This is a genomic window from Pseudalkalibacillus sp. A8 (assembly GCF_045920555.1).
In the GTDB taxonomy this organism is placed as follows: domain Bacteria; phylum Bacillota; class Bacilli; order Bacillales; family Fictibacillaceae; genus Pseudalkalibacillus.
Window position 1 is genome coordinate 2,709,544 of record NZ_CP174509.1, and the last position, 57,671, is coordinate 2,767,214.

Below are 57,671 nucleotides of genomic sequence, written 5' to 3' on the forward strand. Positions count from 1 at the left end.
CTTCGTCATCGTCATTGGGAATCCTACGGGAACAACTAGTCAAAAATATTGGAATAGAGCGGATCAGCGGTTTCCTTTTTCAGTTCGGATGGGAAATGGGTGTGAGGGATGCGAAGAAATCTATGAAACTTGAAATCTCTAAAGAGGAACTGGTCAAAAAAGGGCCCCTGATGCATATTGAAAGTGGCCATATCAGGGGAATTAATCATACATGTAATATTGAATATGACAAGAAAGGCGACGTCCAGTCATTGGTAGGGAAGGGAATATGGGTCGATTCCTATGAGGCCGAAGAACATATCAAGGTCTTCGGTATCTCGGAAAGCCCGGTCTGTTATACACTGTCTGGTTATTCCAGCGGCTTCATGTCTACTGTTTTTGATAAGCCGCTATTAGCAAGGGAATTGACATGTGTCGGAGCTGGTGACGAAGAGTGCAGCTGGATGATTATGCCTCAGGAAGATTGGGAAGAAGACAATTGCAAGGATGCAGTCCATATCATGAATCAGACTCCAATTGTGAAGGAGCTTGAGTATACGTATGACAATCTTCTGGAGCAAGCACGTTTTGTTACGACGCTTGCTGATTTCCAGAAGCGGCTTACAGAAGAAGTTGTCAATGGTAGCGGGCTTCAAACGTTGGTCGATAGTACTTATGAAATGATGAAACTACCTGTAATCATAGAGGATACACAGTTTCAAACAATGTTTCATACCGGCCTTACGGAAGAGGAAATTCAGGAAATTCAAGAGGACACGAAAAAGAATATGCCTGATTTTTTGGTTAAAAAGAATGATAAATATGTTTTGCCTTTCCGGAAAAAGACGATTCGTATGAGTAAGCATGATCGGCTTGTCGTGCCAATATTTGTTCAGAAAAAGGTTTTGGGCTACTGTTCTTTCATACTCGATGAGAATAGCGAAGGAAATCATAAGGAAGAATATTTGTTCCTCGATCATTTATCAAACGCTGCAGCACTCATTCTGTTAAATGCACAATCTGCTTATGAAACTTTTGAGCGTATGAAAGGTAATTTTCTCGAACAAATTTTGGAAGAAAAACTGTCACCATCAGAATTAATTTTAAAGGGGAAGTATATCGGACTTGACCTGAACCAATCCTTTTACGTGGTCATTATGGATTATAATAATCGCCAGGATTCCATAGAAGAAGAATTCAACTTTCGGGAAACGATTTTGGAATTGGCTAACAGGTTTTTTCATCGTAAAAATATTAAGGTACTTGCCGGGCATAGAAACGACCAATTGACTTTACTCCTATTCCACTCTGGTGACACCCAGCGTCTGATAACGCAATTTAAAAAACATATGAATGGATTGTATAAGGGGCATAACTTAAAAATAGGTGTCAGTGGTGAAGGAAAACATATCGAGAATGTCAACAAACGTTATGAAGAAGCAAGAATAGCGCTACGTCTGGCCATTCGCAAAAAAATCGTGTTGTTCAAATCTCTCGGTATTATAGGAATGCTAATCAACTCCGACAATATAACTGGAATTAATATGGTGGCCAGAGAAGAATTAAAAGCCTTGTTTGATACAGAAGATGAAAGGATGATGGACCTTTTTAAAACCTTATACCATTTTCTCACCAATGGTGGAAACTTGAATAAGACTAAGCAAGACTTGGCTTTGTCGATGAGCGGGCTGCGGCATCGAATTCAGAAGATAGAGGAAATATTAGAAAAAGATTTAAGAGATCCTGAAGAAGCGAATCAGTTACTTTTGTTATTGAATGCCTTAATTGTATTAAAAGAATTAGACATGAGTTAAATAATTATAGGGTATGGTGAAACTGGCCTCTGGCATATTGCTGGAGGCTGGTTTTTTTATTGGAACGAACAAATTTTGTCTAAAGTTTTAAAAAGTATGAACATTGTGTGTTCTAGAAGAAATTACGGAGATTTATTAAGTTATAGATACACGTTGTAAATAGTTGAATATGAAAGCGCAATCAAATATGAATTTTCTAACAAAAGGGAGTGTTGACATGAGTCTACAAACAGTAAAAGAAAGACTTACTATAGAAGAACAGTTGTTAGAAGGCGCACAACAAGTTGGAGAATTAGCCGAAGAACAAGCACAAAAAGCTGAAATAGAAGCCAACGTATCAGAAGATGTGGTGAACTTGATGAAACAAACAGAAATCACAAGAATGATGCTGCCGAAAGAATATGGTGGTCCTCAAGTAGGGATCAAAACATTTTCAAAGGTCATCCGAAAAATTGCAAATCACAATATTTCAGCGGCATGGCTGGCCTACCTTTACCCATTGCATAATATGCTTCCTGCTTATCTGCCAAAAGCAGGCCAGGAGGAAATCATCAAGCAGGGTGGTTTGATCGCTGACATTTTTGCAGCTGTAGGTACTGCTAAAAAAGATGGCGATGGATATCGGATCAGTGGAAAATGGAATTTCGTCAGCGGAGTTCTGCACAGCGACTGGGTCGGAGTCGGGGTGAAAATCGAAATGCCTGATGGTGACGGTCCGGAAGTGTGCTTACCGGTTTTAAAAACCTCAGAAGTAGAGATTGTAGAGAACTGGGATACTTTCGGACTGCGTGGAAGCGGAAGCAACCAGGTAATCGCAGATGATGTCTACGTGCCGATGGAAAGAATTTTCAGACCGGAGATTGCAGGAAAGACTCGACGGCCACATGAAAAAAATTACGATAAAGATTATCCGCTTTATCATGTACCGATGTTCCCGGCATTTTACTTCGGTTTCCCTGTCATTGCCCTTGGTGGTGCCGAAAGAGTGATCAAAGAATTCAAGAAAATGACGGAGAAACGAGTGAGACTGATGGATGGCGTCACCGAAAGTAAGTCACCAAGGAGCCAAAGGGTGATTGCGGAGATCACTACCGAATTTAAAGCAGCTGAAGCACTGATGGAAAGGTATATTGAACTGTTGGAAAACTACGAAAAAGATGGGTGTACCACTCCAATGGGAGAGTTTTTTGCCCTACGTACAAAAATCGTCAAGACAACAAGCGAAATTGCTTTGCGTGTCCTGCTTACGTTAGGCGGCGGGGCTTTATATAAAGGTGGGCCAATTGAATTGTTCTTTAGGGATATACTTGCAGTTGCTACACATAAAACGTCACTTTATGAAGATTCAGTAGCGGCTTATGGTAAAGAATTGTTTGGATTTGATAGTGGAGTACGAGGATAACGATTATATTTTTATGAAGGGATGATGAAAATGGATAGTCGCCAATTTCGTACAGCAATGGGGAATTTTACTACAGGGGTGACAGTTATTGTAACAGAATTGGATGGACAGGAATACGGGATGACAGCCAATGCTTTCATGTCCCTTTCCCTCGACCCGATGAAAGTGATTATCTCGGTAGGAGAAAACGCAAAAATCCTTTCCAAAATCAAAGAGAGTGGAAAGTTTTCTGTTAACATACTGTCAGCTGACCAGCAGGAGTTATCGATGATTTTTGCCGGACAAATAAAGGAACCTCGCAAGGTTGATTTTGATTACCTGGATGGCAAGCCAGTCATCCCAAACGCATTGGCACAAGTAACCTGTGATGTATCCTCAGAATATGTGGAAGGAGACCATACGTTGTTTGTAGGTGATGTCACTGATCTTTGCTTGGAAGAAGGAGATCCGCTCGTATTTTACGGTGGCCGTTATTGCAGTCTGGCAAAGGAAGAGCAGGTAGTCTATAAGTAGATACAAGGAGACCATTATGAAGACTATACATGTGAGAAAAGATAATTTATCGTACTGGCAGCAGTCTTCTGAACAGCTGGTTGTCGCATTAGGAAACTTCGATGGCCTGCACCGTGGGCATTGTAAAGTAATCGAAACGGCTAAAAAGATAGCTGACAAAAAGGAGCTTTCTTTAGCAGTGATGAGTTTTTTTCCGCATCCGAAGGCGGTTCTAGGTAAAGGGGATGATGATTTCCCTTATCTGATGCCGCTAAATAAAAAAGTAAAAATACTTCGTGAAATGGGCGTAGAAAACTTTTACATCGTAGAATTCACGAAAAATTTTGCAAGTTTATCTCCTGAAGCATTCATCGAGGAGTATTTAATTAACCTGGGTGTCCAACATGTGGTTGCCGGATTCGACTTCACATATGGATGCAAAGGGGCAGGCAATATGGATAAAATGAAAGACTACGTAGCAGATCGGATTGATATCACTAAAGTGGATAAAGTCGTCCACCGGGGAGAAAAAATCGGTTCCACAGGTCTCCGCAGAAGAATTTTAGCCGGTCATTTAGAAGAAGTACCCTACTTCTTAAAACGGAACTATAAAACTTATTGTTCCTGGGATGGTACGGTATTAAAACCGGATGCTTACTATATTGTCCCGGATGAAGGTACTTATTACGTTACCTTGAAAGATGAGGAGCGAGTATATCACACGAGCGTTCAAATAGTACGTGAAGGAAATCATAAAATTCTCCGTTGCAGCGAAAAGAACCTGCTTATGCCAACAGGAAATGTGATTGTTGAATGGCATAACAGAGTAACAGAATCAAGAGTAGTGACAGTTTAAAATAATCGAAGAAAAGGAATGAAGACATATGATTTTAAGGCTTGGTCAGATTGAACTTTTTGTAAAGGATCTTGAAAAGTCTAAAGAATTTTACGTTGATGTGCTTGGCTTCATAGAAGTTGAACGCACGAAGGACAGCCTTTACTTGAGAGCAGTCGATGAATTCGATAAGTATACGCTGGTCTTGACTGAAAAGGAAGAGGCAGCATTAGGAAGTTTCGGTTTACGTGTCTCGAGCCCGGAATATTTAGAAATTTTGCAAAAGAAGCATGAAGAGATTGGAATTCAGACAGAATTTACAGAAAGTGTCCACCCAGGAAAAGGTCCTGTCCTCAAGGTTGCTGAGCCGAATGGTCACCCGGTGGAGTTCTATCACTCTATAGAACAAATCGAGATAGGACGTGGGGGAGTAGGAGTCGATGCGCTTCCAATGCGAAACACCCATCTGCAACGTGGTATTCCTCCAGTACGGATCGACCACATGAACCTACGTGTACCTGATGTGGATAAAGCGTTGGAATACTGGCAGGAAATCGGCTTTAGTATTTCTGAATATGTCCAGGATGGTAATGAAAAATTTGCAGCTTGGACACGAGTGAAAACCACCACACATGACGTAGCATTGGTGAAACATAAAGAAACATCTTTGCATCACATCGCATACATTGTCGATGGTATTCCAGGAGTAGTAAGAACTGCGGATCTGTTAGCAGATGCCGGCTACCGTGATTCAGTTGAATATGGGCCAGGAAGACATGGGGTCAGCAACGCATTCTTTTTGTATGTCCGTGACCCGGATGGTCACAGGGTGGAAATCTATTCAGGAGATTATAACCGTGATACCGACTTGCCGCCAATTGGCTGGACGAAGGAAGAATATGATTCGAAAGGCAGACTATGGTGGGGACCATCCGTACCAGACAGTTTCTTTGAAACTACTCCAGTGAACAAACATTGGCTTAAACAACCTGTGAAAAATTAAACTCTAGGGAGGAATCATCATGTCAATTTGGACAGAAATACAAGATATTGAATTTAAACTCTATTATTTAGATGCAAACGGAGTTAAAACCAGAGTACTTGAAGCCGGAGAAGGTGATCCCCTAATTCTGCTCCATGGCACTGGAGGGCACATTGAAGCATACGGACGTAATATGAAAGAGCTGAGCAAGCATTTTCGTGTGATTTGTATCGACATGCTGGGCCATGGATATACAGATAAGCCGGACCGTCCATACGGTATAGATTCTTACAGTGACCACCTACTTGATGTGATCCATGCACTTGGATTATCAAAAGTGTACTTATCTGGTGAATCCCTTGGTGGTTGGGTTGCTGCCTGGTTTGCTGCGGAACATCCAGAGTACGTATGGTCCATGGTATTGAATACACCGGGTAACGTAAACAACGATCCGAAGATCATGGCTGGCTTGAGAGATTCCACGGTTAAAGCGGTGGTAGAAGCAAGCTATGAAAATGTAAAAAAGCGCCTGGAATGGCTAATGTATGATAAGAGTCAGGTAACGGACGAGCTTATTAAAATACGATATAAAATCTATACCCAGCCAGAATATCAGAAAGCTGTCTATAATATCGTCTACCTTCAGGATCCAGAGGCTCGCAGCCAATATATCTGGGCTCCATCCTGGTGCAATAAAATTCAGACACCAACACTGCTTGCTTGGACAGACCACGATCCTACTTCTACAGTGGAAGCAGCCAAGCCTATCCAGGAGATGATCCCTGGAAGTGAATTGACTGTGATTGAAAATGCAGGACACTGGCCACAGTGGGAACAAGTCAAAGAATTCAATAAGGTACTGATCGATTTCTTGAAACAGCCGGTCAAATAATTACATTAGGGGGGAAGGGATTGCAGACACAATATACAGCAACCGTCGAATCCGCTTATGAAAAACTGCTCCAGGCTTACAAAAATAAAATCTCGATAGCACCATTAACTTCAAATTTTCCTGACTTATCCATAGAAGAAGCCTATCAGATTCAGATGAAGTTTATCGAAGAAAAAGTGAAAGAAGGGCAAAAGGTCGTAGGGAAAAAAATTGGGTTAACGTCAGAAGCTATGCAGGACCTGCTCGGTGTAGACCAGCCTGATTATGGTCATCTATTGGATGCTATGCAATTGAATGAAGGAGAGCCAATTCCACTTTTATATCTGTTTCAACCAAAAGTAGAAGCCGAGATAGCATTCATTTTAGAAAGTGATTTGAAAGGTCCGGATGTTACTGTCGAGGCTGTGATGAACGCTACAGCATATGTAGTTCCATCTTTAGAGATCGTAGACAGTAGAATCCAAGATTGGAAGATTACTTTGCCTGATACGATTGCCGATAATGCTTCTTCTGGAATGTTTATAATCGGCGGAAAAAAAGTTAAGCCGCAGGAAGTTAATTTAACAGATATAAGAATGCAGCTGTTCAAAAATGGTGATTTTGTTAATGAAGGAACCGGTGCAGATGTGCTCGGAGATCCTGCGGCTTGTGTTGCTTGGCTGGCAAACAAGCTAAGTGACTATGGCGTTACACTGAAAGCGGGAGAAGTCATACTTTCAGGAGCTCTATCGGCAGCAGTTAAAGTTGAAAAGGGGGATAAAATTACTGCCTCGTTTACGTCTCTAGGTGATCTAGAATCAGAAGTTAAATAGGAACTATGAAGCCAGGCCTTTTAATACAGTTAGAAGGCTTGGTAAAAACATAAAAATGTAAGCGGTTACTAAAAAGGAGGAGCTAAATTTTGTCTATTTTCAAACGGAAAACAGGTGAAGAGCAGCCATATTGGCCAGTCGGATCTTATAAAATGAGGCTACCTATTCTCCATTATAAGCTGGAAACACCCGAATTGATTCAGGGGATGGTTTTATTCACCGCAGGGTTAAGCATGATTGAAATCATGACTAATGTCATGGGCATCTCTTATGAAGCTGCATTAACTATTACAATATTGAATCAATTTCTTATGTTGATACCATCGACTTTCGGTGTTCCATTCGTAGCGGGATTCATTACAGCATTGATTCCGATTATCCTTGTTTTTCTAGGAGGATATGACCCAGGTCCAGAAGCGATTCAGGCTGTTATTGCTGTACAATTAGTGTTATCATTAATTTTCTTAATATTTGGAATTACCGGTTTAGGAGAAAGAATCGTCACGAATTTACCTGCATCCCTAAAAGGTGGGATTTTAATTGGTGCTGGGATAGCTGCTATCATGACTGAAATCGAACCAGGAGGACGACTGTCAGAAAGTCCCGTTGCTATTATCGTGGGTGGAATCTTATGCTTGTTTACTATGTTTTCGATGTATTTTAAAAAAATAAGCCAGAAAAGCAGAATCATCCAGTTTATAGCAAGTTATGGCATCATGCCCTCTATCATAATTGCTATAATTGTCGGGTGGTCCATTGGGGAATATCCAGCCCCGCAAATCGAATGGGGAATTACTAAGCCGTCTTTTGAAGCGGTATGGGAAATAAGTCCCTTTGTTATCGGTTTTCCGGGTATTGAAATGTTCATAACAGCAGTACCTACAGCAATATTAGCTTATGTTATAGCATATGGCGATATCGTAGTCGGGGACAAGATTGTCCAACGAGCCAATGAATCGAGAAAAGATGAAAAAATTAAGTATAGCTTAAGCCACGTGCATACATTGACGTTTTTGAGAAATCTATTGAATGGACTCTTCGCGCCCCATCCTGGAATGGCAGGACCTATTTTTACTGCTGGAACAGCCTCGGTTGCAGAAAGGTATACATTCGGCCGCAAAGCGATGGATTCTATCTATTCCGGTACGAATACCATGCTGATCGCATTCTCTGTTGGCATATTTATACTGCCCTTAGTCACGTTCTTCCGTCCATTTCTGCCGCTTGCCTTATCTATCACCTTGATTTTGACTGGATACCTATGTATCACAATCGGGATGCAGCAAATCAAGACAGAAGCCGAAATGGGGGTTGCCGGAGTCATGGCAATCGTACTTGCGGTTTATGGTGCAGCTCCCGCTTTGATTACTGGTATTGTTTTGTATTTTACTATTCAACGAAAAAGCCTTAAAAAGGAAAAATTCGTGGAAAGGGAAGAGGAAGAAGATCGAGAGAATGTAAGCTAACCATAGAGCCTTACCTTTTAAGGATAAAAATAACAGAAAGAGGGTATGTTATGAAGAAAAATAATCCGGTAGTAGCTTTAAGCACTCTGTTTCTATTAATTATATTGGCAGGCTGTAACATAGATTCAGCACTATCAACTGAAAATGATGGAAATAAAAAGAAAAAAGAACAGCAAGAAAATAAAATGGACAGCAATGAAAACAATCCTACTATGAAAGTGACTCTACTTGGTACTGGAACCCCCGACCCTCAAATTAACCGTTTTGGCGGATCTACACTGGTTGAAGTGGCTGGAAAAAAACTGCTTTTTGATGCGGGGCGTGGAAGTGGAATTAGGTTGAATCAGATAGGAATTCCACCTGGAGAGATAAATAAACTTTTCATCACTCACCTTCATCATGACCATACTGTCGGTTTTCCTGATTTGTTGATATCAGGAAGTGTACCAAGTATGGGCGGTAGGCAAGATCCATTTGAAGTTTGGGGTCCGAAAGGTACAAAGAATATGGTCGAGGGCTTATATAAAGCATATAAAACTGATATCGAAAACCGTCAAAACGTGACTAATGCTACGGAGAGTGGTTTGGATACTAATGTCCACGAGTTTGAAGAAGGGGTTGTTTATGATAAAAATGGCGTTGAAATTATTGCTTTTGAAGTGGATCACGGTTCCATGGAACCTGCATATGGATTTAGAGTCAACTATAAAGGCCGTTCAGTCGTTATCTCAGGCGACACCACTTACAGTGAAAACCTAGTAAAATATGCGAAGGGGACAGACCTACTTATTCATGAAGTTCTGGCGGCAAGTTCCAAGCCAAATAAAAAAATAGAAAATGAATCAATAAGAAATATAAAAAGTTACCATAGCACCCCGGAACAAGCAGCTAAAGTATTTAAACAAGTAAATCCAAAACTTGCAGTTTATACCCATGTCATATCTATCGGTGTCAGCGACAGCGAGGGCAATTATATCGAAAGAACAAAAGAGATATATGATGGCAAAGTAGTACTTGGAGAGGATCTAATGACTTTTGAAATTGCTGAAGGAATAACAGTCAGTCAACCATAAAACTGCAAATAATCAAAAAGATCTCCCAGTCATGAGTCATCAAGATATTCCTTAATACCTTATATTCCCAAAAAAGGGACGTCCATTTTTTAAAAGTGTGTTAAATTGATGAGTTAAGTAAGACCTTTAATAATCTGATGTTTACAATTCGTAGGGGACTTTTTAAATAAGGTCCCTCTTTGAATACGATTCTTCTCGGAAGTAATGTGCCCAATCCACTTCTTCCGAAGTCGGGTTAAATCACGTAGTTCTCGTATATCCCCTGTTTTAACTCCATGTTTCATCAATTATCTATCTCCGAGTTTAAATCGATTTATCAAGCTCCCAAATAGCATAAATCTGGCCATCCAAAACATTTAAAAAATGTAGATGCTCATTCTTTCCTAAAATAACCTTTCCATCTTTTATTTCTACTTATACGACATCTCCTTGGGCAAATCCAACTTGCTTTAATAACTCAGGAGGTGATGATTCCAACACTGTTCCCTATCTGGGGAACGGAAACGATTAGCAGATTGAGGGGGTACATGTGTGAAAATTTCCAATCATTATGAATTATCTTTTTCCATTTCCTTTAGCTTGCGATAAAACGCAGCCTGACTGACTCCGGTAATCGTGCATATCTCCTTTACGGTTTTATTGGTAGTTTTGCGTAATTCAATGGCATGATTTATTCCTGGATGTTTATCTGTATATTTTTTTACCCTTCCTCGATATTTGCCCTTTTGCTTGGCTAATTTAATTCCTGAACGTTGCTTTTCTTTAATCATTTCTCGATCTAGCTCACTAAATGCTGCCATTACAGTTAAAAAGAATTTACCAGTTGGTGTTCTTGTATCAATTCCTAAGTTGAGGATAACAAAGTGTATATTCCTTTCCTGAAGTTCTTCAACTAGTTGTAGCAACTGGACAGTGTTTCGACCTAGACGATCCATTCTTGTTACAACTAAGGTATCACCAGAAGTTAACTTGGGCAGAAGTTCATCCAATTGTGGCTTTTGCTTAGAAACACCACTTATTTTCTCTTGAACGATTTCATCTACCTCATATTTTGTAAGTTGTTCAATTTGGCTATCCAGATTTTGGTCTTGTGTACTTACCCGAGCATATCCATAGATCATTTTTCGTCCTCTTTTAATATGTATTTTGATAGGTGTTATTGAGAGTCTATCAAGCTAATAATATCAAGGAACCAAAAACATATCAATAGGGTGCACTCTAATGATACATCATGTGAAACTAAACGTTGTAAATTTCCCTGACTACACTTCAAGTTGTTCTATTCGGTATTAATTTACAATTATAAAATATGGGATGTATATCGATAATTGTAATTATTGGTTATTAAAATTACGGATAGGAGAAATAGTGTGAAAGAATTTATCAAATTTGATACTTTTTTATCTTGGATGGTCGAATTTTATTTTTTTGTTCGGATCATTATATCGTCTAACATTTCGTTCCGTTCTTTGGATCGTGCATTCATTCTGCTTTGATCATTCTTACTAGTTTATTTAACACTCTATTTTTCCCGATTCTATTCGATTCTTTTAAGGATGAGACTAAGTGAATTTGTTCAAGTGGGAACAATATTGAAAGGTGATCAGCGTCCACGATACGAGTTAGTGTGGGTTTGATGTCAAAATGTTGGGTCCCCTATTTAAATTTACTCCGTATAGGTATAAATTTCCTTACATAATACAAAGATAAAAAAATGGTGTTTTTATTGGGATATGGGAAAGGACGATCATTATGAATCATATATGGAAAAAGCTGTTGAAATCTAAAACGGCGAAAAAAACACCAACAGTGGAACAATTCACGCAAGAACAGGGTCCGCTATCTGATAACTTGACTGATAATGAAAACCAGATACGCACCATTTATAAAGATTGCTCTGATGTTATCTTTCGTCCTTTTTTTATAGGTGGAAAAGATAAGGCTATTCTTATTTACATTGATGGTCTGTCAAACATTGAAGAAATAGATGACAACGTACTCTCACCGCTTATGCAGAACACAGAGGAACAATTTTACGACGTTAATAGTTTAATCGAAAAAAGAATATCCGTTTCCAATATAAAAGAAATCAAAACATTTTCCGAGTGCATACAAGAGATCTCTTTAGGAAATCCAGTGATACTGGTAGATAAGAGGAAAACGGGGTTTTCATTAGGCCTCTCAAAATGGGAGAAACGTTCAATTGAGGAACCTTCAGCTGAAATGGTTATCAAGGGACCACGTGAAGCATTTGTAGAAACCTTACGGGTAAACACTTCCTTACTTCGAAGAAAAATAAGAAGTCCCGAACTAAAAATGCAATCCTTGGAAATCGGTCGTTACACCAAAACAAAGGTTGTTATCGCGTATATAGAAGGAGTTACAGACAGCACTTTAATAGAAGAAACCAAAAACCGGCTAAGCAGAATTGAGATTGACGGAATATTGGAAAGCGGAATGATAGAAGAATTCATCGAAGATAACCCATACTCTCCTTTTCCACAGGTTTTAGAGACGGAACGACCTGATGTAGTTACTTCAAACCTACTTGAAGGACGTGTGGCCATACTAGTTGACGGAACTCCTTTTTCTATCGTTGTGCCTACAACTCTTTATTCTTTGTTGCAATCAGCTGAGGATTATTATGGACGATTCTTGATCGGGACGGCCATTCGCTGGCTTCGTTACTTTTTCCTTATGATTTCACTGCTCTTACCTTCCTTGTATGTGGCGGTGATCACCTATCACCATGAGATGGTTCCGACGACTCTTTTGATTAGTATGGCTGCCTCACGTGAGCAGGTTCCATTTCCAGCTCTCGTTGAAGCTTTTATTATGGAAATCACATTTGAAGCGTTGCGTGAAGCTGGACTAAGACTCCCAAAACAAGTCGGGGCAGCTGTAAGTATCGTCGGGGCCCTCGTGATTGGGGAAGCAGCCGTTTCCGCTGGAATTGTCTCTGCACCGATGGTTATGGTCGTTGCGATTACAGGAATCGCCTCTTTTACGATTCCACGGTATTCGGCAGCAATCGCAATTCGTATGCTTCGTTTTCCAATGATTCTTCTTGCAGGGACGCTCGGGTTGCTTGGAATTATGCTTGGGATCATCACAATTATCGTCCACTTATGTACACTGCGTTCTTTTGGTGTACCGTATCTTAGCCCAATGGCTCCGATGAAATTTCGTGATATGAAAGATGTGCTTATACGTGCCCCATTGTGGAAGCTAAAAACAAGGCCTCATTTAACAGGGGAATACAACAAATATCGACAATCCACCGGGCAGAAGCCTGATCCGACTAATGGGGGTGAAAAGTAAACGTATCGATCCTTCATGAGTAAAGAGGTGAGACAAGATGATTGAGAAAGGAAGGATTAGCGCTCTGCAGATGGCGATTATGATCTATCCGACGATTATGGCAACGGCCGTTCTCTTAGTACCGGCCATTACAGGAAAATTTGCTAAACAAGACATGTGGTTATCGCCGGTATGGGCTTCGTCTATCGGTTTTCTTTCGGTCTATATTGCACACCAATTGAATAAACACTATCCGAAGCAGACAGTCATCCAATACAGTGAGAAGATTGTAGGGGTAATTCCAGGAAAAGCGATTGGATTTGTTTTCCTATTCTTTTATTTACATGTAAACGGGATAGTATTAAGAGAGTACGGAGAATTTGTCGTTGGGAATTTTCTTTTAAAAACCCCAATGATTGTTGTAATTGGAAGCATGGTACTAGTCTGTGCCTTAGCTGTACGCGGGGGACTTGAAGTAATAGCGAGAAGTGCACAAATTTTTGTTCCGGTCGTTGTTATTTTACTCTTGATTATCACTATTTTACTTATCCCGGTTCTAGAACCTAAAAATATGTTTCCAGTGATGGAGAAAGGGATCATGCCCTCTGTAATGGGGGCGATTGTCCCATCAAGCTGGTTCTCTGAATTCTTTCTCCTCTCATTCTTACTCCCATTTTTAGGTGAAAAGGAAAAAGGATTGAAATGGGGCATGATCTCGGTGTTTGCGGTGATGGTTACCTTGGTGATAACCAATTTGTTCTCTCTTTTCTTATTTGGGGGCATCACGGCTACCTTCACTTATCCAGTCATGAGCGCTTCGCGGTATATCGACATAGCCGATTTTCTTCAACACCTTGAGTCGATTGTGATGGCGATTTGGGTAGCGGGTACGTTTGTAAAAATTTCAGTATTCTATTATGCCATTGTTATTGGTACTGCAGAATGGTTAAATTTATCTGACTACAGGCCGATTGTTTTTCCGATTGGATTCCTATTAGCGCTCATTGGCATTTGGTCGGCTCCGAATTTAGAAGAGCTGGCTCATTTTCTTGGCACTACTTCACCTTTTTATTTAATCTCGATCCAAACGCTTCTACCAATGTTACTGCTATTACTTGCTATTATACGTAAAGGAAACGGTACAAAAAGATAAGAGAGTTCTAGTACCAGAATCAAGTAACGCAGCGGTAGTGTCTGAAAGGGGAAAAAGATGAAAACTATTTCTTTAACGAAAGCAGTAAAACTAATGCTTACTTTTTCGATATGTTCATTTACAATCTTCCTTACAGGCTGCTGGGATCGAGTAGAACTCAATGACTTAGCACTTGTTATGGCAGCAGGACTTGATAAAACCGAAGACGATAAGATCGAGCTTTCCGTACAGCTGGCTATTCCGCAAACGATGGGGGGAGGACAAGGAATGGGCGGTGGTCAAGGCAGAGGAGGTAAGCCGACGACTGTTGAAAAGGTAACTGGCAACACAATCTTCGATGCCATGTCTCGACTTCAAGAAAAGGTGTCCCGCCGTATTTTCTGGGGACATAACCGGGTGATCATTATCGGTGACAAGCTGGCTGAGGAAGGGATTCAGGAGCACATGGACTTTTTCGCCCGTTACCCAGGTACACGACTCCGGTCATTTTTATTTGTCACTGATGGTAAAGCCATTGATGCTTTGAAGGTTATTCCTGATTTAGAGAAAAGTTCAGCAGAAGTGGCAAGAGAACTAGCAAAGTTCAAGGTTGGAATGAGTGTAACAGTGAAAGACTTGCTGCAGATGTTAAGCGGCGAGGCGGGAGCGTCGGCACTGCCTTGGATTGAGGTAGATGAAGAAGAACCGGAAGAAAAAGGTGGTTTACGTGTGAACGGAACGGCTGTTTTTAAGAAGGATGAAATGGTAGGACGAATCGATGATAGCGTAACTAGGGGAGTGCTATGGCTAAGAGATGAAATCGAAATGGCATCCGTAACGGTGGAACCAAAAGGCGCTGATGGCCAGATTTCCTTCAATCTCCTCCGTTCACGTACGGAGTTGATCCCAAAAATAGACAATGGAAAATGGAAAATGATCGTTAAAATCGTCACGGAAGATGATACGGTGGAAAATGAAACAAAGTTAAACTTGATGAATCCTAAGATTGCGAAAAAACTTGAAAAGCAATTAGAACAAGACATTGATGAGCGAATTCGTATGACACTTGAACAAGTTCAAAAAGAGATGGAAACAGACATTTTTGGTTTTGCCGAAGCGTTTCACCATCAATATCCATATCAATGGTCAAAAGTAAAGGATCAGTGGGACGAGAAATTTCCAGAAATAGAAGTTGAAATCAAAACGAAAGTGTATATAAGGAGACCAGGAATGTCCACTTCACCCCAAGGATTACCGGAAAAAGAGGTGAAAGGAAAATGAATTTGGCATCAGTGTTTGGGATAACAGTCGTTGTTATTCTTATTACGCTTATTGAATGGCCAAAAATGAACAAGAATCAGAAGAAGGAAAAATGGGCATTCGTGACATTAACAATGTCAGGATGGCTTCTAGCTGTCCTTCTTGTTTATTTCCCGGATATGCCAGGACCGACTAATTTAATTGATATGATTTTTAAACCTCTTGGTAAGCTGCTTCAAAAATAAGTAATAGACAGGCTTGTATCCTTCATGATGAGGTGAATGAAAATGATCGAGAAAGGGAAGATTTCAGCTGAACAGATGGCAATCATGATGTACCCCGTAATCGTTGGGACTGGAATTATTTCTGTTCCGGCAGTGACGGCGAAATATGCCAAGAACGACTTGTGGATTTCGCCGATATGGGCTTCCCTCTTAGGTTTTATTGTTGTCTATACTGCCTTTCAGCTACATAAGTTGTATCCAAGGGAGACAATTATTCAATATAGCGAACATATTTTGGGTCGAATCCTTGGTAAAATCCTCGGTTTTATTTATTTGATCTTTTATGTTCAAATGAATGGTGGAGGGATTAGAATTTATGGGGAGTTCGTTACGGGAGCTTTTTTAATAAAAACACCGATTATTGTGGTTATCTCAACGATGGTCCTTGTTTGTGTCTTTGCTGTACGAGGAGGGATAGAAGTATTGGCAAGGGTTGCCCAGTTTTTCATTCCTCTTTATGTTTTTTCTATGGTAATCATTATCATACTGATTCTTCCTGAATTAGATTTAAAAAAAATGTTCCCTATTTTGGAGCATGGGCTTATGCCTTCGATGAAGGGAGCGATTGTACCAGGCGGCTGGTTTGCTGAATTCATACTCGTGTCATTTCTATTTCCCTATTTAACTGACGGTGAAAAAGGCAGGAAATGGGGCATGATCTCTGTGTTTTCTGTCATGATCACGTTTATCGTAACAAACTTTATTATTCTTTTTCTATTTGGGGGAACTACATCAAGGTATTTATATCCGCTATTCACAGCATCCCAGTATATTAGCATCGCTGATTTCTTACAACATCTTGAGCCGATCATCATGGCGATGTGGGTAGCAGGTACGTTCATCAAATTCTCAGTCGTCTTCTATGCTATTGTATTAGGTACGGCTCAATGGCTGAACCTATCCGACTACCGGCCGATTGTATTTCCGTTAGGTTTTCTGACCATATTGTTCACCATTTGGGGGACACCCAGCAAAATGGTAGAAAGCGAGTATAACTTTATAGTATTCCCTGTTTATTCCTTTTTTGTTCAAATTCTTATACCACTATTGTTGCTTATAATCGCTGTTTTACGGAAGAAAAAGCCGGGGTCTGACCCATAAGCATTGCCTAACTTAAAAAATATGTAATTTGGTAATTAGTATGTCAAAAAATTGTTAAGGAAAATGAAGTTGGCACCTTTGGTCGGAATAACAGTTGTTGTTATTCTTATTACGCTAAATGAATAGCCGAAAAATAAAAATAAAAAAAAGGAAAAACGGATCTTTGTGACATTGACAATAGCAGGATGTCTGCTAGCTGTCCTTCTCATTTTCTTATCAGATATACTGGGACCGACTGATTAATTGATATGATTTTTAAGTCTTGGTAAGTTTTTGGAAAAGTAATGGTTAAAAAGGGAGAAATAAATGGTATGATTGAAAAAGGGAAAATTTCATCCTTTCAAATGGGAATAATGTTTTATCCGACAATCATTGCTACAGCTATTCTTTCAGTTCCAGGTAGTACATGGAACTATGCGAAAAATGATTTGTGGCTCTCCCCAATATGGGCTTCCTTTATAATTCTTAGGATTGTATTCAGGTAGAAGAAGAACGATGATGAGGATCAGGGAAAATACATAAAGAGGAATGAGCAGCTGCGCAGCTCTTCCTACGACTTCTAAACCTCCTCGAACAGCAAAAGCACAAACTAGAACCAATGCAGAAATGACTGCGAACATTGGGGTTCGAGGGAGAAAGGCCCCTACAACGAGATCTGCGTATTGCCTAGAGGTAACGCCGTTTGTGAATAATAAGTTTACTATTAATATAAATCCAAAGGCTTTTCCAAGAATCTTACCCAGAATACGTTCACTAAACTTTCCTGAATTGGCAAAGTTTATAGGGACAACCATTGCAGTTATACGAAGGAAATAGAAGGAGAAAGATTGAAATACTGTTTTCCCCATTGGTTTTCTTACCGAATAAAGCGGCTGTCAGAAAGATCTAACAGCTGAGCTGTCGCAAGTAAAGTAATATAGTATTGTACGCTTAGTTTAATAAATGTTTATTTTTCCGAAGGATTTCTGTAAAGGACAATTGTTTTGCTTAATAGTTAATAGAGCGCTAGGTAACCAATATGGTGGGCATCTAAAAACACCCGGGAAACTGTGGTCGCTTCTATTCAACATCTTCAATCTTTAATTAAAGATGGGCTCATCAGCTAACCCTGATTACTGGATAAAGGTATTCTACTTAAAAAGGCACGAAAAGATCTATGAAAATCGTTAAATGTTCGTAAATAATTCTCCTATTTTTGAACGCGGAAAATGCCTATTGAATTTAGAATGTACAACAGCAATAATAAAATGCTCCTGAAAATCGGGCATTTTTCTGTTTTATACACCAGGATAGGGAAATTTGGTGAAAAAAAGAAAGTATCTCCATCGATAATGTGAGATACTTTCTTTTATCACAATCTTTTAGTTTTCATTGTATATCCCACATTCTTCTAAATTCAACCTGAACCACTATTCGAATAAAAGTTGTTCAACTGCACATCACTATCTTTGGTCTTAATCTTCCTTTGTTCTCCTCATTATAATTTTTGCTCATCACTTGGTAAAGGATCTGCGTGGTCAAACGGTCAAATAAAAAACCAAGTCGGCTAAGCCAACGTAACTACGGTGATAAATGGACTGAAAACGCTGTCTAAGTTATTGGGTTTTTCATATGTCCGTAACTCCCACTTGATGCTATCGCATGTTTTCAAATCCTTCTACACTCGTTTTCGCAAAAATTCCTTTCTTTTCAAACAAAGAAAGGAGCTGTTTCATGATGGAAACAATTTATGAGATTCAACGTATTCGACAGGTAATTTCAGAGGTGGAAGGAAGGCAAACACACATTATACGTTCTCCAGAAGATGGAGCAAGAGTGGCTACTGGGTTTATCGGTGAAGATGATCGCGAAGTGTTCTTTGTCATGTGTCTCAATACGAAAAACAAAGTTGTTGCTGTTCATCGTTGCCACGTAGGTTCAATCAATGCAAGTATCGTTCATCCCAGGGAAGTATTCAAAAGTGCAATCCTGAATAACAGCGCAGCCATCATACTATGTCACCAGCATCCTTCTCAAGATACCAACCCGTCCCGAGAAGATATTGAAGTAACAAAAAGACTTGTAGAAGCTGGACGAATGATTGGGGTTGAGGTATTGGATCATCTGATAGTTAATACGAATGCTGCATATACCAGCTTAAAAGAAAAAGGATATGTATAACCTTTTGGAAGGAGCTAGCCTCCTTCCTTTGTTCCTTTTGTATTTATTTTATTTTTTTGCTTTTTAATCCAATTGAAAAAGTATCTTCGTTTCCTTTCAGTGATTTTGTGATTATTTCAGGAGATTTTAGCCTAAAATAAATATCTGCAAAACAAAGAAGTTTAATAGGGGTATATGCCTGATAAGACACCATCTATTTTATTGAAATAACGGGACAATAAAATTTAGAATTTTCTTTAAAATAAGAATATTTTATGATATTATCATAATTAGTTAATGTGAGACTATATTTTTTATAGTATTTTTGAAGGGACTACAATTATGGATGAAATTTGTGAAAAAATTAAACATTTACGATTTGAACGGGGAATGACATTAAAAGATCTTAGTGAGAAAACAGATTTATCTGTAAGTTTTTTATCCCAAATTGAAAGGGGGGCGTCTTCTCTCGCAATTACTTCATTAAAAAAAATTGCTGATGCCTTTGGAGTAACAATGGTTTACTTTTTCGAAGAACCTCAAAATGAAAATTATGCTATTCGTCTTGAAGACCAAAAACCATTTAATTTAAAAGGTTCTGAGTCTACTTATGTTTCACTTAGTTCTAAGTTTCCTGATCGGAAAATAGAACCATTAATTGTAACATTGAGACCAAAACAAAAGGATTTTGAATTTGTTCGTCATCCAGGAGAGGAATTCTACTATGTTATAAAAGGTGCCGTTATTTTGAAAGTAGAGGATAGAGAGTATTTTTTACGGGAAGGGGAAGCAATTCACTTTCCTTCAACGAAGTCTCACATGTGGGAAAACCCGTTAAACCAGGAAGTGACTTTATTATCTGTAACCACACCATCTATCTTTTAAGGATTCTCTCAAAAAATATATAACTTATATCAAAGGAGGAGAATGGTATGTCACGCTACCGTTTAGGTGTCGATATTGGAGGCACATTTACAGATTTAGTTGTGTATGACCGGAAGGAGAATGTTTATCACACAAACAAGACGCTTACGACCCCGTATAATTTAGCCGAGGGAGTACTAGATAGTATCGACCGTTATATTACAGATTTTAATGAAATCGAGTATTTTGTTCACGGTACCACATCCGGATTAAATGCATTCTTAGAAAGGAAAGGTGCAAATGTTGCTTTAATCGTGACGAATGGCTTTCGGGATGTTTACGAAATTGGACGGGCTAACAGAACAGAAATGTACAATATTAAATACCGAAAGCCATCCCCGTTGTTAGAACGGCAGCACATTTATGAATTAGATGAACGTACTACTGCAGATGGATCGATAATCAGAGAAGTTGACGGGGATAATTTAAAACAAATTATTAAAAACCTGGATAAAAAAAACTATGATGCGGTGGCGGTTTGTTTATTACATTCCTACCAGAATCCACAACACGAGCAATTGATAAGATCAGTGATTGAAAAGGAACTAGATATTCCTGTATCCCTTTCAAGTGATATAGCACGTGAGTGGCGGGAATATGAACGTGTAAGCACTACAGTTATAAATGCCTACATCGCCCCTATTGTTAAAAAGTATCTACATACTTTAGAAGAAGAGATGGCTGCACGAGGTTTCTCTAATGATATTTATATTATGCAGTCAAATGGAGGGGTAATGACTTCAAAAGTTGCCAAAAAATTGCCGCTGCAAACATTGATGTCGGGTCCTGTTGGCGGAGCGATAGGCGGTATGAACTTAACCCAATTAACCGGGGACAAAAATTTGATTTGTGTTGATATGGGCGGAACCAGCTTTGATGTTAGTTTAATTATTGATGGCCAGCCTGATGTTACTTCGGAAACGATGATGGAAGGCTTCCCGATTTTATCTCCAATGGTTAATATTCATACGATCGGTGCTGGCGGGGGATCGATTGCCTGGATTGAAGCAGGAGGGTTGAGAGTTGGTCCTACTAGTGCAGGTTCTTTTCCAGGACCAGCGTGTTATGGGAATGGTGGAAAACAACCAACGGTAACGGATGCCAACTTAGTTCTCGGACGAATCGATGAAAACAACTTTTTAGGCGGCGAGATGACACTTGATAAGGAAGCGGCTATAAAAGCGGTTCGTTCTGTTGCTGATCAGATTGGGTTATCGGTTTATAAAACAGCAGAGGGAATTTGCGATATTGCAAATGCAAAAATGGCAGATGCCATTCGGACATTAACAGTGAAACGGGGGATTGACCCTCGTGACTTTACATTAGTTGCATTTGGCGGAGCTGGACCAATGCATGCTGTATTAATCGCTGATTTATTGGATATGAAAAAAATATTTATTCCTAGTGTATCTGGAACATTTTCTGCCTGGGGAATGCTGCAGACGGATATACGATTTGACACTGTCCGAAATTTTGTAGAAGTAATTAAAAACGTAAATAAAGGACAACTGGAATTGCTTTATCAGGAATTGGAACGGGAAAGTATCACAGTGTTAAACCAGCAAAATATTACAACTGACCAAATTAGTTTCCAGCGTACAGCTGATATTCGTTATTTGGGACAAGAATACACCGTGAATGTAACCAATAACTCCGCCGAATTATCTGAACTATCTAATAACTTCCATCAAGCACATTTAGATATATATGGACACCACAATCCGAAAGGAGTAACAGAGATTGTAAACTTGAGGGTTACAGCCCTTGGGGAACTGGAAAAAATCGATTTTGCGGCTGTAGTCGAAGAGGTCGACAGAAAAGCAGAGCCGCAATCTACTAAAAATGTTGTTTGGAATACAAAGGAACAGTTAACAAGCATTTATAGCACAAAGAATTTAACATATGGAAACTACTTTATTGGACCGGCAATCATTGAAGATAAAAACTCAACGATTGTTATTCCGCTGAAATTCCATATTAAAATCGATGAATATCAAAACATCGAAATAGTAAAAGATACAGCAGAAAAGGAGGTATTAGTATGACCGTTCAAAGCCAAGTTTATTTAGAAAATCCCGTTACTACTGAAATAGTCCGTAACGCACTCATCTCAGCAGCGGATGAAATGAATGCAAGTTTAGCAAGAAGTGCTTTCTCCCCTATCATTTATGAAATGAAAGACTGTAGTGTTTGTCTATTTAATCGGGATATTGAGTTATTAGGACAATCAGCTGGTCTTCCAATCTTTCTTGGGAATTTAGATGAATGTATTCGGGTAACAACGGAATTAATTGGGGGTATTGACAACTACAATGAAGGTGATTTGTATATTATGAATGACTCTTATATAGGGGGTACACACTTAAATGATGTGACCACATTTTCCCCGATTTTTTTCAACAAAGAGTTAGTTGGTTTCACAGCGACAAGAGCACACTGGTTAGATATCGGGTCCAAAGACCCTGGTTATCCGATGGATGCTACGAATATCTATCAGGAGGGAATACGGATTCCCCCTACCAAAATATATAACCGTGGTAAGCCAGTAGAAGATGTAATACGGCTTATTATAACAAATAACCGTTTTAATGAAGCCGCTATAGGTGATTTAAATGCTCAAATTGCAGCCTGCCGGACGGGAGAAAAAAGATTTATAGAATTGATTGAAAGGTTTGGAATTGATCGAATTAATCGATGCATTAAGGATATATTCAAACAATCAGAGGAAATGGACCGCAATGTTGTTCGCAACATACCAGATGGTGTATATGAAGCGGAAGGTCATTTAGACAATGATGGTGTAAAGGATGAACTTGTTCTTGTAAAGGTAAAAGTAGTGGTCGAAGGTGATTATATTATCATTGATTTAACCGGTTCCAGTGAACAGAGGACAGGTCAGACAAATTGCGGCTATGCACAGACAATTTCAGCTTGCCGTGTGGCATTCAAAGATTTAATCAGCCCCGATTCTCCGGTAACTGGCGGGAACTTTAAGACAATGAAAGTCGTTGCGCCAAAAGGAACAGTTTTTCATGCGACAGAACCAGCACCGTGCGGATGGTATTTTACTCCTCTCGGTATTCTGATTGATTTAATCATAAAGGCATTGTCTCCTGTTATGAAAGAACAGGCGGTCGCAGCCCATTATGGGGATTCCATGGTTGTTACATTTGCAGGTGTTACAGAAAAGGGAGAACCTTTCTTGTCAGTAGAAGCTACTGCCGGTGGTTGGGGAGCTTATCACAATGGAGATGGACAAGCGGCTTTAATTAACCATGTAAGTGGTGATTTTAAGAATCTTCCTGTGGAAGTCTATGAATCAAAATATCCTATACGAATCAATCAATATGCCCTTAGAGAAGGATCTGGTGGTGCAGGTGAGTTCCGCGGAGGACTTGGGGTTATCAGAGAATACGAGATTTTGAACGAGGAAGCGTGGGTTTATTTATGGTTTGAGCGTTCAAAAACTCCTGCTTGGGGATTGTTTGGCGGAGAAACAGGGGCGAAACCGGATGTGGAAATTCTCCGAAAAAATAATGTTGAACATTTATTAAAGGTGAATGGCAAACAGGTCCAAAAAGGGGATATTGTCAGGGTGAAGACTGGCGGAGGAGGCGGTTTTGGGGAACCGTTAAAGAGATCAGAGACTAATATTAACAGTGATAAACTGAATCAATATATTTAAACGTAGATTGAATGCAGGTGGTGGTTAGGAAGGGCGGCTGGTTCAGGAGTCCTTCTGAATCAGCTTGCCAATCACATTCCTTAAGGGTGATGGCTATATAAAAAAATCAACTTAAGTTTGAATTACGTTAGAACAAGGAGGGGAAATTTAGCGGTTCTGGAAGATCGAGTGCCTGAAACGTGTAATAGTATGTGGGAGGACCTTTCGTTGGAAATGTTGTTAAACAATCCGTGTGGTCAGGCAGGGAGGTGAATTCTTCATATAAAGACTCTAATTCCCCAAAACGTAAAAACAAAACTATATATACAAGCATCGGTTAATTTTGTTATTGAAGAAACGAAGAGACCAATAAAGATTCCCTTGTGTTTGTAATTAACTATGGGGGACATGGGCAAGTAGCAATTGGGATAATGAACCAGTGAATGTATTTACTCTAGTTGATTATAACGATTTTGATTAGTGAAGTCGGAGAACGAGTTTGGCTGAAGGGAACAGAGAAAGTATATTTCCAGCAAGAGAACACTTAATTTCTTTGTTTATGAAAGACTGAGTTCTTAATTAAAAGGAAGGAAGTGTCTAAATGGAAACAATGAAAAAAGATACGGTTCTTTCTGAGGTTCCTAAATCAGAAAGAAAACATTGGTTTGTTCCTGCTACTATTTTCGGGGGATTGGAATTTGCTGTACCTGTGATTATGGTTGGGGCAACATTAGCTGGTAGTTTTGGGTTATCACAAATATTTTTAATACTTTTAGTAGGTTTAGTTTTTATACAATGGATTGGAAATTCATTACAAGGGTATCTTGGGGCAAAGACAGGCCGTCCATCCTCTGTTATTGCCAGAACTAGTTTTGGGGCAGTTCAAGCACGTTTCTTAGTAGGTCTTGCACTCATTATTTTAAATGTAGGCTGGTTTGGAGTAAATACTGCTGTTGCTGGTAATGCATTGGCGGCTGTATTGGGGATTAATTACAACGAACAATGGCTAATTTGGGCATTTCTTACGTTAATTGCAGGCTTACTTTTTGCATTGCCGGCAGTGATTGGATACAACTCGATGAAGTGGACGGATTATTTAGCGGTACCTGCAGGTCTTATTTTAATAGCCTCAGGTGTGTTTTTTGCCTTAAGGGGAACAGGTTGGGAGCAAATCGTTTCCTGGAGCCCGGAGCCATCCATTACTTTCTTCGGAGCAGTCAGTTTAATATTAGGGGCCAATGTTGCCCAGTGGCTCATCGCATCAGACTATACGAGGTATTCCAAGGCAAAATTAAAGGATCAGGCATTAATTCCTCTCGGTATTGTAGTCATCGGATTTGTCTTCTTCATGACAGGAGCGGTTATGTCAGTAGGTGTCGGTAACGCGGACATTGTCGCTGTCATGCAAGAATTAGGCTTCCCGTTCTGGGGATTCATCATCTTATGGATTGCCTTATGGACGAGCCAATTAGTGGCAAGTTATTCCATTGGTTTAGCTGCTGCAAATATGTTTAACATCAATTCTGGAAAAGGACGTGCATGGTTAACTGTTGGGGGTTCCTTGGCTGGTATCGTACTGGCACTAGTAGGAATTTTAGCATATTTTATGGACTTTCTTATTTTATTAGGAGTTGTATACCCTGCCATTGCCGGGGTGATGTTTGTTGACTTCTTCTTCATCCGCAATCGGGAATGGGTAGACAAAAAGGGATGGAATTGGATGGCAACACTCGCCTTTTTAGTAGGGGCAATAGTAGGTTACATGACACAATATCAATATCCCATTGGTATTCCAGCGGTTCAGTCATTAATCATTTCAGGTCTTGTTTATTATGCAGCCATGCGAGTAAAGGCTAAAGTGAAACCGGACAAGTTTACGGAAATTAAAACGAAACAGGAAACTCCAAAAGTAAGTTAAACATTTTTTATGACTAACTTTAATAATAAAAAGTACAAGCTGATTTCAGAATATTCTTGAAACCAGCTTGTCATATGTTAAAGATTATAAGAGTTTTAATATTTTTGAGGAGGGTTACCATGAAAAAACAATATGAAGAAAGGCTCACAGCTCTAAGGGACTATTTGAATGCATCAAATGTTGATATTGCCGTGATTACAACTCCAAAAAATATTTTCTATTATACTGGCTTTAATTCAGAGCCTTATGAACGTTTTATGGCTTTAGTTATTGACAATATAAAAGGGGAAATGTATCTGCTTGTCCCTGCCCTGGATCAGGAACTGGCGTTGGAAAGCGCTAATATTCAAAACATTATACCCATATCTGATGAAGAAAACCCATATAAAATTTTACAGGAGATAATAGGTGATAAAATTCAAACATTTGGTTTAGAGGAAAAAAAGGTTACATTATATCAATGGAATCAGCTAACTAGTTGGATAAGCTTTAGAAAAACTGAAAACATTGAAGAGTTTATTATTGATCAAAGGATGAGAAAAACGGAGGAAGAAGGTGAAAAAGTACAGCGGGTAGTTCACCTAATTGAACAAGTACTGGCTGATGGGATAAAACAAGTTAGAGCAGGAATGACTGAACTCGATTTAACTGCAGAATTTGAATATTTAATGCGTAAATCCGGTGCATCAGGTCCTGCATTTGCAACAACGGTACTTTCAGGTGAAAAGTCAGCACTGCCACACGGGAGCCCGGGGACAAGAACGTTTCAATACGGAGATTTTATATTAATAGACATGGGGGTTATTCTCGATGGCTATTGTTCCGATATTTCACGTACTTTTGTTTTAGGAGAAGAAACAGCGGAACAGAAGAAAATCTATGAAACAGTAAAGAAATCAACAGAAGAAGCGGTTAATGCTGTGAAAATAGGAAACCCACTTGGGGAAGTGGATAAAACAGCGCGTGATGTGATTAAGGAAGCTGGCTTCGGCCAGTATTTCAATAATAGAGTTGGCCACGGATTGGGAATTGATGTTCATGAAGAGCCTTCTATACATAGTAATAATGAACTGAAAGCAGAAGAGGGCTTTTTATTTACAATAGAACCAGGAATATATATCCCTGGTTTGGGAGGAGTAAGAATCGAAGAGAATGTTTATATAGAACCAACTGGGAAAACGAGAGTACTTACTTCTTATCCAAGAGAATTAATACGACTAGGATAGGCAATGGTTTGATTTCCGGGAGATAGAAAATTTCATATAGCGGAGTAGTAAGTGAATTATAGGGGATAGACCTTTATTTATATAAATCGGTATATTTATCTCATCTGCAGCAATTGGTATAGTCAGTCACTATTTTATATTTATTGATTTAAGATTTATCGTCCTGGCGAGTAATCATACATTCAAGAAAAGTCAGTTTTCAAAAGTACTTACTTATAACAGAAACGCTCCATTGATAGGATGCACTTTTCATAACAAAAACTTTAAAGGGGCGATGGTATGCTTGATTTTTATATTGAATCTTTAGGTTTTACAAAAGAAGATATTTAGCAGTGAAAAATCACTTTTTTAAGTGTATCAGCTTAGAAGATTGGGAATCAATGCTATTATTTGGAATGAAGAGCAATATCCATGTATTTGATAATTTAGTTTTGAGCCACTCATCAAGAGTTTGATCACATAAAAAGTGAGCCACCCAATTTCCAAATTCAATAACCTCTTCTATGATAGAAAGTGACCAAACCATCTACATAGAGAGAGGAAGAAAAGGATGATTGACGTGGCTCAATTCCATCGTATCAAATATTTGAACGAGGTAGAAGGACAATCCCAAAGACAAATTGCCCAAAAACTGGGGATTTCAAGAAATACAGTCAGTAAGTATCTTAAGAAATCAGAATCTCCGACAACGCTGTATCGACAGAAAGTCTATAAAACCAAGGAGTCTTCAGACGAGACGAAACGAGTTTTACCGATAATTGATCAGTGGCTTGAAGATGATCTAAAACGGTGGGGAAAACAAAAGCATACAGCTGCCAAAATCTATCGAAGATTAGTAGATGAATATGATTTTGGAGGATCAGCATCAAACATTCGAAAGGTTGTCGCTAAGCGAAAGAAAAAGATGCAAGAAGTCTTTATCCCACTTGAATTTCAACTCGGGCAACAGTTTCAATTTGATTGGGGAGAAGCCGATATTATCCTTCAGGGAAAAACCCGAAGGGTCTTCCTCTTTTGTATTCAATTATCAGCTAGCCGTTTACGGTTTGTAAGGGCGTATCTACATGAAAAGCAAGAAGCGTTCCTGGATGGTTTTGTCCATGCGTTTGAATTCTTTGGAGGCGTTCCAACAGAAGGACTTTTTGATAACTTAAAAACAGCTGTTCAAAAAATACTTAAAGGTCGGGATCGATTAGAACAGGAAGCCTTCATGGCCTTACAAGCCCATTATCTCTTTAAGGCAGAGTTCTGTAATGTAAGATCCGGTAATGAAAAAGGACGAATTGAGGGAACTGTCGGATATATCAGGAGAAATGCCCTGGTCCCATATCCAGAAATACAGTCTTTGGAAGAACTAAATGACTACCTAGAGAAATGGTGTCTGAAAGAAGCTGGTCGGACAAAGGTTCCCTATACCAAAGAAACGGTTGAACAGATGTGGGTACAAGAAAAAGAGCAGCTCTATTCTCTTCCGAATAATAAGTTCGAAGCATGTAAACTTGTTTCTTGTCAGGTAAGTAAAACGTCATTAATCACTATTGAGACGAATCAATATTCGGTTCCATGTAGCTATGTAGGACAAGCTGTATGGGCCAAAATTTTTGTCGACCGTGTGATCGTTGTGGCTCAAAACCAAGTGATCGCAGAACACACTCGTTCTTACGAACGGAATGAAATGACCACTGTTCTTAATCATTATTTAGAAGCGTTATTGAAGAAACCACGAGCGATCCGGGATGCCCATGCCTTTCAATCAGATGAGATTCCAAATGTCTTCAGACGTTTTCATCGTAAGATGAGGGAACAAGAAGGAGCCATAGGGGATCGGAAGTTTATACGTCTTCTCCTCCTTCATCGTGAGATTGGTATGAACACATTAACGCTAGCTTTAGAAGAAGCTGAGAAAACAGAAATTTACCGTTATGAAGTGGTCCATGATAGGATTCAGAAACTTATGAATCGATCCTTCCCCATTCACGATCTATCTAAAGAAAAAATGCCTACGAGTCTACTAGACTATAAAATCCAGAAATCGAATGTCGAACAATACGGACAGTTGACTGGAGGGCGTATGAAATGAACGTAGAATTATTAGTGGATCACATTACCAAACAACTTAGAACTCCAACTATCTCACAAAATTATCGTTCTCTCGCAAGAGAGGCGGAAGAGCGAAACCTGCGATATGAAGAATATCTCCTGGCACTCTTAGAGATTGAGCTACAGAAGAGAGAAGAAAACAAGAAACAAAGACGGCTGAAACAAGCTTCCTTTCCAGTCCCAAAAACATTAGATGCCTATGATTTTAGTTTAATGCCTAGTTTAAATCGAAATCGTTTTCTCACGTTATCAAAAGGAGAATTTGTAGAGAAGAATGAGAACATCATCTTTCTTGGGAATAGTGGTACCGGAAAGACTCACTTGGCAACCGGACTTGGAATCGAAATGATTCAGAATGGATATAAGGTGAAATTTATTACAGCTTCTGAACTAGTGGAAGAATTATTGATGGCCAAAGAAGAACATCAATTAAATACGCTAGAAAAGAAGTGGCTCAAATTAGATGTGATCATCGTAGATGAGCTTGGATACGTTCCCTTCTCCAGAGTGGGGGCTGAATTACTATTTCAATTTTTCTCGAGTAGATATGAACGTGCCAGTACGATCATTACGACCAACTTAGAATTCACTGAATGGACAAGCATCTTTGGGGACGAAAAAATGACGGCAGCTCTCCTAGATCGGCTAACCCACCGTTCGCATATTCATCTACTAAATGGGGAGTCGTATCGCTTTAGGCAAAGTATGAACCAGCAATCAAAGGAAGAAGAGTAATACGGACAACAAGGTATAGGGGTCTTGCCCCTCTCCGGGGCAAGACCCCTATACCTTCCATTCATTCCCTTTACTGGGAGCAAGGAATATCAAAGTGGCTCACTTTTAAAGTGATCGTTCTGGCTCAAATTAATATTGACAAAAACAATCCAAGATAAAGAATCCAAAAAGTGCAATTCTGAATAACAGTGCAGCTATCATCCTTTGTCACCAGCATCCTTCTCAAGATACGAACCCGTCCAGAGAAGATATTGAAGTCACAAAAAGACTTGTAGAAGTTTGGACGGATGATGGGTATTGAGGTTCTTGATCATCTCATCGTCAATGCCAAAGCAGGGTATACCAGTTTGAAAGAAAAGGGATATGTAAAAATTTATTGGAAGGACTAGCCTCCTTCCTTTTTATGTTTTTAAAAAATACACCTCTTAATTTGCTGGAAACTAGAGGTAAAAAATAACTTTTCTTTTATAATTATTGATAAAAAAATGTTTTAGATAAAAAGGTAATAAACGTTTCACTTGGTAATGAGAGACTTTCTGTATCGTAGACATAATATAGTTTTCTACGTAATTGAATCCCTTGAATGGATACTTCTCTGAGAATATTCAACTGGATTTCTTTTTGAATGGTAGATTTAGAAATAATTGATACTCCCATACCAGAAGCAACAGCAGATTTTATATACTCAGTGTTTTCAAGCTCCAAGATAATATTCAGATCCTTAAGATCCAACTGATGAGCACGTAAATGTTCTTCAATCACTTGTCTAGTGCTTGACTTATTCCGGTCATTTCCACAATCTCGCTAATACTGTACTCCTGTGACTGTCTTTTTATGTACTTAATTACAGATTTTCCGAACGGGAAAGCCCATGCAGGGTATAGCCCGCCTTTAGGCATGGGATGAGAGTGAGAACGGATACGGAGTACCGCTAAAATCGGAAAGGTTTTGTGGTACTTCAAGTATCCGAAAATTTCACTCTCTTTTTGTTGTATAACTGTTGTAGTTTATAAACAAAACTGATACATTGTGAATATGAACGAATACAGAAGAACAAACAAAACCGTATCATTAATCAACTATCATTTCGTTTTTTGTCCTCGATACAGAAGGAAAATATTTCTCCGTACTGATGTAGAGGAACGATTTAAACAGTTAGTACAGGAAATATGTGAAGAATTAGAAATTGTCATTGTTGCTTTAGAGTGCGACAAAGACCATACCCACATGTTCCTAAACACACTACCAACACTTAGTCCTGCTGATATTATGGCAAAAATCAAAGGAGTGACTTCTAGAAAGTTAAGAGAGGAATTTCCTCATCTTCAACATCTGCCGAGTCTTTGGACACGTTCCTATTTTGTATCGACCGCAGGAAATGTATCGAGTGCAACCATTAAGCGTTATGTTGAACAACAAAAAACAAGGGGGTGAGCGTTTTGGATAAACAGGAAATCACACTTAATGGACTTGTTGCAAGACAAGTTTCATGAATGGAAACACGAACACTTCCAGCTATATGATGAAGATGGAAACGAATTAAACGAAGATTTGGAAATCGAAATCGACCAAACTCTACATGACTTTATAGAAAATACATCTCATGAGATCTATTCCAACAAAATTTTAAAGAAATGGGGGTGAATATATGCCGACAATCACGCTACGCTTAGAGCTACATAAACCGACTCTTGCCAAACAACAGATGTATAAACGAATGGCAGAGACAAATACAGGATTTGCGAACTGGTTATTGCTTCATCCAGACATAAATCAGGCAACCAGTCGAATCTTTAAGGAGTTTTCAGCAGAGAAATTTCCATCCGCAGTCATTAATCAAACCATTAGAGAAGTAAAATTTCAAAAGAAAAATCAGAAAGCAAAGACCTTCCGTAAAATGTGGTGCTGCTTTAATAATCAAAACTTAAAAATAGAAAAGAAGAGTAAATTGATATGATCCCCACATAGTAGACAGAAAAAAGAAAGCACATTAATCTGTCTATTATGGAGGGGATTTTTCTATGGGGAAAATGAGACAATCATATGATGTTGCATTTAAGAAAAAAGTAGTGGATCTATATATTAAAGATGGTATGGGCTACGATACGGTTGCGAAGGAAGTAGGTATTTCTAGTTCAGTTGTACGTCGTTGGGTTCAACACTTTGAGGCAGAAGGAATAAAGGGTCTCGAGGAAAAGCGCGGGAAAGCAAAAGGACCTGGGAAAGGCAGACCAAGAACCCGTCCTGAGGATCCAGAAGAGAAAATCAAACGATTAGAAGCCGAGAATGAAATGTTAAAAAAGTTCTTAGGGAAGTAAAAGGGGGTATGGAAGCCGTATCAACAGGTACTAAGTATAAAGTGATTCAAGATATGTCCAAGAAACAATACCCTGTCCAACTTCTATGTGAACTTGCAGGGGTATCAAGGGGCGGATATTACAAGTGGTTAAAGCGTCAGGAAGCCCCCTCTTCTAAACAGTTAGAGGATGATAAAATCAAGAAGTTAATCATAAAGTGTCACACAAAGCTCAAGGGGATTTATGGTTATAGAAGGATACATGTCTGGCTTAAGTCGGTACACAATTTACATATGAATCATAAACGGGTTCAACGCTTGATGGGTGAATTGGGAATAAAAGCCATCATAAGAAGAAAACGGCCCTACTACGGAAAGAAGGAAGCTTATGCCATCTCAGAAAACCATTTGAACCGAGATTTTAAAGCCTCTAAGCCAAATGAAAAATGGGTAACAGACATTACATACTTAATTTTTAATGGACAAAGATTGTATTTATCGGCTATTAAAGACTTATACAATAACGAAATCATCGCATATAAAATCAGTCAAAGAAACGACCTTCAACTAGTAATGGATACAGTAAAAAAGGCAAGAAGAAAACGGAGTGTAAAAGGAATTATCCTTCATAGCGATCAGGGATTCCAGTACACCTCAAAACAATATAACCAACTGCTTAAAAAATACAAAATGAAAGCGAGTATGTCTCGAAAAGGAAACTGTTGGGATAATGCTTGTATGGAGAACTTTTTTAGCCATTTTAAAACAGAATGTTTTCACTTATACTCTTTCCGAACCTCTGAAGAGGTTAAGTTTGCCGTCCACCAATACATACGATTTTATAATCACCAGAGATTTCAAAAGAAATTAAACAACCTGAGTCCCTATAATTATAGAGCTCAGGCTGCTTAAAAATGCTTTTTAATTTCTGTCTACTTGACAGGGGTCACTTCAAATTATACACCGTTTCTTTTCCTACACTTGCAAAACGTATAGGGGTTCCAGTAATAGCAAAACCATTTCAAATAAAGTGGCTTGATCAAATGATCAGTGGAAGCGTAAAGATAGGGACTGGAAAGCTTTATCAAAAGAAAAAGAAATGGTATCTTGCCATTTCAATCACTTGGAATGTGGAATCATCACAAGGTAAAAAAGTCATGGGGATTGACTTGGGACTTCGATATCTCGCAGTTGCCAGTATTGGAACAAAGTCTTTCTTCTTTAAAGGCTCAAAAGTCGCATATACTCGTAGACACTTCTCGGCAAGAAGAAGGAGACTAGGAAAAGCGAAAAAACTACAAGCCATTAAGAATTCCAAAGGCAAAGAGTCTCGTTGGATGAAAGACCAGAACCATAAAATCAGCCGTCAAATCGTTAACCTTGCACTCGCCAACGGTGTTGGAGTGATTCGCATGGAAGACTTGACGGATATTCGAAATACTACCAAATCAAAGAAAAACGACCAAGGTAGGAGCCTGCATTCATGGTCGTTCTACCAACTTAAAGAGTTCATCAAATACAAAGCTGAGATGATAGGGATCCGTTTTGAATTGGTGAATCCAGAATACACCAGTCAAACTTGCAAATGTGGTCATCAAGCGAAAGAAAATCGAAACGGTCTCCATTTTCAATGTAGAGAATGTGGCTACACCTGTCATGCTGACCTCAATGGAGCCATTAATATATCGAAAGCGATTTCGGGTTTAGTAGCCTAGCATACTGGTAATAGGTATGCCGCCCATGTGGGTACATTTTAACTGCATGGGACGGGGTAATGAGATACCCTCATCTTGGAGGCTGTTCAAAACAGAAATGGACTGCGAACGCTTAGTCATTCAAGAATCCCACCCCTCACACCGTAAGGTGTAGGGCTTGCGGCTTTAGCCGTGGGAGTCTCAAATTAAGTCTGATAACACTAAAATAGTATATAAATAAGAGTTTTATAATTTGCGTATATATGCGTATATAAAGGTAAACTTAAATTAATTTGAAATCGCACTTATTATAGTCACCAATCGATACGAACATGCAGCTTAATTAAACGTTTGATTAAGCTGCATGTTCTTACGACTACTCTAGTATTCAGAATCCTTGTTAGAAAGTCAGTATAGAATTGAAATTTGTTAAAATATAATAACTTTTGAGTTGTAACAGTGAAATTTAATGAGAAAAAATTTATTGCCTATGATTTCATAGTCTTTCACCTAAGTAAGGTATTCCTTCCCTTTTCGCTCTTCTTCATTTATAAAAGAATTTATTTTGAAAGGATTTTATTCATGGCAACTTGTGTTTTCAAGGAGAGGAAGTAACTTTAAATGTAGTAATTGACCTTATGTGAGGTTTGATTGATAGAGAAATCTTAATTTAAAAAGCTATATTATAAGTAAGACGTAAACTTAAAACATTTACGCACTTTTTATAAATAGCCGAAAGACACCCCCCTTACGGACAATCGTCCCTATTGATCTCGATAACAAGGGATTGATATCCATTTTTGGGATCCGGCGTTAAAAGAAAAGAATATTTACGCCGCGGAAGAATTCCTCTTTATTGTAGGAATACCCTAGTTATTTAAAGTCAATCAAGTTAATTTTGCTCAAACTTTATTTCAAAGCTACAATTAGGTTTTTAATAAGTTTATCATAGTTCTTAAAATTTTTTTCAGCATTCCCTATATGAAATAATCTCATTATGAAAATCAATTTTTGAGGTCAATTTTTATGACTAAGCATACGTGACTAACTCCCTATGGTAGTATTAGCGCTAACATATTCAGTGAAAGGTAATACTTTCGGATCATTATTACTTTCCTCGTTATATATTCTCTCAATATTAAAGACAACTATAATTAGTCTTGATATATTAATAGTGTCTGACAAATAAAGGGAGGTTGGAAGATGGGGAAATGGTATAAAAAATCGGTATCATTGGTTGCTAGTTTAGTAGTAGCCGGAAGTTTATTTGCTGCTCCAGTTGGAGCAGCACCAAATACAGCAAATCCTGCTGTAGAAAAAGCTTTATCTGTTGAAATCGAGGAAGCAACCATCTTTGAGCTGCAACACGAGATGCAAAAAGGTGCTCTTACATCTGAGCAGTTGGTTCAATACTATTTGGATCGAATTGATGAATACGATGATAGTATCAATTCTATCATTACAATCGATGATGATGTTCTTTCTGAGGCAAAGCAACTTGATATGGAACGGAAGGTTGGAAAAGTCCGTGGTAGTTTACATGGAATTCCTGTCATTTTAAAAGATAACTATGATACATACGATATGCCTACTACAGCTGGTTCTTTGTCTCTTGAAGGGTCAATTCCTTTGGATGATGCTTATCAAACTCAGAAATTAAGAGAAGAAGGAGCCATCATTTTGGGGAAAGCAAATCTCCATGAATTTGCTTTTGGCTTCCAGACCTACAGTTCTTTAGGGGGACAAACCTACAATCCATATGATTTAACAAAATATCCCGGTGGATCTAGCGGTGGAACTGCAGCTGCGGTTACATCCAATTTTGCAACGGTTGGACTTGGGACAGATACGGGTGGTTCAATTAGGATTCCTTCATCATTTAATAATCTGGTTGGAATTCGTCCTACAATGGGACTAGCTAGCCGCGATGGCATCATTCCATTGGCGCTAACTCAGGATGTGGGTGGACCAATAGCTCGTACTGTTGAAGATGCAGCCATTGTCCTTGATGCAATTGCTGGTTATGATCCAGCTGATCCTGTTACAGAAGAAAGTATTGGAAAGGTTCCAAAAACCTATACACATTATCTTAAGAAAAATGGTTTAAAGAATGCTAAAATCGGGGTTATACGAGGTCTATTTGGAACTGACCCACAAGTAAATAAAGCGATGGATCAGGCAATTGTAGACATGGAAAAACTAGGAGCGGAAGTATACGTAGTGACAATCCCAAATCTTAATGAAATCCTTGCATATCCAAGTTTAAGCTCCTATGAATTTAAGTCTCAGTTGAATCATTATTTAGCATCGCTAGGTTCTGAGGCGCCTGTGAAATCACTTACAGATATTATTAATAGTGAAAAATATCATCCAAGTTTAAAAAATGCATTAATCTCAAGGAATAATATGGGACCATTAGAGAACAATGAAGACTATCTTGAAATCATTACGAATCGTCCAAAGCTTACAAAGGAAAGCTTAATGATAACCTTCAATGAAAATGACCTTGATGCATTAGTTTACCCTACTTCAAATGCATTGCCAGCAACAGTAGGTGGAGGGCAAGGTGCTGGTAATGCGAATCGTTTAAGTCCGTTCTCTGGTTTCCCAGCTATGTCGGTGCCAGTTGGGTTTAGTGATGATGGACTTCCAATTGGAATGGAGTTGCTAGGAAAAGAATTTGATGAACCAACACTAATCAAGCTAGCTTATTCATATCAAGAAGGAACAAAACATCGAGGAGCACCTGTGTTGCAATAGGTTAAATAAAGAACAGCTTTGGATTGATCACCTTTTCAAAAATACTAATTTACACCACTTAGGAATGTCTACTTGGTTAGGTAATGTAAGAATGATAGTTAGGAATGAAAGAGGAAGCAAGGATAAGAGAAGCAAGGAGAGTAAACGGCAATTACTTTGATGCAATAAAATGGGAATTTTACGTAAAGAGTGGGATGAACTGGATAGCATATAATCTCACGAGTCAATTATATCAGGTTATCTCGATTTCAAGTCTTCCATTAAAGGGCACATTTCTGAAATAAGAAATGTGTCCTTCTTTATTTATAGGGCCGTGGAGTAACTCATTAGAAGTGATGGGGATTTAAAAACTTGTGCTGAAAAGATTTTTTATAATTGAATACTTAAACATCTTGTTTTATTATTATTCAATAACTGTGTGGGGGGATAAGATGAATTATAAAATTATTGAAGAACTATCTTTAAACAATTGGCAGTCTTTATCTACGTTACTTTATGATGGCTGGGTACTACGATTTTCAAATGGTTATACAATATATGCTAATTCAATTAGTTCAATCTATTATTCAACTTATGATTTGAATCAAAAAATTGAAGAATGCGAGAAAATTTACGCGAATAATGATTTGTGCCCTACATTTAAAATCACCCCTTTTATTAAACCGGAAAATTTGGATGATATTTTAGAGGAGAAGGGATATACTTTGGTTGACTTTAGAGGTACCCCTTATATAAGTGTCCAAACCATGGAGTTAGATGGCATCATAGAACCAACCTTGCATTCCGTAAAATTAGATGAAAAAATTAATGCGGAGTGGCTAGACCATTTTTGCAGACTAAATAATGTTGAAGAAAAAAATAAGGATACCATGATACAAATGTTATCCAATATTGCAACCAAAAAGTGCTTAGTATCACTTTATAAAAAGGACGATGTGGTTGCTTGTGGTCTTGGAGTTATAGAAAGGGATTACATAGGGCTTTATGATATTGTCACTGATATTAAATTTAGAAATCAAGGATTAGGCAAACAGTTAATATTGAATTTACTAAAATGGGGAAAAGGAAATGGAGCTAAATACAGTTACCTAACTGTTCTTTTGAATAACGAATCTGCATTAAAACTTTATTCTAAAATTGGATTTTCGGAAATTTATAAGTATTGGTACAGGGTTAAAGAAATTGTTTGATCATGTTCAATAAAACTAACAGGGGCGTATCTGCAATATCGCCGTATCACAGATGTTGTAGAACGATATTCAGCAAACGGGCGTTTTTCTGAAATAAGGAAAGCGTCTTTCTTCATGAAAAGGGCCATTTAACGGTCAAAAAGGGGAGTTTTAATGGTTAGTAATTTAATAACTAAAAGACTATTTCTCCGAGAATTTGAAGCAAGTGATTGGAAGGATGTTCATAAATACGCTTCTCGACCAATTGTATGTCAATATCAACCTTGGGGACCAAATACGGAAAATGAATCTAAAGCCTTTGTAGAACAAATTGTTGTTGATTCAAAACAGAATTCGAGGAGTAGATATGTTTTTGCAATAATTGAAAATGAAAATGGAAAATTGATTGGAGCAGGTGAAATTAAAATCCGGGACTTCAAAAATAAAAATGGAGAAATAGCGTATATCGTGAATCCAGACTATTGGGGAATGAGTTTCGCTACTGAAGTAGCAAAAATTTTAATCGAATTTGGTTTTAAAGAACTTAATCTTCATCGTATTTACGCTACTTGTGATCCTCGAAATATTGGCTCATCAAAGTATTAAAAAAGGTTGGGATGACTAAAGAAGGAAGGATACGAGAGGATTTATTCCTCAAAGATGGCTGGCGTGATTCGCTTTTATTTAGCATTCTTGAGCAAATATGAGATTTGTGAGGTTAAGGAATGGCTTCGGGCGCAAGAATTGAATAAACTATTTACCAACCGACAAGAACAAGACCAAAGAAAATCCGGTCCAAAAAACACCTTTAAACCTTGCATACCAAGAATGATCGAGGTTTTATATTTTCGAAAGATAAAAACATTGGGTATGTAAATTTGAACTACTTAATACGTTCACGAAGAAAAGGTAAGCATTCGGTAACATCCATTCTATAAAAAGCCTGATAAGCAATTAATGGATATTTTCCTTTCGAATCAGAATCTGTCCTGTTCAAAGGTTAGTCAGGATGCGCGGGTGTACGATTCGTAACAACAGGAGAAATTTTTGGTTTAACCCACGCAAAGGCAACCGGATCAGGTAGTAATAATACCAATATCAATAGAGTTATAACAAGTAAGGTTTTTTTCATACTAATCTCCTCATTTAGATTCTTCGATGTTAAAACTTAAAGGATCCAGAAGTTAATTCTATTTTAATAGCAAAATCCATATCATCTATATCTCTTTCCAGTATCACTAGATTTGATATTTTTCGTTTTTTACCATCAAAGATCCAGACGAAAATATTATTATGATATGTACTGGTTAATGAAAATAGAAAAGCTTTAATTCCTTTATAAGGGGTATATCCGGAAAAGGATATGTCTCTTCATTATGAAATTAATTATTGAGTTAGGTCCACTAATTTGAAATAGGAGAATACAACTCAGTACCAGTTTGATGACATCAGATTTTCCCTCGTAACTGAAAGAGGGACTTATACGATTGAACTGTACGGATAAAAAGTCGGCAAGACATCAGTATGATCAAATTAAAATAATCCCAATGAAGGCAACCGAAGAAATGGTTGCCTATTACTTGAGGTTTAAATATTACTTTTGTACTTGATACTTCGAAAGTCTGTTGGGTCCGTCTTCCATTAACTAACATTTGAATGAACCGGGGGAACAGGCACCCATGTTCTATAAAAAGATTAAACTTGAAGCTATTTCCTTCAAATGCGGTTGGTCTGCCCATAAGATGAAGTAATTGTAAGTTTCACCTTGGATATTAATCGGGGTTGGATACCTTACGATTAAAGCGGATTGATTCAACATTTCTGCTGGTTGGTCCGCAGAGGGAAAAATGTAGCAAGCTTCTTGGTTTTGAATTCGTGCCTTCAAGATTCTTGGCATAGATCCATAGGGCATTAATTGATGGAAAGCTTCTCCATGACACACCTCATTCAAATTTTCACCAGCTGAAATAGCTGATATTTGAAAGAAACCGTCAGCACCTTCGTATCTTTCTTCGTTCACTTTTCGCCAGTTCGATGGATATTGAAAACGAACCTTGTAGGTAGTGTTCGTATATGTGTTTTGGGATACATCCATGATGAGTGTTGGAGACCATTGAAGAGAATGGATGTTAACTCCTTCAATTAGTCGGATTGGAACGGGGCGATGGAGGTCGATAGCCCACATTTCACGGGCAAATTCCTGTTCCCTGCACCCACTAAGATATGCTATTTTTGTTCCGTCTGTAGACCATGTGACAGGTGATGCAAAACAATTAGATATAGCCCAAATTCGATCCTCTTCTCCTCGCCTCCCCACCGTTCGAACTTGCGAAAAATATCCTCTATCTTCCAAGGCAGTGGCACTATAAGCAATTTTTAAAGAATCAGGAGACCATTCCGGAAAATAATTCTTTGCAAGGGGCCCGCCTTTTACTTCGAACACATTCCCTGTTGAAAGCTCAACGGTGTAAATGATGGAGATACTGACACCTGGTGTTGTATAAAGTACAAAGCTTCCGTCGGGTGATAGCTGGGCATTATTAAGCCGCCCTTCTGTGTTGCTTGTAATTTGCTGTTTCCCTGTCCCATCGGTGTTAATTCGGTAAAGCTGACTGATTTCTGATTCATCCGGTGCCTGAAAAAGCAGTTCCATACCACTGGGAAACCATTGAACATCTGTTGAATCAGGTTGTTGGATGCTTTGCGCCTGATGAGACAGTACGTTGTACAAGATCATGTGACCTTGCTTTGTATATGCAATTTGGGTACTGTCAGGAGACCAATCCAATTTGAACTCAACCTCATCTCCTAACTGATCGATTTGAGCAATGGAACCTGTTGCAACCTCAATTACATAGATGATTCTGTTCTTTCCTACAAACGCAATTCTCTTGCTGTTTGGTGACCATTCAGGCCTTGAAAAGGAGTCACCTAATCCACTGGTGAGCTGCACGTTCTCTCCTGTCCGGGGATTATATAACCAAACATCATAATTCCCACCCCGATCAGAGATATAGGCAATCCTTCCTTGGCCACCAGGAGGGGCGTATGGAATCATTAACTTCATACCAGGAAATAGTTGAGAGGATGGAAGTTGGTTTACAATCCGGATAAGCTCATGATTTGGCTCCCCGTTCGTTATTACATTAAAGCGCCCTGCAAGCTGATACAGTGTATCCCCTGGTTGGACGATATAATAAGGAACACCTGGAGGAACCTTTAATAATTGACCGATCTGAATGGCATAAGGTGGTTGAAGTTGATTCGCCTCCACTATCACTGAAGATGGAACTTTATAGAATTGTGAAATTCGATACACTGAATCTCCTTGTCTAACCCTTAATATGTCAACCCCAGGCGGAATGGAAAGCTGTTGACCAATATAAACCGTGTAAGGAGCTCTCAGATTATTTGCAGCAATAATGGAATCTGCCGGAATTCCCCATCTCCTGGAAATCTCGTACACCGTATCACCTGAACGCACTGTGTAAAAAGTCTGCATGGTATCCACTTCCCATAAGGTAAAATTTCCATTAGTAAAGTTGAAGTATTAAATGGGAACACTCTCTCTGCCCATATACTATTCGATAAGTGGTGCAAGGTTCACCAAATATGAGGTTTTTAAATTAATTTATAAAAACTTTTTATTTAACCTGAATAGTGTAGGAGTAGTCCCTTTTGCTTCATATTCCATAAGATTACCCCTTTCTTATTTCAAAACCCGCCAACAGGCGAATTCTCCTACCTTTTTTCACCAGTTATTGCCTACGAAAACTCCTTGATACCGAACATCGATTTCCAGTCCTTTTCCCAGCAGTTAAAACGTCCATCGCTTAGCATTGATATGCGATGGGCGTTTTGGTTTTAAGAATTGTACAGTGCATCTATTTTTACAGTATAAGTGAAATATATATTGACTTTTCACTTATACTTCAATTACAATGTGTTCAATTAAATGATTTGTTTCATAATTCAGAATTTAGTCGATTTTAAAAAGGGGGTTCGAGAATGAGGAAAATGAAAGTAGTGCTAATGTTAATGTTGCTCTTTTCGTTGCTGGTTGTTTTAAGTGCCTGTCAGCCGTATCAGACAATTCCTGATGGAGAACAACGCGTCTACAAGTGGCGGATGGTCACGCACCAAATACCGGGGACGGCCCGCTATGAAGGTACAGTTAAGCCATTTGTAGAGGCGGTGGAGAAAATCACTGGTGGTCGGCTCGTCATTGAACCGTTTGGAGCGAATGTTCTGTTCCCGACGAATGAAACGTTCGACATGGTCAAAAACGGTGTAGTAGAAATCGCGTCTATATATACAGGATTCTGGACTGGGAAGAATCCGGTCTTTGCGCTCGGGGGAGGGACCATCCCTGGTGACCCGATTACTGGATTCCAAGAGCATTTCTATCGTTCGGATCAGCTGCAACCAATCATCGATGAAGCATATGAAAAACACGGGATCAAAAATCTCGGAGCTTTTGATTATGCACCGGAAGAAGTATTGATGTCACAGGTACCAATTCGATCAATCGAAGATTTTAAGGGAAAAAACATACGGACCGCGGGGGTGGCGAGCTTGTACTACAGCAAACTTGGTGCATCGGCAATCTCCCTTTCCGCACCTGAAATTTATACGGGCCTTCAATTAGGGACCGTGGATGCAGCGGAATACAACGACTTCCTCGTAAACGGTGAAATGGGGCTGGATGAAGTGACCAAATACGTTATTGAGCCCGCACTTCATGTTGGACCGAGCACGGACAAGGAACTGATTGTCAATCCAAAGGCGTGGGAAGAACTTCCAGAAGATCTGAAAGCGGCCGTTTATGTGGCCCGTGACAAAGTCCGCTATGAATCCGCAATTGCCTATGGAGTTGAGAACCAGAAGGCAAAAAAAGAATGGATGGAAAATCCGAACATCGAGTTCATCCAGCTGCCGGAGAAAGATATCGAGGAAATGCGCGAAAAAGGAATCGAGCTTTTGAATGAGTATAAGTCCAAGAGTGAGGCGAGTAAACAATATGTCGAGCAATATGCAAAGGTTCTTGCTGATCTAGGATACCTGGAAGAAGCAAAGAAACTTGGCTATGAAGAGTAAGGCGGTGAACAGGATGAAACCAATAATGAGAGGGATTGAAGCTTTGTCCACCGTTGCCGGCAAACTCTCTGGGTACCTCATGATTCCGTTGACCATGGTCATTGTGTACACCATCGTAATGCGCCGTTTCTTTTCAAATGCGCCGGATTGGGGATTCGAAGTTCCAATTTTCATCTTCGGTATCTCTATCCTGCTTGCGGGAGCGGATGTATTACGGATGAAGGGGCACATCGCCGTAGATATCATCAATGGACATCTGCCAGAGCGTTGGAACCGACTGCTGTCCACTTTCGCTCTGCTACTCATTATAGTCGTCTGCACATTTCTCGTGTTCAAAGGAACCGGAATGGCAATTGAATCGACTCATATTCTGGAGCGTTCTTCCCACCAAAGTTCGTTTAATCCTCAAATATGGTGGTTTAAATGGTTCATCCCGCTCAGCGGTCTACTCGTCTGGCTTCAGGCATGGGTTGAGGTATACAAAGTCTGGCGTGGAGGTGAGGAATGATGATGTTGATTTTTGAATATGCGCCGATCGCCATGTTCTTGCTGCTGTTGCTTTTGTTATTCCTTGGAGTGCCGATTGCATTCTCGCTTGCATTTGTCGGGGTCTTCTTTGCATTGATTATGTGGGGGATCGACAGCACAAGCCTCCTTGCCAGTGCTGTTTGGGGTGTAATGAATAACTTCACACTCATCGCGATTCCACTATTCATACTGATGTCCGTCTTGCTGGAAAAGACCAACATCATAGCAGATCTGTTCGATTCTGTATATAAATGGTCCGGTAGACTTCGTGGTGGTCTGGCCATTGCCGCTATTGTTGTGGGGGCTATTATCGGTGCAATTTCAGGAGTTGTCGCGGCAGGCGTAATCGGCTTGGGTTTGATCGCTTTACCGCAGATGATGAAATACAAATATAATGAAAATCTTAGTCTCGGTTCCATTATGGCAGGAGGCACCCTCGGGCAGCTTATTCCTCCTAGCCTCAACATGGTGGTATATGGTGCAATAACCGGTGTATCCGTATCCAGCTTGTTTGCCGGGGGATTAGGCGCAGGATATCTTCTGATTTTCTTATTCATTATCTATATCTTGATACAGGCCTACCGCAGGGAAGACATGGCACCTGCACTTGCCAAAGAAGATCGTGCCACATTTAGAGAGAAAGTGGAATCGCTCAAGTCCATTGCACTTCCAATATTGCTGATCATCATTGTCCTCGGGTCCATCTTCACAGGTATGGCCACCCCAACAGAAGGTGCAGCCGTTGGTGTCTTTGGGACGATATTGATCGGCCTTGGAACAAAGCGTTTGGATTGGAAAAAAACGAAGGAGTCAATCAATGAGTCGACAAAAATGACCGGTATGGTCGGTTGGATACTGATCGGGGCTGCTTCATTCAGTGCAGTATTCTCTGGAGTCGGCGGAAATCAGTTCGTTGCAGAAATGGCTCAGGTAGTACCGGGCGGAAAATGGGGAGTTCTTTTCTTCTCGCTTGCATTCATCATTCTGCTCGGAATGTTTCTGGAAACGATGGCGCTGATCATGCTCGCAGCTCCAATCATTTCACCGGTAATCGTGAATGCTGGTTTTGATCCGTTATGGTGGGCGGTTGTCTTTATGGTAGTTCTTCAGATGGCATTTTTGACACCGCCATTCGGTTTCGCGATTTTCTATCTGAAAAGCGCAGTCGGAGCGAAAGTTGGAATCGACAAGATTTACCGGGCAACCATACCATTCATCATGATACAGCTGATTGTAGCGATCATATTAATCATATTCCCGATGCTCGCTGTATGGCTGCCTAATTTACTAAGCGACTAATCAAACAGGAGGAATTCACTATGACAAACTTAAAAGGCGTATATCCGGTACTGATTACACCGATGCACAAAGACGAAACAATCAACTGGGATGGATTTAGAAATAATATCGAGTATTTCATTAACGAAGGTGTCGATGGACTTGCAATCAATGGGAGCACCGGAGAATTTGTAAGCTTGACGAAAGAGGAGCGGTTTAAGGCGGTCGAAGTGGCGGTGAAACAGGTCTCGGGAAGAATCCCTCTCATCGTCGGAACAGCAGCGGAAACGACAGCGGCCGCTATTGAATATACACAGCAGGCCGAAAAGACGGGTGCGGATGCGGCACTTCTCATCAACTCATACTATGCTCATCCGAAGGAAGAAGAGATCTACGAGCACTTTAAGACTGTTGCAGAATCCGTCTCCTTTCCGATCATGATTTACAATAATCCCTTCACGTCTGGTGTTAATATTTCAGTCGAAACTATACTTCGAACAGGCAGGGATGTGGAGAATATTACCCATATCAAAGAATCCAGCGGAGAAATCCGGAACGTTCGCGACATATCTCGCCAAGGTAAGGGATTCATCAAAACTTTCTGCGGAGCAGATGATATGGTTCTTGAATCATTCATGGTCGGAACAGAAGGCTGGATTTCTGTTGCGGGGAACATTGCGCCGCGGACTGCCAAGGAAATGTATGACGCATATGTGGAAGGGGACATCGATTGGGCATGGGAGTTGTACGACAAGTTGCTTCCGCTTTGTAATTTCCTTGAGGGTTCCGGTAAGTATGTCCAAATTACCAAGCATGCGATGGATTTGAAAGGGCTCGCCGGCGGTCCATCCCGTAAGCCACGTCTTGGGTTGAGCCAAGAAGAGCAAGAAACTCTAAAGAAATTAATGGAGCAGTTGGATGTTTTAGAAGTATCGAGAATAAACGGAGAGGGGTAAGACAATGACGGAAGTAAAGGCAAAAACGGGAGAGCTGAAACCGAAAGTTTCAACCTTTTTAAATGAGAAATTGGGACTTTATATTGATGGGGAATTTGTCCCTTCAAGAAGCGGACAGACGTTTGATGTACTGAATCCGGCGACAGAGGAGAAGATTGCGGAAGTCTATGAGGCGGGCGAAGAAGACGTCAATTCGGCAATCGTTGCTGCGCGCCGTGCTTTTTATGAAGGGGAATGGACCAAGATGGACGCAGCTTCACGTTCACACCTCATCTACAAGTTTGCAGATCTGCTCGAAGAGCACAGGGAAGAATTGGCGCAACTAGAGACATTGGACAATGGTAAACCGTATGATATAGCCCTTGCGGATGATGTGGATGGTACTGTTCAGCACTTCCGCTACTATGCCGGTTGGACAACGAAGATTACAGGAAAAACAGTCCAAGTCTCACCGGATTATTTGAACTATATCGTTCATGAACCTGTTGGAGTAGTCGGTCAGATTATTCCATGGAACTTCCCCCTTGCCATGGCGGCATGGAAGCTTGGTGCAGCACTAGCGGTCGGTTGTACAGTCGTTATCAAACCGGCAACCGAAACTCCACTCTCCCTTTTGTACGCTGCACAATTATTCAAGGAAGCTGGCTTCCCTGACGGTGTGGTGAATGTTGTACCAGGAGCAGGTCGGGTAGCAGGAGAAGCGATTATCCGCCATAAAGATATCGATAAAGTAGCGTTTACTGGCTCTACAGCGGTAGGCAAAACGGTGATGAAACAGGCGGCAGATCAAATAAAGGGAGTTACACTGGAGCTTGGCGGCAAATCCCCGGCCATTATTTTAGAAGATGCGGATTTAAGTGAAGCGATTGATGGCGCGTTTGTAGGAACGATGTATAACCACGGTCAGAACTGTAGTGCCTGTACACGAGTTTACGTTCATCGCTCACTTTACAATGAAGTGTTGCAAGCACTAGCCGAACGGGCGGATTCACTAAAGGTCGGACCAGGACTGAATGAGGATACAGAGATGGGACCGCTTGTTTCCCGAAAACAGTTGGAAACAGTCCTTTCCTATATCGAAAAAGGGAAGGAAGAAGGTGCGCGCCTTGTCACCGGCGGAAAACGTGTCCATGACAAAGGGTATTTTGTACGGCCGACTATTTTTGCAGATGTCACAGATGATATGACGATTGCCCGCGAGGAGATCTTCGGACCGGTTATGGCCGTCTTCCCGTATGATACGGAGGAAGAAGTTATCCGCCGGGCAAACGATAGTAACTATGGATTGGCAGCCAGCATCTGGACGACAAACGTCAAAAAAGCTCACTATATAGCGAGTAAACTCCAATCCGGTACTGTCTGGATCAATGACTTTGGCCTTGAATGGGAAACAATGCCGTTCGGTGGGTACAAACAATCTGGAATCGGTCGCGAAATGGGTGGGGAATATGGTCTTGCCAACTATACCGAGGTAAAAAGCGTATTTGTGAACATTAAACAGCCATAATGAAAAAACTCTTGGAGAGCTGTATTGCTTTCCAAGGGTTTTTGGCGCTATTATAGTGCTGAGAAGGAAGTGTGTATTAAAAATGGTTAGAATGGATTGATTGAGTAATGGATAATAAACTAGGAAAAGAATTTAAACAAATACGTAAAAGTAAAAAATTAACTTTGAGAGAAGTGAGTGAACGGAGTGGCCTTTCAGTAAGTTTTCTTTCACAGGTGGAAAGAGGAATTAGTTCAGTAACATTTACATCATTACGAAAGATTGCCGAGGCATTAGAAGTAAACATTAACCTATTTTTTGAAGCGGACGAAGAGACTCCATCAATAAAAAAACAGTCACTTAAAACACGCGCAGTCCAACCTAACTTTACTTACACAAATCTCGTTGGTAATATGGAAAAACCCCAATTTTACCCGGCACGCATTGAATTGAAAGCTGGCGAATCTCACACTGCACCATATACACACCATGGTCAGGAGTTCGTATATGTGTTAGAAGGCGAATTAAAAGTTGTCTTGAAAAACCATGAAGAAACTTTGTATGCTCATGAATCATTACATATCGATTCTACAGAAGAACATGTATGGTACAACGAAACGGATCAGCCAGTGGTTTTACTTGTTGTCAGTACAAACTCATAGGATGAACATCATTTTAGTTACTAGAGGAGCATTAATGACCCGCTACCCATTTTGATGGGGAGTAGGTCATAATCGTTTGTTTATCTGTCTATAATTGAGGACGTAAAATTCCAGCGCTGTTTTTATGCGATCAATTTCTGTATCCAAAAGATTTAACGTTTGACGAATGAACAAATTCATGGCACTCCTTCTTTCTACGTTATATTGGCTTTTACTGACTTATTTGTGGTGTCTCCGTTATTACCGTTCATTTCTGAAGCATATAAGGTTAGTCCAGAGACGACTGGATGGATGGTAACTGTTTTTGCGGTTACATATGCCTTTTCGGCTCCATTCTTTGGTTGGCTTTCAGATAAAAAGGGACGGAGAACAATTATTACGTTTGGTTTATTATTGTTCGCTATTTCTAACACACTAACTGCTTTTGCTCCTTCATTTTCATGGGTAATTGTTAGCCGTATTTTAGCTGGTTTGTCCGTTGCTTCAATCACTCCGTTGATATACGCAATCATTGGAGATATTGCGCCACCAAATCGAAGAGGAACATGGCTTTCGATTGTTGTTTCAGGACACTTAACGGCTCTTTGGGCAGGAGCGCCATTCGGTACGTTATTAGAGTATTTTCTTGGTTGGCGTTCAGTATTTGTTGTAATGGCTATCATAGGATGCATATTGGCAGTAGTGAATTTCAAAACATGGGAATCTATTCCCAAAAGTGATTTAACAAGAAAACTATTAGAAGGAAATTTGCTACGAATACTTGGATCCGTAAGTGTTACCATCATTTGGGCGATTTCAATGTATGCCCTCTATGTCTATTTAGGTGCAGCTCTTTACTCTGAAAATCGATTTTCTTCATCAGAAATCGCATTACTGTTACTTTTTATGGCGTCGGTGCCGTTTTAGGAAGTCTTACAAGTGGGCAATTAACAGATAAATTTGGAGAAAGAAAGATTTCGAAGGCTACGCTAATTTTCTTGACTCTAGTACTCATTTGTTTAGGGATATTCTTCTCATCTGGCGATTGGGTTTATTTCTTTCTGTTTATATGGGCTTTAGTCGGGTATGCAGGATTTACATCATATCAAGCGCGATTAGCTGTCGAATATCCAAAAGAACGAGGAATTGTTGTGGCATGGAATAATACGGCTCTGTATATTGGTATCACCATTGGTTCAATGATTGGAGGTTATGTGATATCTATTTGGGGATATTCTCTACTCCCATATGTTTGTAGTATTGCAACAATCGCTAGCTTTGTGCTTAGTACCCAAAAGGTAAAGAATCAAAAAAAGAACCAACTTTTTCAGTAGATACTTGACCTCAGAACGAGATCTTTTTGTTTTCGTATCAGATGCTTTAATGGAAGATCCCTTTTAGATTTTAAACAATCGTTTTCTAATATCGATATTCAAGAAACGGCCGCGATTGTTGAAGATTAAGCAGATTTAATCGACTTTATTGTTATTTATTTTAAAAATGAGTACAGGGTGAAGAAAATTAAATAAATATTTTTTTGAACACTGTCCCATTTACGAACGGTGTGATGTATGGAATATTAAAATTAAACAACTCTGTTGTAAGTAAACACTAAAGAAAAAAGATAAGGTAAATTCAACAAAATAAGTGAATTTACCCTAGCTTTTTGTGAGTGGCCCAAAACAGAACGAATAGTTGCCGCACTCATAAAAGGATCATACATATTAGTAGGACTATTATATATGATCCTTTTTTTTATTCATGCAAAATAAGTATTAAAAAAAGTGCAAAATAAATCCAAAAGTTACAACTTGCAACGCTAATTTACTAGAGAATAACTACTTTATTATCTATTATTTACTCTATCTCCCTTTACACTTCTACCCGGATAAAAATGATTCTTTTCAACTAGCTCGTTTTCTTTTGCTGTTACATCTCTAGGAATAATTTTATAAATAGCCGTTTTGCTGCCCATGGAGGAAGTGTATTTTTCTACATGGCTTTTGGCCAGAGGCGTGTCATAATACCCCGGTACATACTTATCTAGCATTTCTTGCATAGCTTGTGTCCCCTCTTCTAAATCTGTGACAAGTTCAATATTTCCAAACATAATCACACTCATATAGGCTGTATCAGTATGAGCGGGTATGGGAGAAACGATGGTGCTATATTCCTCACTAATCGTAAAACAAATATTACTATTGTCATTAATCATCTCTATTTTTCGCCCCTCAGCAGCACCATGGAAATAAATCTTGTTATCCCACCAGACAAAATTAAGAGGAATTACATAGGGCTGCTCTCTAGCGGATAGTCCTAGAAAGCCAGTTTTGGCTTGAGCTAAAAAGCTATTAATTTTTTCTGGGTCCTTACATTCACGTTTAGCATATCGAATTGTATTCATCCTCATATACCTCCAAAGCTAATATTGTTATAATGAGTATAATTTTATATTGACCACTTAGAAAGAGACAGTTTAAATAAAAATAATGAGGTCAGATGGAGGAAAAATGATTGCATTAACCCCGCTTCTTAAAAAAATGAGTAAGAAACCACTCTATGTTCAACTATATCAATATATTAAGGAGGAGATAGAAAAAGGAGCGATTTACTCTGGTACACTTTTACCCTCTATTCGCCAATTATCTCAGCATCTAGAGGTAAGCAAAAATACAGTGGAGGGCGCCTATCAGCAATTACTGGCAGAGGGCTATGTTGAAAGTATTCCTAGAGTTGGCCTTCGAGTACTGTCTTTAGAGGACACTCTGGCCTCATATAGACAAATAGAAAGTGATCATACTGCTGCTAAGCAAGCAGCAAGCAATGAAGGCTATAATAATACCGAAACAAATGAGTTGTCAATTCGTTATGATTTCATCTATGGGGATGTTGATGTTGAACATTTCCCTATGAAGCTGTGGAATAAATATCTTCAAAAAGCATTAACAGTTGAGAACAGTAAATTACTCATGTATGGCGATCCTTTCGGAGATAGGGGCTTACGTGAGGAACTAAGTCAATACCTCCTGCAGGCAAGAGGATTTACCTGTAGTTCAGAGCAAATCGTAATCTGCTCAGGGACACAGCATGCCATTAGTATCTTAAGTCAATTGCTCTCACTTCAGGGTTCCCTAGTAGCCATTGAAGAACCAGGGTATGATGGAGTTCGATCAGTTTTTATCAATCAAGCCTGCAAAGTCATTCCTGTTCCGCTAGAGGCAGATGGTATATCTGTCTCAGATCTACAAGCGAGTAATGCTAAGGCAGTCTATCTAACACCCTCCCATCAGCTCCCAAATGGGATGATCATGCCTATTCAGAAAAGATTAATGCTGCTTCATTGGGCTTATGAGCACCATACCTATATCATAGAAGATGATTATGACAGCGAATTTCGTTATCAGGGTCAGCCTGTACCAGCCTTAAAAGCATTAGATAAAAGGGAAAGCGTAATCTACTTAGGTACCTTCTCTAAATGCTTTTTACCATCGATTAGAGTAAGCTATTTAGTTCTGCCACCCATGCTTGTTCAATTGTATAAGCTGAGGCTGTATAACTATAATCAAGCTTCCTCCCCTATTATTCAAAGAGCTCTCTATTTGTTCATGAGGAATGGAGATTTTGAACGGCATATTCGGAGAATGAGGAAAATTTACCATTTAAAGCACAAAACGCTTTTGAATGCTATTGACAGGTACTTGGGTGACAAAGTAGAGGTAATTGGTGAAAAATCTGGACTACATATTTTACTCAAGGTTCCTGGTCAGATGGACCATGAGTTAATTAAAAAGGCTCTAAACTATGGGGTTCAGGTATATTCAACCTCAAAGTTCTGGTATAACAAACAGCAGCATGACCCTTCAACCTTAATGCTTGGTTTTGGTAGTCTTTCAGTAGAGGAAATAGAGGATGGAATTCGGTTATTGCGAGAGGCGATTCGATGAAAAAAAGCTCTGCTAATATGTATTATCCTTAATCACTCCCTTGTTGGTTGTGTAGATAACGGAGGATAAAATTACCATCAATGTTGAAGAAATAAGATATCATTTTACCAAAAAAATATATAATGCTAATTTTATACATGTTATTAATCAGTTAATCATTAAGGCTTGGTGACAGGGTTTCTGATTAAGCTACTGCGGGAAATTTCTTCTGAAGCTTTAAGAGGAAATCAAGTGCTTATAACTCATAGTGGAATGGGCTATAAAACAGCTAAGCTCATAGTAACAATAGGCGTGCGGGTTCCTGTTACTGGAACGAATACTTGAACCTCTCGCTACTTAACGACCTTACGGTCTGTTTGAAGTGGGAGATTCCTAAGAGCACCAGTGCAACCACCGGTTCTTAATTAGGCTATCCCCGCAGTTCCTGCGGTTAATCGTAATGCTTCATTACGAATATTGATACTTGCGTTCATGTCTCGATCGTGATGTTCGCCGCAAGAAGGGCAATCCCATTTACGCAATCCGAGATTTTTAACATCTTTGTTTTTGTATCCGCACTTTGAACATAGTTGACTAGAGGGAAAATTTTTTGCGACAATGACCACTTGTTTGCCATACCACTTCGCTTTGTATTCAAGCATCATACGGAATTTCGACCAACTAACCTCACTGATAGATTTGGCTAAATGGTGGTTTTTCAATAGATTCCTTACTTGTAAATCTTCTATACCGATGATGTCGTGGTTTTTGACAATACCGGTCGAGATTTTATGCAAGTCATCCATTCTTGCATTGGTAATTTTCTCATGCAGTCGTGCAACCTTTATCCGTTGCTTATGCCAGTTGGAAGAACCCTTTTTACGCCTTGAAAGCGTACGTTGTGCTTTGGCTAATTTCTTTTCAAGTTTGCGAAAATAGTTGTGATTCTTATGTATTGTTCCATCAGACAAAATCGCAAAGTCCTTGAGGCCAACATCGATCCCTAAAGCTGAACCGGTTTTAGGTAACGCTTCAACCTCTGTTTCAACAAGGATGGATACAAAATATTTTCCGGTTGGATGACGTCGAACCGTGACATTCAGGATACGACCTTCAACCTCACGACTTTTGGCAAACCTGACTAAGCCAAGTTTAGGCAACTTGATTTTGTTGCCTACAATCGCAATATTGCCGTTCGTGTGCTTTGTTGTGTAGGATTGTACATTATTCTTTTTAGACTTAAATCGTGGTGCTTTGTTTTGTTTCTTGAAGAATCGAGTATACGAATCAGCAAGATTTTTAAGTGAGGATTGTATAGCAATGCTGTCAACTTCTTTTAACCAAACCAATTTTTTCTTAAGTTGTGTTAGTTGAGAAGAACAAGCGTTATAAGTTAATCCTTTGCCTGTTTCTTTGTATGTATCATTCCATTTTGCTAAAAAATGATTAAAAACAAAACGAGAACAACCAATGGTTTTAGCGATTAAGATTTCCTGTTCTTTGTTTGGATAGATCCGAAACTTATACGCTTTTTTGATTAACATGGTTGATCATCTCGTTTAAAGGGAATGTATGTTCTTATTCTAACACAACGAGGTCCACTTTGGCTAACGCCAACCGACATTCATCTCCCACCTACTCATTGGGATACGCCCTTCACATTCCTTGAGGTGGGAGTCTTCTGTCGGTAATACGATAAAAGCTAAAGTAGCTAGAAACAGAATACTCGAATTGAAGGATGCATTAAACTTATTTCCAAAAAGCAGGTGATATTACGAAGGTAGTTGATCGGACGAGCTTAATTAGGCGGAAATTAAGTTAGGGTTTATTAACGTTTTGGTAAACTAAGCAGGAATTGCTGGTGGTGAATTGGTGGAGAATTTGCTGAAGCACAAAGAAAGAATGATGGATTTAATAAATATCATGCGGCAGTGTAATGAACTAATGAATCTCTAAAATCTTTTTCGTTAAAGGTTGTGTTACGATGCAATATAATGTCATTATTATTGGTGCTGGATCTATGGGGATGGCAGCTGGATATTACCTATCAAAGCAAGGGAAGAGTGTTTTATTAATCGACGAAAATGATCCGCCACATTCGAAAGGATCACATCATGGAGAATCTAGAATAATTCGTCATGCCTATGGAGAGGGTGAATGCTATGTGACCATGGCCTTGAGAGCTCAAGAGCTATGGTATGATCTAGAGAAAGCTTCAGGAAAACAATTATTTCTTCAAACAGGAGTTTTAACAGTAGGCGAAAAAAAATCCGACTTCATACAAAATGTGCTGAAAAGTGCGGAGGTACACGATTTGAATGTTGAGAAATTAACACCTACTGAAATTAATCGAAAGTGGAAAGGTTTTTCGATACCAGAAGCACTAATCGGTTGTTTTGAGGAAAACTCCGGAGTACTTTTTAGTGAAGAATGTATTAGGGCATACCGGGATCTAGCAATAGAAAGTGGCGCTATTTTACAAGCAAATTCGAGAGTGAATCATATCTCTGTGGAAGATGGAATCGTTCATGTGGAAACGACACATGGCTCTTTCTCAAGTAATTCTTTAATTGTGGCAGCAGGGAAGGGAACTCCCCAAATACTCACTTTCTTAAATCTAGAATTGCCATTACAATTAGTAAGAAAAACCTTCTCTTGGTTTAAGTCTGAGGAAAGTCTTTATCATACAAGTAGATTTCCAGCATATGCCTTTTGTTTACCAAATCAATTATTTTACGGTTTTCCTAGTATAAATGGAGCAGGTGTCAAGATCGGTCGTCACGATGGAGGACAAACAATAAAGGTAGGCGAAAGTTTAGGAGAGTTTGGTGATTACCCAGAGGATGTTGGTGATGTATCGGAATTTGCCAAAACCTTTATGCCTGAGATCATCGAGCATGAAATTGGTCGTACATGTACCTATACCAATACACCTGATGGTGACTTTATCATTGATCAACACCCGCAGCATAGTAATGTGGTAGTTGCAGCTGGATTTTCTGGGCATGGATTTAAGTTTAGCAGTGTAGTCGGAGAGATATTGTCACAGCTTGTTATTGATGGTAAAAGTGAGTTTGATTTGAAGCCGTTCTCGATGGAGAGGTTTTAATGATGTAGTGTTCGAAGAAGGTGGTAGAGTCTAACGGGCGAGAAAATTAAAATAAACGAATTAAGGGTGCTAAGGGTAACGATAGGTACCTTTTGTAGTCAAGCTGTTTTCTACCATATAGGGAAAATGCTTTTTGTTTTCAATATGACAATTGGTTATATATGTTAAAATGTTTCGAAAAAATCTTCAATCTTTTGGTGGTTAATCCCGTCAGGATACTCCACCACCGTACCCTATCTTATTTTTCCTTCCTTTGTTCTCCTCATTGTAATTCTTTGCTCATCACTCGGTAAAGGATCTGTGTGGTCAAACGTCCATAAACAAAACCAAGTCAGCTAAGCCAGCGTAACTAGGTGAAAAATGACCTGTAAACGCTGGCTAAGTCATTGGGTTTTGTACATGTCCGTAACTTCCCACTTGATGCTTCTGCATACTTTCGTATCCTTCTACACTCGTTTTCGCAAAAATTCCTTTCTTTTCAAACAAAGGAAGGAGCTGTATCAAGATGGAAACAATTTATGAAATTCAACGGATCAGACAGGTGATTTCAGAAGTGGAAGGAGGAGAGCCATACATCATACGTTCTCCAGAAGATGCTGCTAAAGTTGCTGTAGAGATTATCGGAGAAGATGATCGCGAAGTGTTCTTTGTCATGTGTCTCAATACAAAAAACAGGGTTGTTGCAGTCCATCGTTGTCATGTAGGATCAATCAATGCGAGGATCGTTCATCCCAGAGAAGTATTCAAAAGTGCAATCCTGAACAACAGTGCAATGCAAGTAATCGGTAAAAATTCAATAAATCAATTAAACCGAGAGGATTTAGTAACCTTTGATAAGGAGCTTTCTGGATTTATGGGAATAAGGTATGGAGCCTCTAGAAGGTAAATCGGTCTCTTTTCTACGAAGCATCTTCAGAAGGTAGATTACCACAATAAGAAACCTTTTTAAAAATAGAAATAGCTGATTTTACCATTCAAGGCGAAAAATCGGCTTTTCTTTTTTAATTGAACCGTTACAAATCTTAGATTTAACTCATACACTACTTCTAGGCAACTATTGGAGGTAGGCCATGAATAACATTTTAAATCAGGTATTATCCACATGGGAAGGGGCTCCACTTGATGGAGCGATTACGATCATTAAAAAATACGGGTATCCACATGAATGTACGTTCAGTCGACTAATCTGGTATAATAACGGACCATGGAAGCGTACGATTGTTTATCGAGATCCGGTTCCACATCATTTCCCTACACCTCATCCGGATTTTTTGGAACAAACGATCGATTATAAGGTACCTGTACACTTATATGATGAAGTCGCTGCTTTTGATGGAAGTGTTTATCCAGATCGGACGAAAGGAGAGGCTTCCGCAAAATGCCATAAAGAAGCCATGAATTTTTTATCATTGAATTTATTGAATGATCTAGTTACAGGGAAAAGGGATGTACAGGGTGCTAAAGCCTTTTATGCTCAAACAGCACAACAATTTAGTAAATATAATATTTCGTCCCCATATACAGAAGGTTTACTGTTTCCAAAGCAATTTAATACAGCAGATCCAGGAGAAATTTTTTTTAGATAATGTGAGAATATAAATTCTAGAAGAAAACCAATAAAGCCGATGACTTCTTAACGACTTACGAAAATAAACCATTGATGTTAATGGTTTATTTTTTGTGATCTTAAGACAAGCTGCTTTTGCCGGTTTTTACGTACTTCGATTAATTTTTATAGTGGAACAATATGTTTCCGGCTAAAGTTTATTTTGACAACGTGTTGTGTAAATAAAGCTATTATTTCATCCAATCCACTGGATTTATTTTAAAGTATTAGCATGGCTGTTCATTGAATAATTGTAGAAAGACCAAGAATAAATCGAGTATGGAGAAGAAAGTATGATTCTCTTCGTTTGTAAAAATCATAGCAGAAGAAGCGAAAACGTAAGTATGAAAGATTGTTTGGAGTATTGATTTACCGGGGTTTGGTCAAATCTTAAACGGTATAATTTATGAAGAGTTTACTTTTTATAGGATTAATCAATACTCAGTAAAATTTTAGCACAGTTATTTTATTAAGTTCCATGAAGGATCGGAATGGTTTGGCAAACAAATTATGGAAGCTTTATTTTTATCCATGTTTGTTTTTTGAAATGGGATGCTTTTAGAGATGCAGGTGGAGGTCAAAAGCCTTATTCATTTCTCGCTTTAGTCTTTCCGGCTTTTCGTGTAAGGTGTTGTTTATTCATCAGGACTGGTTAGTTATGGGAACCGGTTTGGCTATCAATGCTTTTTGTTATACCCGGTTTACAATTGAGTGACCTTATAGCAGAAATGGTCTTTTTCAGTACCTTTAAAGAGTACACACATCTTTGCTTTTTATCATAATAAATAATTAAATAATCTCCATTTTTATCTACAATACGTTTTCCAGCATTGAGGACTGGATAGTCATGTATTTTACAATTTAAGGTTGGGATGTTTTTCGAAATCCATTTTAGCACATACTTGTGTCCGTACATTTTTTTCACCTTTCATTGAAAACTATATTTAAGTATATACCTTATATTACGTTTTCTGAAACAAAGTCTTAATACATTTGTATTTTTCAAGCAATGTTAGGAATCTAGCAAAATGATTATCCTCAGATTCGGCTACTAGAGGTATCAAAGTTATTGAAGATTCTGCCTATGCGGGATAGGCCAGGATAAAGCTGCCCAATCTAAAGTCTGTATTAAAACACAAAAAACAGACCTTCGGACTGACATTATTCATTACAGGACGACGTCTGAACCTTTGGATTGCTTTGCTTTATGGATGGCTTGGTCATGTGATCATTGATTTTCTGACTCATGTGTGAGATGCAGTACCTATCTTTTATCCGTTAAGTGATATGATTATCAAAGGACTGATTTCCTACTGAGATTCTGAGTTTTATGGTGATGAATTCAGTTTGATTCACTCTATTTTCTTTATTGCCGCTATCATCTTTCTGATTGTTGAAAAAGTTCGTTCGAAAAAGTAGCAAAAACATAGTGAAGGTCTCCGTTCGCTGAAAGGAAGGGAAATGTAAAATGGCTGCTCGAATCAAAGTCATCGAATATGATGAAGCAGAAGGGAAAATGAAGGAACTTTACGAAAGGTTTAACGGACAAATGGCCAATATTTTAAGGGTCCATTCACTGAATCCTAAATCATTAGTGG

At 39.1% G+C, this 57,671-nt stretch carries 48 protein-coding genes and 6 pseudogenes (2 of these 54 only partly in view); 47 read left to right on the plus strand and 7 right to left on the minus strand.

Going from position 1 to position 57,671, the window contains the following annotated elements:
* The 9 genes from ACJROX_RS13990 to ACJROX_RS14030 all read left to right on the plus strand — a co-directional run.
* On the plus strand, positions 1-1,793 hold the 3' portion of the coding sequence (locus ACJROX_RS13990; RefSeq protein ID WP_408011312.1) for a XylR N-terminal domain-containing protein. Its footprint begins 67 nt before the window's first position; 1,793 of the gene's 1,860 nt are visible here — the last part of the coding sequence; its start codon lies beyond the left edge, outside the window; its stop codon occupies positions 1,791-1,793.
* Between the two features lie 217 nt (positions 1,794-2,010).
* Positions 2,011-3,195 carry an acyl-CoA dehydrogenase gene (locus ACJROX_RS13995; RefSeq protein WP_408011313.1) on the plus strand — a complete coding sequence of 395 codons (1,185 nt, stop codon included), beginning with the start codon at positions 2,011-2,013 and terminating at the stop codon, positions 3,193-3,195.
* 30 nt (positions 3,196-3,225) lie between these two features.
* On the plus strand, positions 3,226-3,708 hold the full coding sequence (locus tag ACJROX_RS14000) for a flavin reductase family protein (protein ID WP_408011314.1): 483 nt from the start codon (positions 3,226-3,228) through the stop codon (positions 3,706-3,708).
* A 16-nt stretch (positions 3,709-3,724) separates the two neighbouring features.
* Positions 3,725-4,543, plus strand: a complete 819-nt coding sequence (locus ACJROX_RS14005) for an adenylyltransferase/cytidyltransferase family protein (RefSeq protein WP_408011315.1) — start codon at positions 3,725-3,727, stop codon at positions 4,541-4,543.
* A gap of 28 nt (positions 4,544-4,571) precedes the next feature.
* Entirely contained in the window at positions 4,572-5,525 is a 954-nt protein-coding gene (hpaD, locus tag ACJROX_RS14010) for a 3,4-dihydroxyphenylacetate 2,3-dioxygenase (protein WP_408011316.1), read from the plus strand.
* 19 nt (positions 5,526-5,544) lie between these two features.
* Complete coding sequence (locus ACJROX_RS14015; protein ID WP_408011317.1) at positions 5,545-6,396, plus strand: alpha/beta fold hydrolase; 852 nt, start codon at positions 5,545-5,547, stop codon at positions 6,394-6,396.
* Positions 6,397-6,416: 20 nt separating this feature from the next.
* Positions 6,417-7,208, plus strand: coding sequence for a 2-keto-4-pentenoate hydratase (locus ACJROX_RS14020; RefSeq protein WP_408011318.1), 792 nt, complete (start codon positions 6,417-6,419; stop codon positions 7,206-7,208).
* Positions 7,209-7,297: 89 nt separating this feature from the next.
* Positions 7,298-8,674, plus strand: coding sequence for a solute carrier family 23 protein (locus ACJROX_RS14025; RefSeq protein WP_408011319.1), 1,377 nt, complete (start codon positions 7,298-7,300; stop codon positions 8,672-8,674).
* A 50-nt stretch (positions 8,675-8,724) separates the two neighbouring features.
* Complete coding sequence (locus ACJROX_RS14030) at positions 8,725-9,747, plus strand: MBL fold metallo-hydrolase (RefSeq protein WP_408011320.1); 1,023 nt, start codon at positions 8,725-8,727, stop codon at positions 9,745-9,747.
* Between the two features lie 548 nt (positions 9,748-10,295).
* On the opposite strand, the gene ACJROX_RS14035 is transcribed toward ACJROX_RS14030, so the two are convergent.
* The gene (locus tag ACJROX_RS14035) at positions 10,296-10,868 is read right to left on the minus strand and encodes a recombinase family protein (protein ID WP_408011321.1); all 573 of its coding nucleotides are present in this window, start codon (positions 10,866-10,868) and stop codon (positions 10,296-10,298) included.
* 631 nt (positions 10,869-11,499) lie between these two features.
* Here ACJROX_RS14035 and ACJROX_RS14040 point away from each other — a divergent pair.
* From ACJROX_RS14040 to ACJROX_RS14060, 5 genes are read left to right on the plus strand one after another with little or no spacing between them, the layout of a single operon-like run.
* Positions 11,500-13,068, plus strand: coding sequence for a spore germination protein (locus ACJROX_RS14040; protein ID WP_408011322.1), 1,569 nt, complete (start codon positions 11,500-11,502; stop codon positions 13,066-13,068).
* A gap of 37 nt (positions 13,069-13,105) precedes the next feature.
* On the plus strand, positions 13,106-14,200 hold the full coding sequence (locus ACJROX_RS14045; protein ID WP_408011323.1) for an endospore germination permease: 1,095 nt from the start codon (positions 13,106-13,108) through the stop codon (positions 14,198-14,200).
* A 57-nt stretch (positions 14,201-14,257) separates the two neighbouring features.
* A complete protein-coding gene (locus tag ACJROX_RS14050) occupies positions 14,258-15,460 on the plus strand; it encodes a Ger(x)C family spore germination protein (RefSeq protein ID WP_408011324.1) in 1,203 nt (400 codons plus the stop codon).
* Positions 15,457-15,684 carry a hypothetical protein gene (locus ACJROX_RS14055; protein WP_408011325.1) on the plus strand — a complete coding sequence of 76 codons (228 nt, stop codon included), beginning with the start codon at positions 15,457-15,459 and terminating at the stop codon, positions 15,682-15,684. The genes ACJROX_RS14050 and ACJROX_RS14055 overlap by 4 nt, the downstream gene beginning before the upstream one ends.
* Positions 15,685-15,720: 36 nt before the next feature.
* On the plus strand, positions 15,721-16,824 hold the full coding sequence (locus ACJROX_RS14060) for an endospore germination permease (protein WP_408011326.1): 1,104 nt from the start codon (positions 15,721-15,723) through the stop codon (positions 16,822-16,824).
* A gap of 389 nt (positions 16,825-17,213) precedes the next feature.
* Here the strand turns inward: ACJROX_RS14060 and ACJROX_RS14065 are convergent, their stop codons facing one another.
* Positions 17,214-17,672, minus strand: coding sequence for a GerAB/ArcD/ProY family transporter (locus tag ACJROX_RS14065; protein WP_408011327.1), 459 nt, complete (start codon positions 17,670-17,672; stop codon positions 17,214-17,216).
* Between the two features lie 868 nt (positions 17,673-18,540).
* Here ACJROX_RS14065 and ACJROX_RS14070 point away from each other — a divergent pair.
* The 9 genes and pseudogenes from ACJROX_RS14070 to ACJROX_RS14110 form a co-directional block, all read left to right on the plus strand.
* Complete coding sequence (locus tag ACJROX_RS14070) at positions 18,541-18,984, plus strand: JAB domain-containing protein (protein WP_408011328.1); 444 nt, start codon at positions 18,541-18,543, stop codon at positions 18,982-18,984.
* A 321-nt stretch (positions 18,985-19,305) separates the two neighbouring features.
* Positions 19,306-19,848 carry a helix-turn-helix domain-containing protein gene (locus ACJROX_RS14075; RefSeq protein ID WP_408011329.1) on the plus strand — a complete coding sequence of 181 codons (543 nt, stop codon included), beginning with the start codon at positions 19,306-19,308 and terminating at the stop codon, positions 19,846-19,848.
* Between the two features lie 47 nt (positions 19,849-19,895).
* Positions 19,896-21,932 carry a hydantoinase/oxoprolinase family protein gene (locus tag ACJROX_RS14080; RefSeq protein ID WP_408011330.1) on the plus strand — a complete coding sequence of 679 codons (2,037 nt, stop codon included), beginning with the start codon at positions 19,896-19,898 and terminating at the stop codon, positions 21,930-21,932.
* Positions 21,929-23,572 (plus strand): hydantoinase B/oxoprolinase family protein, encoded by a 1,644-nt coding sequence (locus ACJROX_RS14085; protein WP_408011331.1) that lies wholly within the window; start codon positions 21,929-21,931, stop codon positions 23,570-23,572. The genes ACJROX_RS14080 and ACJROX_RS14085 overlap by 4 nt, the downstream gene beginning before the upstream one ends.
* 580 nt (positions 23,573-24,152) lie before the next feature.
* A complete protein-coding gene (locus tag ACJROX_RS14090) occupies positions 24,153-25,469 on the plus strand; it encodes a purine-cytosine permease family protein (RefSeq protein WP_408011332.1) in 1,317 nt (438 codons plus the stop codon).
* A gap of 119 nt (positions 25,470-25,588) precedes the next feature.
* A complete protein-coding gene (locus ACJROX_RS14095; protein WP_408011333.1) occupies positions 25,589-26,695 on the plus strand; it encodes a M24 family metallopeptidase in 1,107 nt (368 codons plus the stop codon).
* A gap of 550 nt (positions 26,696-27,245) precedes the next feature.
* Entirely contained in the window at positions 27,246-28,775 is a 1,530-nt protein-coding gene (gene istA, locus ACJROX_RS14100) for an IS21 family transposase (protein ID WP_408008059.1), read from the plus strand.
* Complete coding sequence (gene istB, locus ACJROX_RS14105) at positions 28,772-29,530, plus strand: IS21-like element helper ATPase IstB (RefSeq protein ID WP_408008060.1); 759 nt, start codon at positions 28,772-28,774, stop codon at positions 29,528-29,530. The genes istA and istB overlap by 4 nt, the downstream gene beginning before the upstream one ends.
* Before the next feature lie 166 nt (positions 29,531-29,696).
* A pseudogene (locus ACJROX_RS14110) lies at positions 29,697-29,919 on the plus strand (JAB domain-containing protein); the annotation flags it as partial.
* 82 nt (positions 29,920-30,001) lie between these two features.
* Here ACJROX_RS14110 and ACJROX_RS14115 read toward each other — a convergent pair.
* A pseudogene (locus tag ACJROX_RS14115) lies at positions 30,002-30,298 on the minus strand (LysR substrate-binding domain-containing protein); the annotation flags it as partial.
* Between the two features lie 267 nt (positions 30,299-30,565).
* On the opposite strand from ACJROX_RS14115, the gene tnpA reads away from it, so the two are divergent.
* The 11 genes and pseudogenes from tnpA to ACJROX_RS14170 all read left to right on the plus strand — a co-directional run bounded on the left by tnpA (position 30,566) and on the right by ACJROX_RS14170 (position 38,325).
* Positions 30,566-30,964 carry an IS200/IS605 family transposase gene (tnpA, locus tag ACJROX_RS14120; protein ID WP_408006922.1) on the plus strand — a complete coding sequence of 133 codons (399 nt, stop codon included), beginning with the start codon at positions 30,566-30,568 and terminating at the stop codon, positions 30,962-30,964.
* A 30-nt stretch (positions 30,965-30,994) separates the two neighbouring features.
* Complete coding sequence (locus tag ACJROX_RS14125; protein ID WP_408006921.1) at positions 30,995-31,174, plus strand: hypothetical protein; 180 nt, start codon at positions 30,995-30,997, stop codon at positions 31,172-31,174.
* Between the two features lie 4 nt (positions 31,175-31,178).
* Positions 31,179-31,472: pseudogene (locus ACJROX_RS14130) on the plus strand (RNA-guided endonuclease TnpB family protein); the annotation flags it as partial.
* A 79-nt stretch (positions 31,473-31,551) separates the two neighbouring features.
* Positions 31,552-31,848 (plus strand): transposase, encoded by a 297-nt coding sequence (locus ACJROX_RS14135; protein WP_408007393.1) that lies wholly within the window; start codon positions 31,552-31,554, stop codon positions 31,846-31,848.
* A gap of 8 nt (positions 31,849-31,856) precedes the next feature.
* Positions 31,857-32,738, plus strand: coding sequence for an IS3 family transposase (locus tag ACJROX_RS14140; RefSeq protein WP_408007392.1), 882 nt, complete (start codon positions 31,857-31,859; stop codon positions 32,736-32,738).
* A 47-nt stretch (positions 32,739-32,785) separates the two neighbouring features.
* A pseudogene (locus tag ACJROX_RS14145) lies at positions 32,786-33,541 on the plus strand (RNA-guided endonuclease TnpB family protein); the annotation flags it as partial.
* 1,182 nt (positions 33,542-34,723) lie between these two features.
* The gene (locus ACJROX_RS14150; RefSeq protein ID WP_408011334.1) at positions 34,724-36,280 is read left to right on the plus strand and encodes an amidase; all 1,557 of its coding nucleotides are present in this window, start codon (positions 34,724-34,726) and stop codon (positions 36,278-36,280) included.
* Between the two features lie 13 nt (positions 36,281-36,293).
* A pseudogene (locus ACJROX_RS14155) lies at positions 36,294-36,494 on the plus strand (GNAT family N-acetyltransferase); the annotation flags it as partial.
* A 217-nt stretch (positions 36,495-36,711) separates the two neighbouring features.
* Complete coding sequence (locus ACJROX_RS14160) at positions 36,712-37,470, plus strand: GNAT family N-acetyltransferase (protein WP_408011335.1); 759 nt, start codon at positions 36,712-36,714, stop codon at positions 37,468-37,470.
* 153 nt (positions 37,471-37,623) lie between these two features.
* Positions 37,624-38,055 carry a GNAT family N-acetyltransferase gene (locus tag ACJROX_RS14165; RefSeq protein WP_408011336.1) on the plus strand — a complete coding sequence of 144 codons (432 nt, stop codon included), beginning with the start codon at positions 37,624-37,626 and terminating at the stop codon, positions 38,053-38,055.
* Between the two features lie 54 nt (positions 38,056-38,109).
* Positions 38,110-38,325, plus strand: coding sequence for a hypothetical protein (locus ACJROX_RS14170; protein ID WP_408011337.1), 216 nt, complete (start codon positions 38,110-38,112; stop codon positions 38,323-38,325).
* Between the two features lie 808 nt (positions 38,326-39,133).
* On the opposite strand, the gene ACJROX_RS14175 is transcribed toward ACJROX_RS14170, so the two are convergent.
* Entirely contained in the window at positions 39,134-40,951 is a 1,818-nt protein-coding gene (locus ACJROX_RS14175) for a LysM peptidoglycan-binding domain-containing protein (RefSeq protein WP_408011338.1), read from the minus strand.
* Positions 40,952-41,457: 506 nt separating this feature from the next.
* Between ACJROX_RS14175 and dctP the strand changes: the two genes are divergently transcribed.
* The 8 genes from dctP to ACJROX_RS14215 all read left to right on the plus strand — a co-directional run bounded on the left by dctP (position 41,458) and on the right by ACJROX_RS14215 (position 48,769).
* Positions 41,458-42,546, plus strand: coding sequence for a TRAP transporter substrate-binding protein DctP (dctP, locus tag ACJROX_RS14180; protein WP_408011339.1), 1,089 nt, complete (start codon positions 41,458-41,460; stop codon positions 42,544-42,546).
* Between the two features lie 13 nt (positions 42,547-42,559).
* Positions 42,560-43,054, plus strand: a complete 495-nt coding sequence (locus tag ACJROX_RS14185; RefSeq protein WP_408011340.1) for a TRAP transporter small permease subunit — start codon at positions 42,560-42,562, stop codon at positions 43,052-43,054.
* Positions 43,051-44,373 carry a TRAP transporter large permease subunit gene (locus tag ACJROX_RS14190; RefSeq protein ID WP_408011341.1) on the plus strand — a complete coding sequence of 441 codons (1,323 nt, stop codon included), beginning with the start codon at positions 43,051-43,053 and terminating at the stop codon, positions 44,371-44,373. Before ACJROX_RS14185 ends, ACJROX_RS14190 begins: the two co-directional genes overlap by 4 nt.
* A gap of 20 nt (positions 44,374-44,393) precedes the next feature.
* Positions 44,394-45,308: a 4-hydroxy-tetrahydrodipicolinate synthase gene (gene dapA, locus ACJROX_RS14195; RefSeq protein WP_408011342.1), complete on the plus strand. Its 915-nt coding sequence runs from the start codon at positions 44,394-44,396 to the stop codon at positions 45,306-45,308.
* Between the two features lie 4 nt (positions 45,309-45,312).
* The gene (locus ACJROX_RS14200) at positions 45,313-46,815 is read left to right on the plus strand and encodes an aldehyde dehydrogenase family protein (protein ID WP_408011343.1); all 1,503 of its coding nucleotides are present in this window, start codon (positions 45,313-45,315) and stop codon (positions 46,813-46,815) included.
* 107 nt (positions 46,816-46,922) lie between these two features.
* On the plus strand, positions 46,923-47,456 hold the full coding sequence (locus tag ACJROX_RS14205) for a helix-turn-helix domain-containing protein (RefSeq protein ID WP_408011344.1): 534 nt from the start codon (positions 46,923-46,925) through the stop codon (positions 47,454-47,456).
* Positions 47,457-47,684: 228 nt separating this feature from the next.
* Positions 47,685-48,362 carry an MFS transporter gene (locus ACJROX_RS14210; protein WP_408011345.1) on the plus strand — a complete coding sequence of 226 codons (678 nt, stop codon included), beginning with the start codon at positions 47,685-47,687 and terminating at the stop codon, positions 48,360-48,362.
* On the plus strand, positions 48,326-48,769 hold the full coding sequence (locus ACJROX_RS14215) for an MFS transporter (protein ID WP_408011665.1): 444 nt from the start codon (positions 48,326-48,328) through the stop codon (positions 48,767-48,769). The genes ACJROX_RS14210 and ACJROX_RS14215 overlap by 37 nt, the downstream gene beginning before the upstream one ends.
* Positions 48,770-49,281: 512 nt before the next feature.
* Here ACJROX_RS14215 and ACJROX_RS14220 read toward each other — a convergent pair.
* Complete coding sequence (locus ACJROX_RS14220) at positions 49,282-49,839, minus strand: pyridoxamine 5'-phosphate oxidase family protein (protein WP_408011346.1); 558 nt, start codon at positions 49,837-49,839, stop codon at positions 49,282-49,284.
* A 106-nt stretch (positions 49,840-49,945) separates the two neighbouring features.
* Between ACJROX_RS14220 and ACJROX_RS14225 the strand changes: the two genes are divergently transcribed.
* Positions 49,946-51,379: a PLP-dependent aminotransferase family protein gene (locus ACJROX_RS14225; protein WP_408011347.1), complete on the plus strand. Its 1,434-nt coding sequence runs from the start codon at positions 49,946-49,948 to the stop codon at positions 51,377-51,379.
* A 257-nt stretch (positions 51,380-51,636) separates the two neighbouring features.
* Here ACJROX_RS14225 and ACJROX_RS14230 read toward each other — a convergent pair.
* Together ACJROX_RS14230 and tnpB are read right to left on the minus strand one after the other, a co-directional pair.
* Positions 51,637-51,699, minus strand: a pseudogene (locus ACJROX_RS14230) (hypothetical protein); the annotation flags it as partial.
* Positions 51,700-51,783: 84 nt separating this feature from the next.
* Positions 51,784-52,902 carry an IS200/IS605 family element RNA-guided endonuclease TnpB gene (tnpB, locus tag ACJROX_RS14235; RefSeq protein ID WP_408010369.1) on the minus strand — a complete coding sequence of 373 codons (1,119 nt, stop codon included), beginning with the start codon at positions 52,900-52,902 and terminating at the stop codon, positions 51,784-51,786.
* A gap of 440 nt (positions 52,903-53,342) precedes the next feature.
* Here tnpB and solA point away from each other — a divergent pair, with 440 nt between their 5' ends.
* From solA to ACJROX_RS14255, 4 genes are all read left to right on the plus strand, one after another.
* Entirely contained in the window at positions 53,343-54,467 is a 1,125-nt protein-coding gene (gene solA, locus ACJROX_RS14240) for an N-methyl-L-tryptophan oxidase (RefSeq protein ID WP_408011348.1), read from the plus strand.
* Positions 54,468-54,972: 505 nt separating this feature from the next.
* A complete protein-coding gene (locus ACJROX_RS14245) occupies positions 54,973-55,353 on the plus strand; it encodes a JAB domain-containing protein (RefSeq protein WP_408011349.1) in 381 nt (126 codons plus the stop codon).
* A 184-nt stretch (positions 55,354-55,537) separates the two neighbouring features.
* Positions 55,538-56,053 carry a hypothetical protein gene (locus tag ACJROX_RS14250; protein WP_408011350.1) on the plus strand — a complete coding sequence of 172 codons (516 nt, stop codon included), beginning with the start codon at positions 55,538-55,540 and terminating at the stop codon, positions 56,051-56,053.
* 1,488 nt (positions 56,054-57,541) lie between these two features.
* A protein-coding gene (locus tag ACJROX_RS14255) for a peroxidase (RefSeq protein ID WP_408011351.1) crosses the window boundary here: on the plus strand, positions 57,542-57,671 show its 5' portion. The gene runs 110 nt beyond the window's last position; the window shows 130 of its 240 coding nt (coding positions 1-130); its start codon is at positions 57,542-57,544; its stop codon lies beyond the right edge, outside the window.

Coding starts and splice junctions, on each gene's coding strand:
- ACJROX_RS13995 (WP_408011313.1), top strand. CDS start 2,011: ATGAGTCTACAAACAGTAAAAGAAAGACTTACTATAGAAGAACAGTTG.
- ACJROX_RS14000 (WP_408011314.1), top strand. CDS start 3,226: ATGGATAGTCGCCAATTTCGTACAGCAATGGGGAATTTTACTACAGGG.
- ACJROX_RS14005 (WP_408011315.1), top strand. CDS start 3,725: ATGAAGACTATACATGTGAGAAAAGATAATTTATCGTACTGGCAGCAG.
- hpaD (WP_408011316.1), top strand. CDS start 4,572: ATGATTTTAAGGCTTGGTCAGATTGAACTTTTTGTAAAGGATCTTGAA.
- ACJROX_RS14015 (WP_408011317.1), top strand. CDS start 5,545: ATGTCAATTTGGACAGAAATACAAGATATTGAATTTAAACTCTATTAT.
- ACJROX_RS14030 (WP_408011320.1), top strand. CDS start 8,725: ATGAAGAAAAATAATCCGGTAGTAGCTTTAAGCACTCTGTTTCTATTA.
- ACJROX_RS14035 (WP_408011321.1), bottom strand. CDS start 10,868: ATGATCTATGGATATGCTCGGGTAAGTACACAAGACCAAAATCTGGAT.
- ACJROX_RS14040 (WP_408011322.1), top strand. CDS start 11,500: ATGAATCATATATGGAAAAAGCTGTTGAAATCTAAAACGGCGAAAAAA.
- ACJROX_RS14045 (WP_408011323.1), top strand. CDS start 13,106: ATGATTGAGAAAGGAAGGATTAGCGCTCTGCAGATGGCGATTATGATC.
- ACJROX_RS14050 (WP_408011324.1), top strand. CDS start 14,258: ATGAAAACTATTTCTTTAACGAAAGCAGTAAAACTAATGCTTACTTTT.
- ACJROX_RS14055 (WP_408011325.1), top strand. CDS start 15,457: ATGAATTTGGCATCAGTGTTTGGGATAACAGTCGTTGTTATTCTTATT.
- ACJROX_RS14060 (WP_408011326.1), top strand. CDS start 15,721: ATGAAAATGATCGAGAAAGGGAAGATTTCAGCTGAACAGATGGCAATC.
- ACJROX_RS14065 (WP_408011327.1), bottom strand. CDS start 17,672: ATGGGGAAAACAGTATTTCAATCTTTCTCCTTCTATTTCCTTCGTATA.
- ACJROX_RS14070 (WP_408011328.1), top strand. CDS start 18,541: ATGGAAACAATTTATGAGATTCAACGTATTCGACAGGTAATTTCAGAG.
- ACJROX_RS14075 (WP_408011329.1), top strand. CDS start 19,306: ATGGATGAAATTTGTGAAAAAATTAAACATTTACGATTTGAACGGGGA.
- ACJROX_RS14080 (WP_408011330.1), top strand. CDS start 19,896: ATGTCACGCTACCGTTTAGGTGTCGATATTGGAGGCACATTTACAGAT.
- ACJROX_RS14085 (WP_408011331.1), top strand. CDS start 21,929: ATGACCGTTCAAAGCCAAGTTTATTTAGAAAATCCCGTTACTACTGAA.
- ACJROX_RS14090 (WP_408011332.1), top strand. CDS start 24,153: ATGGAAACAATGAAAAAAGATACGGTTCTTTCTGAGGTTCCTAAATCA.
- ACJROX_RS14095 (WP_408011333.1), top strand. CDS start 25,589: ATGAAAAAACAATATGAAGAAAGGCTCACAGCTCTAAGGGACTATTTG.
- istA (WP_408008059.1), top strand. CDS start 27,246: ATGATTGACGTGGCTCAATTCCATCGTATCAAATATTTGAACGAGGTA.
- istB (WP_408008060.1), top strand. CDS start 28,772: ATGAACGTAGAATTATTAGTGGATCACATTACCAAACAACTTAGAACT.
- tnpA (WP_408006922.1), top strand. CDS start 30,566: ATGAACGAATACAGAAGAACAAACAAAACCGTATCATTAATCAACTAT.
- ACJROX_RS14125 (WP_408006921.1), top strand. CDS start 30,995: ATGGACTTGTTGCAAGACAAGTTTCATGAATGGAAACACGAACACTTC.
- ACJROX_RS14135 (WP_408007393.1), top strand. CDS start 31,552: ATGGGGAAAATGAGACAATCATATGATGTTGCATTTAAGAAAAAAGTA.
- ACJROX_RS14140 (WP_408007392.1), top strand. CDS start 31,857: ATGGAAGCCGTATCAACAGGTACTAAGTATAAAGTGATTCAAGATATG.
- ACJROX_RS14150 (WP_408011334.1), top strand. CDS start 34,724: ATGGGGAAATGGTATAAAAAATCGGTATCATTGGTTGCTAGTTTAGTA.
- ACJROX_RS14160 (WP_408011335.1), top strand. CDS start 36,712: ATGAATTATAAAATTATTGAAGAACTATCTTTAAACAATTGGCAGTCT.
- ACJROX_RS14165 (WP_408011336.1), top strand. CDS start 37,624: ATGGTTAGTAATTTAATAACTAAAAGACTATTTCTCCGAGAATTTGAA.
- ACJROX_RS14170 (WP_408011337.1), top strand. CDS start 38,110: ATGGCTGGCGTGATTCGCTTTTATTTAGCATTCTTGAGCAAATATGAG.
- ACJROX_RS14175 (WP_408011338.1), bottom strand. CDS start 40,951: ATGCAGACTTTTTACACAGTGCGTTCAGGTGATACGGTGTACGAGATT.
- dctP (WP_408011339.1), top strand. CDS start 41,458: ATGAGGAAAATGAAAGTAGTGCTAATGTTAATGTTGCTCTTTTCGTTG.
- ACJROX_RS14185 (WP_408011340.1), top strand. CDS start 42,560: ATGAAACCAATAATGAGAGGGATTGAAGCTTTGTCCACCGTTGCCGGC.
- ACJROX_RS14190 (WP_408011341.1), top strand. CDS start 43,051: ATGATGATGTTGATTTTTGAATATGCGCCGATCGCCATGTTCTTGCTG.
- dapA (WP_408011342.1), top strand. CDS start 44,394: ATGACAAACTTAAAAGGCGTATATCCGGTACTGATTACACCGATGCAC.
- ACJROX_RS14200 (WP_408011343.1), top strand. CDS start 45,313: ATGACGGAAGTAAAGGCAAAAACGGGAGAGCTGAAACCGAAAGTTTCA.
- ACJROX_RS14205 (WP_408011344.1), top strand. CDS start 46,923: ATGGATAATAAACTAGGAAAAGAATTTAAACAAATACGTAAAAGTAAA.
- ACJROX_RS14220 (WP_408011346.1), bottom strand. CDS start 49,839: ATGAATACAATTCGATATGCTAAACGTGAATGTAAGGACCCAGAAAAA.
- ACJROX_RS14225 (WP_408011347.1), top strand. CDS start 49,946: ATGATTGCATTAACCCCGCTTCTTAAAAAAATGAGTAAGAAACCACTC.
- tnpB (WP_408010369.1), bottom strand. CDS start 52,902: ATGTTAATCAAAAAAGCGTATAAGTTTCGGATCTATCCAAACAAAGAA.
- solA (WP_408011348.1), top strand. CDS start 53,343: ATGCAATATAATGTCATTATTATTGGTGCTGGATCTATGGGGATGGCA.
- ACJROX_RS14245 (WP_408011349.1), top strand. CDS start 54,973: ATGGAAACAATTTATGAAATTCAACGGATCAGACAGGTGATTTCAGAA.
- ACJROX_RS14250 (WP_408011350.1), top strand. CDS start 55,538: ATGAATAACATTTTAAATCAGGTATTATCCACATGGGAAGGGGCTCCA.